Annotated in this window: 64 protein-coding genes and 2 pseudogenes; 53 read left to right on the top strand and 13 right to left on the bottom strand. The window is 66.9% G+C overall.

Features of this window, described 5'->3' with window-relative positions; translation table 11 throughout:
* A pseudogene (gene tuf, locus Q8L83_RS16360) lies at window positions 1–295 on the top strand (elongation factor Tu); the annotation flags it as partial.
* A gap of 114 nt (window positions 296–409) precedes the next feature.
* Here tuf and Q8L83_RS16355 read toward each other — a convergent pair.
* The gene (locus Q8L83_RS16355) at window positions 410–799 is read right to left on the bottom strand and encodes a DUF302 domain-containing protein (protein WP_305288844.1); all 390 of its coding nucleotides are present in this window, start codon (window positions 797–799) and stop codon (window positions 410–412) included.
* A 75-nt stretch (window positions 800–874) separates the two neighbouring features.
* Window positions 875–1,045 carry a hypothetical protein gene (locus Q8L83_RS16350; RefSeq protein ID WP_305288842.1) on the bottom strand — a complete coding sequence of 57 codons (171 nt, stop codon included), beginning with the start codon at window positions 1,043–1,045 and terminating at the stop codon, window positions 875–877.
* A 156-nt stretch (window positions 1,046–1,201) separates the two neighbouring features.
* Between Q8L83_RS16350 and Q8L83_RS16345 the strand changes: the two genes are divergently transcribed.
* The 3 genes from Q8L83_RS16345 (at window position 1,202) to Q8L83_RS16335 (ending at window position 4,269) form a co-directional block, all read left to right on the top strand.
* Window positions 1,202–2,350 (top strand): GNAT family N-acetyltransferase, encoded by a 1,149-nt coding sequence (locus Q8L83_RS16345; RefSeq protein ID WP_305288840.1) that lies wholly within the window; start codon window positions 1,202–1,204, stop codon window positions 2,348–2,350.
* A gap of 5 nt (window positions 2,351–2,355) precedes the next feature.
* A complete protein-coding gene (locus Q8L83_RS16340) occupies window positions 2,356–3,273 on the top strand; it encodes a cupin-like domain-containing protein (protein ID WP_305288837.1) in 918 nt (305 codons plus the stop codon).
* A 105-nt stretch (window positions 3,274–3,378) separates the two neighbouring features.
* Window positions 3,379–4,269 carry a GIN domain-containing protein gene (locus Q8L83_RS16335; RefSeq protein ID WP_305288834.1) on the top strand — a complete coding sequence of 297 codons (891 nt, stop codon included), beginning with the start codon at window positions 3,379–3,381 and terminating at the stop codon, window positions 4,267–4,269.
* A gap of 147 nt (window positions 4,270–4,416) precedes the next feature.
* On the opposite strand, the gene Q8L83_RS16330 is transcribed toward Q8L83_RS16335, so the two are convergent.
* Window positions 4,417–5,184, bottom strand: a complete 768-nt coding sequence (locus tag Q8L83_RS16330; RefSeq protein WP_305288832.1) for a hypothetical protein — start codon at window positions 5,182–5,184, stop codon at window positions 4,417–4,419.
* A gap of 730 nt (window positions 5,185–5,914) precedes the next feature.
* Between Q8L83_RS16330 and rpsJ the strand changes: the two genes are divergently transcribed.
* The 28 genes and pseudogenes from rpsJ (at window position 5,915) to rplQ (ending at window position 21,077) form a co-directional block, all read left to right on the top strand.
* Complete coding sequence (rpsJ, locus tag Q8L83_RS16325; protein ID WP_003164367.1) at window positions 5,915–6,220, top strand: 30S ribosomal protein S10; 306 nt, start codon at window positions 5,915–5,917, stop codon at window positions 6,218–6,220.
* Between the two features lie 20 nt (window positions 6,221–6,240).
* Window positions 6,241–7,002, top strand: a complete 762-nt coding sequence (gene rplC / locus Q8L83_RS16320) for a 50S ribosomal protein L3 (protein ID WP_305288819.1) — start codon at window positions 6,241–6,243, stop codon at window positions 7,000–7,002.
* The gene (rplD, locus tag Q8L83_RS16315) at window positions 7,002–7,703 is read left to right on the top strand and encodes a 50S ribosomal protein L4 (protein WP_305288817.1); all 702 of its coding nucleotides are present in this window, start codon (window positions 7,002–7,004) and stop codon (window positions 7,701–7,703) included. Before rplC ends, rplD begins: the two co-directional genes overlap by 1 nt.
* Window positions 7,703–8,008 carry a 50S ribosomal protein L23 gene (locus tag Q8L83_RS16310; RefSeq protein ID WP_055832134.1) on the top strand — a complete coding sequence of 102 codons (306 nt, stop codon included), beginning with the start codon at window positions 7,703–7,705 and terminating at the stop codon, window positions 8,006–8,008. The genes rplD and Q8L83_RS16310 overlap by 1 nt, the downstream gene beginning before the upstream one ends.
* Before the next feature lie 4 nt (window positions 8,009–8,012).
* The gene (rplB, locus tag Q8L83_RS16305) at window positions 8,013–8,846 is read left to right on the top strand and encodes a 50S ribosomal protein L2 (protein ID WP_305288814.1); all 834 of its coding nucleotides are present in this window, start codon (window positions 8,013–8,015) and stop codon (window positions 8,844–8,846) included.
* 2 nt (window positions 8,847–8,848) lie between these two features.
* Window positions 8,849–9,127 carry a 30S ribosomal protein S19 gene (gene rpsS, locus Q8L83_RS16300; protein ID WP_305288812.1) on the top strand — a complete coding sequence of 93 codons (279 nt, stop codon included), beginning with the start codon at window positions 8,849–8,851 and terminating at the stop codon, window positions 9,125–9,127.
* A gap of 3 nt (window positions 9,128–9,130) precedes the next feature.
* On the top strand, window positions 9,131–9,511 hold the full coding sequence (gene rplV, locus Q8L83_RS16295; RefSeq protein ID WP_305288810.1) for a 50S ribosomal protein L22: 381 nt from the start codon (window positions 9,131–9,133) through the stop codon (window positions 9,509–9,511).
* On the top strand, window positions 9,511–10,260 hold the full coding sequence (gene rpsC, locus Q8L83_RS16290) for a 30S ribosomal protein S3 (RefSeq protein ID WP_305288808.1): 750 nt from the start codon (window positions 9,511–9,513) through the stop codon (window positions 10,258–10,260). The genes rplV and rpsC overlap by 1 nt, the downstream gene beginning before the upstream one ends.
* Before the next feature lie 5 nt (window positions 10,261–10,265).
* Entirely contained in the window at window positions 10,266–10,709 is a 444-nt protein-coding gene (rplP, locus tag Q8L83_RS16285) for a 50S ribosomal protein L16 (RefSeq protein ID WP_284223197.1), read from the top strand.
* Complete coding sequence (gene rpmC, locus Q8L83_RS16280) at window positions 10,706–10,903, top strand: 50S ribosomal protein L29 (protein ID WP_298097848.1); 198 nt, start codon at window positions 10,706–10,708, stop codon at window positions 10,901–10,903. Before rplP ends, rpmC begins: the two co-directional genes overlap by 4 nt.
* 10 nt (window positions 10,904–10,913) lie before the next feature.
* Complete coding sequence (rpsQ, locus tag Q8L83_RS16275; protein ID WP_055832150.1) at window positions 10,914–11,162, top strand: 30S ribosomal protein S17; 249 nt, start codon at window positions 10,914–10,916, stop codon at window positions 11,160–11,162.
* Window positions 11,163–11,180: 18 nt separating this feature from the next.
* Window positions 11,181–11,549: a 50S ribosomal protein L14 gene (rplN, locus tag Q8L83_RS16270; RefSeq protein ID WP_055832151.1), complete on the top strand. Its 369-nt coding sequence runs from the start codon at window positions 11,181–11,183 to the stop codon at window positions 11,547–11,549.
* A 2-nt stretch (window positions 11,550–11,551) separates the two neighbouring features.
* Window positions 11,552–11,860: a 50S ribosomal protein L24 gene (gene rplX / locus Q8L83_RS16265; protein WP_304881624.1), complete on the top strand. Its 309-nt coding sequence runs from the start codon at window positions 11,552–11,554 to the stop codon at window positions 11,858–11,860.
* Window positions 11,860–12,420, top strand: coding sequence for a 50S ribosomal protein L5 (gene rplE / locus Q8L83_RS16260; protein WP_300467194.1), 561 nt, complete (start codon window positions 11,860–11,862; stop codon window positions 12,418–12,420). The genes rplX and rplE overlap by 1 nt, the downstream gene beginning before the upstream one ends.
* A 19-nt stretch (window positions 12,421–12,439) precedes the next feature.
* Window positions 12,440–12,745, top strand: a complete 306-nt coding sequence (gene rpsN, locus Q8L83_RS16255; protein ID WP_056615252.1) for a 30S ribosomal protein S14 — start codon at window positions 12,440–12,442, stop codon at window positions 12,743–12,745.
* A gap of 14 nt (window positions 12,746–12,759) precedes the next feature.
* Window positions 12,760–13,158, top strand: a complete 399-nt coding sequence (gene rpsH, locus Q8L83_RS16250) for a 30S ribosomal protein S8 (RefSeq protein WP_292030131.1) — start codon at window positions 12,760–12,762, stop codon at window positions 13,156–13,158.
* Between the two features lies 1 nt (window position 13,159).
* Window positions 13,160–13,693 (top strand): 50S ribosomal protein L6, encoded by a 534-nt coding sequence (gene rplF, locus Q8L83_RS16245; RefSeq protein ID WP_305288784.1) that lies wholly within the window; start codon window positions 13,160–13,162, stop codon window positions 13,691–13,693.
* A gap of 3 nt (window positions 13,694–13,696) precedes the next feature.
* Entirely contained in the window at window positions 13,697–14,059 is a 363-nt protein-coding gene (rplR, locus tag Q8L83_RS16240; protein ID WP_305288782.1) for a 50S ribosomal protein L18, read from the top strand.
* Window positions 14,060–14,071: 12 nt separating this feature from the next.
* Window positions 14,072–14,692 (top strand): 30S ribosomal protein S5, encoded by a 621-nt coding sequence (gene rpsE / locus Q8L83_RS16235; RefSeq protein WP_305288780.1) that lies wholly within the window; start codon window positions 14,072–14,074, stop codon window positions 14,690–14,692.
* A gap of 4 nt (window positions 14,693–14,696) precedes the next feature.
* Complete coding sequence (gene rpmD / locus Q8L83_RS16230) at window positions 14,697–14,894, top strand: 50S ribosomal protein L30 (protein WP_292100103.1); 198 nt, start codon at window positions 14,697–14,699, stop codon at window positions 14,892–14,894.
* 157 nt (window positions 14,895–15,051) lie between these two features.
* Window positions 15,052–15,498, top strand: a pseudogene (gene rplO, locus Q8L83_RS16225) (50S ribosomal protein L15); the annotation flags it as partial.
* 260 nt (window positions 15,499–15,758) lie between these two features.
* Window positions 15,759–17,150, top strand: a complete 1,392-nt coding sequence (gene secY, locus Q8L83_RS16220; protein WP_305288773.1) for a preprotein translocase subunit SecY — start codon at window positions 15,759–15,761, stop codon at window positions 17,148–17,150.
* Window positions 17,151–17,173: 23 nt separating this feature from the next.
* Window positions 17,174–17,746: an adenylate kinase gene (locus tag Q8L83_RS16215; protein ID WP_305288771.1), complete on the top strand. Its 573-nt coding sequence runs from the start codon at window positions 17,174–17,176 to the stop codon at window positions 17,744–17,746.
* 58 nt (window positions 17,747–17,804) lie between these two features.
* Entirely contained in the window at window positions 17,805–18,533 is a 729-nt protein-coding gene (locus tag Q8L83_RS16210; RefSeq protein ID WP_305288769.1) for an energy transducer TonB, read from the top strand.
* 127 nt (window positions 18,534–18,660) lie between these two features.
* Window positions 18,661–19,029 (top strand): 30S ribosomal protein S13, encoded by a 369-nt coding sequence (rpsM, locus tag Q8L83_RS16205; RefSeq protein ID WP_305288767.1) that lies wholly within the window; start codon window positions 18,661–18,663, stop codon window positions 19,027–19,029.
* A 9-nt stretch (window positions 19,030–19,038) separates the two neighbouring features.
* A complete protein-coding gene (gene rpsK, locus Q8L83_RS16200) occupies window positions 19,039–19,428 on the top strand; it encodes a 30S ribosomal protein S11 (protein WP_013268944.1) in 390 nt (129 codons plus the stop codon).
* A gap of 88 nt (window positions 19,429–19,516) precedes the next feature.
* Entirely contained in the window at window positions 19,517–20,536 is a 1,020-nt protein-coding gene (locus tag Q8L83_RS16195) for a DNA-directed RNA polymerase subunit alpha (protein ID WP_305288752.1), read from the top strand.
* 121 nt (window positions 20,537–20,657) lie between these two features.
* On the top strand, window positions 20,658–21,077 hold the full coding sequence (gene rplQ, locus Q8L83_RS16190; RefSeq protein WP_305288750.1) for a 50S ribosomal protein L17: 420 nt from the start codon (window positions 20,658–20,660) through the stop codon (window positions 21,075–21,077).
* A 196-nt stretch (window positions 21,078–21,273) separates the two neighbouring features.
* Here the strand turns inward: rplQ and Q8L83_RS16185 are convergent, their stop codons facing one another.
* Both Q8L83_RS16185 and Q8L83_RS16180 read right to left on the bottom strand, forming a co-directional pair.
* Window positions 21,274–22,149 (bottom strand): hypothetical protein, encoded by an 876-nt coding sequence (locus Q8L83_RS16185; RefSeq protein WP_305288748.1) that lies wholly within the window; start codon window positions 22,147–22,149, stop codon window positions 21,274–21,276.
* Window positions 22,139–23,065: an ABC transporter ATP-binding protein gene (locus tag Q8L83_RS16180; RefSeq protein ID WP_305288746.1), complete on the bottom strand. Its 927-nt coding sequence runs from the start codon at window positions 23,063–23,065 to the stop codon at window positions 22,139–22,141. Before Q8L83_RS16180 ends, Q8L83_RS16185 begins: the two co-directional genes overlap by 11 nt.
* A gap of 177 nt (window positions 23,066–23,242) precedes the next feature.
* Between Q8L83_RS16180 and Q8L83_RS16175 the strand changes: the two genes are divergently transcribed.
* Window positions 23,243–24,619, top strand: coding sequence for a trypsin-like peptidase domain-containing protein (locus Q8L83_RS16175; RefSeq protein WP_305288744.1), 1,377 nt, complete (start codon window positions 23,243–23,245; stop codon window positions 24,617–24,619).
* Here Q8L83_RS16175 and Q8L83_RS16170 read toward each other — a convergent pair whose 3' ends face one another.
* Window positions 24,620–25,042: a VOC family protein gene (locus Q8L83_RS16170; RefSeq protein ID WP_305288742.1), complete on the bottom strand. Its 423-nt coding sequence runs from the start codon at window positions 25,040–25,042 to the stop codon at window positions 24,620–24,622.
* Window positions 25,043–25,116: 74 nt separating this feature from the next.
* Here Q8L83_RS16170 and Q8L83_RS16165 point away from each other — a divergent pair, with 74 nt between their 5' ends.
* The 6 genes from Q8L83_RS16165 (at window position 25,117) to Q8L83_RS16140 (ending at window position 29,151) form a co-directional block, all read left to right on the top strand.
* Window positions 25,117–26,433, top strand: coding sequence for a replication-associated recombination protein A (locus tag Q8L83_RS16165; RefSeq protein ID WP_305288740.1), 1,317 nt, complete (start codon window positions 25,117–25,119; stop codon window positions 26,431–26,433).
* Complete coding sequence (locus Q8L83_RS16160; RefSeq protein ID WP_305288738.1) at window positions 26,430–26,804, top strand: VOC family protein; 375 nt, start codon at window positions 26,430–26,432, stop codon at window positions 26,802–26,804. The genes Q8L83_RS16165 and Q8L83_RS16160 overlap by 4 nt, the downstream gene beginning before the upstream one ends.
* A 60-nt stretch (window positions 26,805–26,864) precedes the next feature.
* Window positions 26,865–27,302 (top strand): hypothetical protein, encoded by a 438-nt coding sequence (locus tag Q8L83_RS16155; RefSeq protein ID WP_305288736.1) that lies wholly within the window; start codon window positions 26,865–26,867, stop codon window positions 27,300–27,302.
* Between the two features lie 49 nt (window positions 27,303–27,351).
* Window positions 27,352–27,804 carry a hypothetical protein gene (locus Q8L83_RS16150; RefSeq protein ID WP_305288734.1) on the top strand — a complete coding sequence of 151 codons (453 nt, stop codon included), beginning with the start codon at window positions 27,352–27,354 and terminating at the stop codon, window positions 27,802–27,804.
* Window positions 27,805–27,843: 39 nt separating this feature from the next.
* Window positions 27,844–28,569 carry an RluA family pseudouridine synthase gene (locus tag Q8L83_RS16145; RefSeq protein ID WP_305288732.1) on the top strand — a complete coding sequence of 242 codons (726 nt, stop codon included), beginning with the start codon at window positions 27,844–27,846 and terminating at the stop codon, window positions 28,567–28,569.
* Between the two features lie 78 nt (window positions 28,570–28,647).
* Window positions 28,648–29,151, top strand: a complete 504-nt coding sequence (locus tag Q8L83_RS16140) for a hypothetical protein (RefSeq protein WP_305288731.1) — start codon at window positions 28,648–28,650, stop codon at window positions 29,149–29,151.
* Window positions 29,152–29,225: 74 nt separating this feature from the next.
* Here Q8L83_RS16140 and Q8L83_RS16135 read toward each other — a convergent pair whose 3' ends face one another.
* Window positions 29,226–30,440: a hypothetical protein gene (locus Q8L83_RS16135; protein WP_305288729.1), complete on the bottom strand. Its 1,215-nt coding sequence runs from the start codon at window positions 30,438–30,440 to the stop codon at window positions 29,226–29,228.
* A 214-nt stretch (window positions 30,441–30,654) separates the two neighbouring features.
* Between Q8L83_RS16135 and crcB the strand changes: the two genes are divergently transcribed.
* The 7 genes from crcB to Q8L83_RS16100 all read left to right on the top strand — a co-directional run bounded on the left by crcB (window position 30,655) and on the right by Q8L83_RS16100 (window position 36,252).
* On the top strand, window positions 30,655–31,038 hold the full coding sequence (gene crcB / locus Q8L83_RS16130; RefSeq protein WP_305288727.1) for a fluoride efflux transporter CrcB: 384 nt from the start codon (window positions 30,655–30,657) through the stop codon (window positions 31,036–31,038).
* Window positions 31,035–32,069 carry an RluA family pseudouridine synthase gene (locus tag Q8L83_RS16125; RefSeq protein WP_305288725.1) on the top strand — a complete coding sequence of 345 codons (1,035 nt, stop codon included), beginning with the start codon at window positions 31,035–31,037 and terminating at the stop codon, window positions 32,067–32,069. The genes crcB and Q8L83_RS16125 overlap by 4 nt, the downstream gene beginning before the upstream one ends.
* 142 nt (window positions 32,070–32,211) lie before the next feature.
* Window positions 32,212–32,889 carry an HAD-IA family hydrolase gene (locus Q8L83_RS16120; protein WP_305288723.1) on the top strand — a complete coding sequence of 226 codons (678 nt, stop codon included), beginning with the start codon at window positions 32,212–32,214 and terminating at the stop codon, window positions 32,887–32,889.
* 7 nt (window positions 32,890–32,896) lie between these two features.
* Window positions 32,897–33,688 carry an ATP12 family chaperone protein gene (locus Q8L83_RS16115; RefSeq protein ID WP_305288720.1) on the top strand — a complete coding sequence of 264 codons (792 nt, stop codon included), beginning with the start codon at window positions 32,897–32,899 and terminating at the stop codon, window positions 33,686–33,688.
* A gap of 99 nt (window positions 33,689–33,787) precedes the next feature.
* Window positions 33,788–34,231, top strand: coding sequence for a hypothetical protein (locus tag Q8L83_RS16110; protein WP_305288719.1), 444 nt, complete (start codon window positions 33,788–33,790; stop codon window positions 34,229–34,231).
* The gene (locus Q8L83_RS16105) at window positions 34,228–34,554 is read left to right on the top strand and encodes a transcriptional regulator (protein ID WP_305288718.1); all 327 of its coding nucleotides are present in this window, start codon (window positions 34,228–34,230) and stop codon (window positions 34,552–34,554) included. The genes Q8L83_RS16110 and Q8L83_RS16105 overlap by 4 nt, the downstream gene beginning before the upstream one ends.
* Before the next feature lie 165 nt (window positions 34,555–34,719).
* A complete protein-coding gene (locus Q8L83_RS16100; RefSeq protein WP_305288716.1) occupies window positions 34,720–36,252 on the top strand; it encodes an acyl-CoA carboxylase subunit beta in 1,533 nt (510 codons plus the stop codon).
* 7 nt (window positions 36,253–36,259) lie between these two features.
* Here the strand turns inward: Q8L83_RS16100 and Q8L83_RS16095 are convergent, their stop codons facing one another.
* Window positions 36,260–37,315 carry a hypothetical protein gene (locus Q8L83_RS16095; protein WP_305288714.1) on the bottom strand — a complete coding sequence of 352 codons (1,056 nt, stop codon included), beginning with the start codon at window positions 37,313–37,315 and terminating at the stop codon, window positions 36,260–36,262.
* A gap of 454 nt (window positions 37,316–37,769) precedes the next feature.
* Here Q8L83_RS16095 and Q8L83_RS16090 point away from each other — a divergent pair, with 454 nt between their 5' ends.
* From Q8L83_RS16090 to Q8L83_RS16080, 3 genes are all read left to right on the top strand, one after another.
* The gene (locus Q8L83_RS16090; protein WP_305288712.1) at window positions 37,770–38,078 is read left to right on the top strand and encodes a GIY-YIG nuclease family protein; all 309 of its coding nucleotides are present in this window, start codon (window positions 37,770–37,772) and stop codon (window positions 38,076–38,078) included.
* A 56-nt stretch (window positions 38,079–38,134) separates the two neighbouring features.
* Window positions 38,135–38,404 (top strand): low molecular weight protein tyrosine phosphatase family protein, encoded by a 270-nt coding sequence (locus Q8L83_RS16085; RefSeq protein WP_305288710.1) that lies wholly within the window; start codon window positions 38,135–38,137, stop codon window positions 38,402–38,404.
* 384 nt (window positions 38,405–38,788) lie between these two features.
* Window positions 38,789–39,307 carry a hypothetical protein gene (locus Q8L83_RS16080; RefSeq protein WP_305288708.1) on the top strand — a complete coding sequence of 173 codons (519 nt, stop codon included), beginning with the start codon at window positions 38,789–38,791 and terminating at the stop codon, window positions 39,305–39,307.
* Between the two features lie 214 nt (window positions 39,308–39,521).
* Here the strand turns inward: Q8L83_RS16080 and Q8L83_RS16075 are convergent, their stop codons facing one another.
* The 3 genes from Q8L83_RS16075 to Q8L83_RS16065 form a co-directional block, all read right to left on the bottom strand.
* Window positions 39,522–40,277 (bottom strand): pseudouridine synthase, encoded by a 756-nt coding sequence (locus tag Q8L83_RS16075; protein WP_305288706.1) that lies wholly within the window; start codon window positions 40,275–40,277, stop codon window positions 39,522–39,524.
* Between the two features lie 33 nt (window positions 40,278–40,310).
* Entirely contained in the window at window positions 40,311–40,814 is a 504-nt protein-coding gene (locus Q8L83_RS16070) for a heme-binding protein (RefSeq protein WP_305288704.1), read from the bottom strand.
* Between the two features lie 71 nt (window positions 40,815–40,885).
* A complete protein-coding gene (locus Q8L83_RS16065; RefSeq protein ID WP_305288702.1) occupies window positions 40,886–41,518 on the bottom strand; it encodes a DUF938 domain-containing protein in 633 nt (210 codons plus the stop codon).
* Window positions 41,519–41,724: 206 nt separating this feature from the next.
* Here Q8L83_RS16065 and Q8L83_RS16060 point away from each other — a divergent pair, with 206 nt between their 5' ends.
* Window positions 41,725–43,569 (top strand): phosphoenolpyruvate carboxykinase (GTP), encoded by a 1,845-nt coding sequence (locus Q8L83_RS16060; protein WP_305288700.1) that lies wholly within the window; start codon window positions 41,725–41,727, stop codon window positions 43,567–43,569.
* A 63-nt stretch (window positions 43,570–43,632) separates the two neighbouring features.
* Window positions 43,633–44,625, top strand: a complete 993-nt coding sequence (locus tag Q8L83_RS16055) for an FAD-binding oxidoreductase (protein ID WP_305288698.1) — start codon at window positions 43,633–43,635, stop codon at window positions 44,623–44,625.
* On the opposite strand, the gene Q8L83_RS16050 is transcribed toward Q8L83_RS16055, so the two are convergent.
* On the bottom strand, window positions 44,626–45,351 hold the full coding sequence (locus Q8L83_RS16050) for a TonB family protein (protein ID WP_305288696.1): 726 nt from the start codon (window positions 45,349–45,351) through the stop codon (window positions 44,626–44,628).
* A gap of 195 nt (window positions 45,352–45,546) precedes the next feature.
* Here Q8L83_RS16050 and Q8L83_RS16045 point away from each other — a divergent pair, with 195 nt between their 5' ends.
* Together Q8L83_RS16045 and Q8L83_RS16040 are read left to right on the top strand one after the other, a co-directional pair.
* The gene (locus tag Q8L83_RS16045) at window positions 45,547–46,341 is read left to right on the top strand and encodes a transglycosylase SLT domain-containing protein (protein ID WP_305288694.1); all 795 of its coding nucleotides are present in this window, start codon (window positions 45,547–45,549) and stop codon (window positions 46,339–46,341) included.
* A gap of 75 nt (window positions 46,342–46,416) precedes the next feature.
* Window positions 46,417–47,559: a DUF2336 domain-containing protein gene (locus Q8L83_RS16040; protein WP_305288692.1), complete on the top strand. Its 1,143-nt coding sequence runs from the start codon at window positions 46,417–46,419 to the stop codon at window positions 47,557–47,559.
* A gap of 57 nt (window positions 47,560–47,616) precedes the next feature.
* Here Q8L83_RS16040 and Q8L83_RS16035 read toward each other — a convergent pair whose 3' ends face one another.
* Entirely contained in the window at window positions 47,617–48,093 is a 477-nt protein-coding gene (locus tag Q8L83_RS16035; protein WP_305288690.1) for an Hpt domain-containing protein, read from the bottom strand.
* Window positions 48,094–48,140 lie beyond the last annotated feature (47 nt).

The raw sequence follows: 48,140 nt of genomic DNA, 5'->3' as shown, positions 1-48,140 counted from the left end.
CTCGATCACCCCGCACACGAAATTCCTCGCTGAGGCCTATATCCTCAACAAGGAAGAGGGCGGCCGTCACACGCCGTTCTTCACCAACTACCGCCCGCAGTTCTACTTCCGCACCACGGACGTGACCGGCATCGTGCACCTTAAAGAGGGTGTCGAGATGATCATGCCCGGCGACAACGCCGAGCTGAACGTCGAGCTGATCACCCCGATCGCCATGGACCAGGGCCTGCGCTTCGCCATCCGCGAAGGCGGCCGCACGGTTGGTGCCGGCGTCGTGAGCAAGATCACGGAGTAAAAGGCCTCAAGCCGCGAGCCCCGGATCAGGTCCGGGGCGAGCATAGGCCAATCAAAAGAGCGGCCCCCGGAGCGATCCGGGGGCCGTTTTGCTGTCTGATCAACAGGCCAGACGTCAGAGGCTGTCGAGCGCGCGGCGCAGGTTGGCGCCGATCTCTGCGGCCTTGGCCTTGAGGTCCGGGTTGTCGATGGCCGACATCGAGGCGGCGGGGTCGACGGCGGCGACCTCGGTGCCCGAACCGGACGGCAACTGCTGGACGATGACGTTGCAGGGCAGCATCACGCCGACCTTGTCCTCCATCGCCAGCGCCTCATGCGCGGCCTTGGGATTGCAGGCTCCGAGGATGATGTAGGGCCGGAAGTCGATATCCAGCTTCTCCTTGAAGGTACCGGTGACATCGATCTCGGTGATGATGCCGAAGCCCTCGGCCTTGAGCGCCTCGCGCGTGCGGGCCACGGTTTCTTCGAACGGGCGGTCGGTGATCTTGCTGAAATAGTAGCTCATGGAGACTCCCTTCATCGGGATGAACGCCGTCCGGCGGTGACCGTTGCACGGACGGGAGACGCAGCGTCGGGCCGATCAGGGGTTGGGCTTGCCGGTGGCCGGATCGGTGGCGGACTCGCCGGAATTGGACGAGCCCTCCGAACCCTTTGGCTCGGTGGCGGGACGGGGTGGCCTGCCTTCCCGCGCCGGCGGGCGCTGGTCTTCGGTCTCACTTTCGCGACTGGAGGGTCGGTTGGCCTGGGTCATGGGAACTCCCTTGAATGGTTCCCCGAAGCAACGCCGATCAGGTCGCATGGCTCCAACAGATTTTGTTCACCATGAACGCTCACCGACCTGAAACGGGCCCCGGGCTAGAACCCTGCAGGAAAGGCGGTCTGTCACGGAGCGCCGAAGGACGGATCCATGGCCCCTCTGAAGGTAGACATCGTTGGCATCGACACGCTCGGCGAGGCCGAGTGGGCTGAATGGCGGGCGATGCTGGCCGACAATCCCGCCTTGAGCAGTCCCTATTTCCGGCCCGAGTTCGCCCAGGTCGCCGGACGCGTCAGTCCCGGCTCGGCCGTGGCCGTGTTCTCGCGCCGCGGTCAGACCATCGGATTCTTCCCGCACCAGCGCCGCGGTGGCGCGATCCAGCCGCTGGCCGCGCCGATGAACGACTATCACGGCATCATTTCGCTGCCGTGGAAGACGCCGGAGCTGGAGGAGGCGGCCGAGGCGCTGGGGGCTGCCCGCCTCAACCTGACCGCCTGGGTTGGGCCGACCGCCCTCGGCGAGGACCGCCGCACCGTCCAGGTCGAACTGGGCGAGGACGGCTATGACGGCTGGTACGCCGAGCGCCGCGCCAGCCAGGGCAAATTCTTCAAGGACAAGGAGCGGGCCCGGCGCAGCATGGAGGCCGAGCTGGGTCCGCTGCGCATCGAGCGGTCGCTGCGCGATCCGGCCCTGCTGGACTGGCTGATCGACCTCAAGCGCGACCAGTACCAGCGCACGGCCCGCCATGACATTTTCGCCTGCGGCTGGACCGCCGACCTGTTGCACGCCCTGCTCAAGGCGGAAGGCGACGGCTTCGGGGCCTCAATGGCTGCGCTGTGGGCCGGCGACCGGCTGACGGCGGTGGAGTATTCGCTGCACGCCGGTACCCAGTGTCACTTCTGGTTCCCGGGCTATGATCCCGCCCTGTCGCGTTGTTCGCCGGGCATTTTGCTGAGCCTGGAGACGATGCGGCTGGCAGCGGAACGCGGCTACCGCAGCTTCGACTTCGGGTTCGAGGGCGAGCCGTACAAGAAATATTTCTGCAACGGCTACAAGGTCGTGCGCGAGGCGGTGGTGGTGAAGCCGGGTCTGGGCGCGAGCATGAGCCAGGCGGCGGTCGGGGCGTTGAACCTGGCCGGTGGCGGGCGGGGCGATCAGTTGCGCACCAGCGTGCGTCGCCGTTGGGCCGCGATCGAAGCCTGCGAGACGACGCCGGGCGCGCGGATGCGGGGAGCCATGCAGGCGGCGGGCGCGGCCCTCACCAAGGTCCGGGCCGGTGCCGGCCGGGTTCCGGCCTGAAATCGATGAAGACCAGCCCCCAGACCCGCACCCGCTATGCCGGCCCGATCGCCGAGGCGGCGGTGCATCCGCACAGTCTGGTCGAGCAGGGCTTCGCCTCCGACGCGGCCCTGGCGGAGATGCTCGACCGCTATCCGGCCGAGCTGTTCGACATCAACCTGTATGACTATGACGACGAGGGTCAGGTCTCGCTGCGCACCGGCGCGCGGGGGCGGCTCAACGGCGAGGAACTGCTGGCCGCGATCCAGCAGGGGCGGCTGTGGGTCAATCTGCGTTCAGTCGAAACCGGCTGGCCCGAGTTGTGGGCCGCCGCCATGGACGAGTTCACGCGGGTTCAGGGGGCCTATGCCGGGCTGCGCGCGGTCAACAGCTCGGGCCAGTTGATCCTGTCCTCGCCCAAGGCGCGGGTGCCCTATCATTTCGACGCGGCGGGCGTGGTGCTGTTCCACCTGCGCGGTCGCAAGCGGATCTTCGTCTATCCGGGCGACGAGGCCCATCTGGCCGAGGTCGACATGGAACAGGTGGTGTCGCGTCAGACGACCGAGGAACTGCCCTATGTCCGCGCCTTCGAGGCCGACGCCCAGGTCATGGACCTGGAGCCGGGCCAGGCCCTGACCTGGCCCTTCTATGCGCCGCACCGGGTGGAGAACCTCGACCGGTTCTGCGTCTCCCTGTCGATCGAGTTCCAGACCTGGCCGACCCGCTTCCGCAACGGGGCCCTGTTCACCAACGCCGTGCTGCGCAGCCGCGGCGGGCGTCCGCGCATGACCGACCGGATGGCGGCACCGGAGCTGGCGGCGCGCTGGGCCGCCTCGCTGGCGCTGAAGCGGGTCGGAGCCCTGAAGAGCCGGATCGCCGGCTTCGAACGCGACTTTGAACCCGAGCTCGGGGCCGAGGACGGTGCCGGGGCGCTGTCGCGCTGATCGTCGGTCGGGCATTTCTTACAACGAGGTCATGACCTCGATTTAAAGTGACTCGGCGACACGAGGGTCGCACCTTCCGGCCACAATCCGGAGAGGGAACCCATCATGAAACCCGTCATCACGTCCGCCATCGTCATGGCCATGGCCGCCATGGCCGTCCCCGCCCTGGCCAAGCCGGGCCACGGCCCCGAGGTCGAGATCGAGAACGCGGTCGCCCGCGTCGTCGTCATCGTCGAGGACCGGGCCGACATCGCCGTGGAGGTCGACCCCGGCACCTCCGGCCTTCCGGCGCTTCGCGTCACCCGCAACGGCGACGATGTGCGCATCGACGGCGGCCTGGGTCGGCGGGGCCTGTTCGGCCGCAGTTCCATCCGCAACTGCCGGTCGGGGCCCGGGACCGGCCAGCCCGGTGACGGGGCCTCGGTCGAGGTCCGCAACCTTGGCCGGGTCAGTCTGTCCGACGCCCCCCTGGTCGTTATCCGCACGCCGAGGGACGTGGACGTCGACGCCTCGGGCGCGGTGTTCGGCTCGGTGGGACGCGGCGCGTCCTCGGTCGAGCTCGACACCAGCGGCTGCGGCACCTGGAATGTGGCCAATACCGAAGGGCCGCTGTCCCTCAGTATCAAGGGATCGGGTGACATGCGCGCCGGAACCTCGACCGCGCTGGACGCCAGCATCGCGGGGGCCGGATCGATGACGGCGGGTGCGACGCAGCGCCTGGAGGTCTCGGTGGCCGGTGCGGGCGATGTCACCGTCGCCCGTGTCGATGGACCCACCGACATCAGCATCGCCGGTGCCGGCGACGTCAGGGTCCGGGCCGGCACGGCTCCGAGCCTGAGCGTCAGCATCGCCGGTTCAGGTGACGTCCAGTTCAACGGCGTCGCCGGTGATGTCGACATCTCGATCGCCGGCTCGGGCGATGTCGTCGTGGCCCGCGCCACCGGCTCGGTCAGCCGGTCGATCGTCGGGGCCGGGGATATTCGCATCGGCACCTGATCCCCCATCAGTCGCCGCGAGTGAGAAGGCCCGGGAGCGTGGAACCCTCCGGGCCTTTTTCATGTCTGCGGCCCGGCGGCGGGCGCAACAAAAAGCCCCGGCGGATCGCTCCGCCGGGGCTTCTGTCTGTCCGTCGGTTCGAGTGGCCTAGAAGGCGCCGGCGAGGGCACCGATGCCGGCGGCCGTGCGGCCCAGGTCCGCACCGGAGCGCTCGCGGGTCTGCAGGTCACCGCCGAACGAGAAGCGCAGGCCGAGCATGACGGTGTCGGCTGCGATGTCGAAGTCGTTGAACTCGGCGTGGGTGTAGTTGGCGGTCACGCTCATGTTGGTGCCAGCGAGGCGGTACTCGCCGCCGACATTGGCCTGCCAGCCGTCGGAGTCGAGGCCACCGGCGTCGATCGTGGTCCAGCCGGCACCCGCGTTGAGGCGGAAGTCGGGGTTGACGTAATAGGCCGCGTCGCCACCCAGGGTCCAGATGTCGGCATCGGCGCTCTCGATGGTCTCATAGGCCAGCGAGCCGGTCAGGGTGACCTTGTCCATGTAGGACTGGACCGTGCCACCGAAGGACCACAGCTGCTCGTCAAAGGCTTCGGCACCACCGGCGAAGCCGGCGACGCGGACGTTGCCGAACTGGCGGCTGGCGTGGACGCGACCGCTGACCGAGCTGTCGTCAACGTCGGGATCGCCTTCGAACACATAGGCGAAGGTGCCGTCGAGGGTCACGGTCCAGTCGGCGGTGACCGGCAGGGCGAAATTGGCGCTGATGGTACCGATGTCACCGTCGGCGCTGAGGCCGGCGACGTCGACGTCGGTGTTGGCGTAGGAGACGCCGATCGAGCCGACGCTGTCCTGGGCGAAGGCGGGGGCGGCGGCGAAGGTCGCAAGGGCGGCCGTGGCGAGAAGAAGGGATTTCATGTTCGACTTGTCCATTTCGGCAGGCGCGGGGAGTCGCGCTGCGGTGGTGTCGGGCTACCAGCGGCTGAAACAGCTTTGCTATTACAAAACCGACATGAAACAGTCGGTTGAGGCATGTGTGGCCGGCCGGATACGCATTGTGGCGGACCTGCGGCGAAGGCACGGATAGATAACGGCGCACTCTCTACGGGATGTCAGAAAGCGGGGAGGGCGGCCATGGTTCGCACCGTGCCCGGATCAATCACCCCGGGGGTGAGTCGTCCCATGGGGGGGCGGACCTGCGCCCGGTCGGGCTGATCCCGCCTGCTGGTCTGGGGAGGCGGCCGGCGACATCCGCGACAGTCGGACGGCCATGATGTCGTCTGGGAGACGTACTATAAGGCGTGTGCCGTCGATGCCGACGCCACTCATGGCTGAAGGCCCGCCGTGAAAGGCGTTCGCCACGGTTTCGCCGCTTGACCAAATCGGAATCGCCCGTCATAAGCCCCCACTCTTGTTGGACCGGCTGTGCACCCCACTCGTTTTTCGGGGTGCAGACGCGGTTCGCGGGAACGACCTGAGACCCTGTTCTTTGCAGTGACCCAGGACTTCAACGGCCTTCGCGGTTCGCTGCGTGGGCCGATCGTTTTTGCGGACGTGCGTACTCTGAAGGCATTCGTGCCTGAAGACCTTCGGTCTTTGAAATGGTTCACAGGGACGCAGGTTCGCCTGCTTGGGAAATACGACCGATATGGATCAAAGCATCCGCATCAGGCTCAAGGCCTTCGATCACCGCGTCCTCGACTTTTCGACGCGCGAGATCGTCAACACGGCCAAGCGCACGGGCGCGACCGTTCGCGGTCCGATCCCGCTGCCGACCCTGATCGAAAAGTTCACCGTGAACCGCTCGCCGCACGTCGATAAGAAGTCGCGTGAGCAGTTTGAAATTCGCACGCACAAGCGTGTCCTCGATATCGTCGACCCCACCCCGCAGACTGTGGACGCGCTCATGAAGCTCGACCTGTCCGCCGGTGTGGATGTCGAGATCAAGATTTAATAAGAAAGAGGCGGGATCCGATGCGCACGGGCGTGATCGCCAAGAAACTGGGTATGACGCGTGTCTTCGCTGAAGACGGCGCGCATGTTCCAGTCACAATCTTGCAGCTGGATGGCTGTCAGGTTGTGGGTCAGCGGACTCAGGAGCGGGACGGCTACGTCGCCCTGCAGCTGGGTGCTGGCTCCAAAAAGGCCAAGAATACCAACAAGGCTCAGCGCGAATCTTTCGCCAAGCTGGAAGTGGAACCCAAGGCCTATGTCACTGAGTTCCGCATCGATGCGGACGCCATGATGGATGTGGGCTCCGAGTTCTCGGCAGACCATTTCGTCGCGGGCCAGAAGGTTGATGTCCAGGCCGAGACCATCGGCAAGGGCTTCGCCGGCGCCATGAAGCGCTGGAACTTCGGTGGTCTGCGGGCGTCGCACGGTGTTTCGGTCTCGCACCGTTCGCACGGTTCGACCGGTCAACGTCAGGACCCCGGCAAGACGTTCAAGGGCAAGAAGATGGCCGGCCACTATGGCTGTGAAGTCGTCACCACCCAGAACCTCACCGTGTTCCGCGTCGACGTCGAGCGTGGCCTGCTGCTGATCAAGGGCGCTGTCCCCGGTCACGAAGGCACCTGGGTCAAGGTTCGCGACGCCATCAAGAAGGCCCGTCCGGCCGATGCCCCGTTCCCCGGTGGCGTCAAGTCCAAGGGCGGCTCTGCTGCTGCGGCTCAACCGGCTGAAACGCCGGCCGAGGATGCCCCGGCCGTCGAGACCACCGAAGGCGGTGAAGCGTAATGAAACTCTCTGTCATCAAACTCGACGGCAAGGCCGCCGGTGACGTCGATCTGTCGGACGCCGTTTTCGGCATCACCGACATTCGCGGCGACATCCTGGCCCGTTACGTCAACTGGCAGCTGGCCAAGCGCCGTGCCGGTACCCACAAGGTCCAGACCCGGAACGAGAACTCGCGTACCGGCAAGAAGATGTACAAGCAGAAGGGAACCGGCGGCGCTCGTCACGGTTCGCGTCGTGCCCCGCAGTTCGTCGGTGGTTCGCGCGCCTTCGGCCCGGTCGTTCGCGACCACGGCTTCTCGCTGCCCAAGAAGGTTCGTGCCCTGGCCCTGCGTCATGCGCTGTCGGCCAAGGTCGTCGCCGGTGACCTGGTCGTCGTCGACAGCCTGACCCTGAAGGACGCCAAGACCGCCGGTCTTCGCGAAACCCTCGGCAAGCTGGGCTGGACCCGCACCCTGATCATCGCCGGTCCGGAAGTTGACACCAACTTCGGTCTGGCCGCCCGCAACATCCCGATGGTGGATGTGCTGTCGAACGCCGGTCTGAATGTCTATGACATCCTCCGCGCCGACAAGCTGGTGCTGACCAAGGCGGCGGTTGAGGCCATCGAAGCCACCTACAAGGACTACACCCCGTCACGTCGTGAAGCCGAGGCCGCCCTGGCTGCCAAACCGGCTGCCAAGACGAAGAAGGAGGCCGCGTGATGGCTGGCGCCAACCCCACAGCAAAACACTACGACACCATCCTGGCTCCGATCATCACGGAAAAGGCCACGATCCTGTCGGAGCAGAACAAGGTCGTCTTCCGCGTTTCGGGGACTTCGACCAAGGACGAGATCGCCGCTGCGGTCGAGAGCCTGTTCAAGGTCAACGTCCTGAAGGTCAACACCCTCGTCCAGAAGGGCAAGACCAAGCGCTTCCGCGGCATCATGGGCCGTCGGGTCGACATCAAAAAAGCGATCGTGACGCTGGCTGAAGGCCAGTCGATCGACGTCACCACGGGGCTCTGATCAGATGGCCTTGAAAACATACAATCCGACATCGCCGGGCCGTCGCGCCCTGGTGCTGATCGACCGCTCGGAGCTCCACAAGGGGCGTCCGGAAAAGTCACTCACCGAAGGCCTGACCAAGTCGGGCGGACGTGGTGCCGGTGGTCGTATCGCCGTCCGCTTCCGCGGCGGTGGCGCCAAGACGCTGTACCGCAAGATCGACTTCAAGCGCCGGAAGTTCGCCACGGCGACCGTCGAACGCCTGGAATACGATCCGAACCGGACCGCCTTCATCGCCCTCGTCATCTATGAGGACGGCGAGAAGAACTACATCATCGCGCCGCAACGCCTGAAGGCGGGCGACACGGTCGTGGCGGGTGAGAAGGTCGACGTGAAGCCGGGCAATGCGATGCCGCTGCGCTCGGTGCCGATCGGCACGATCATCCACAACATCGAAATGAAGCCGGGCAAGGGCGCCCAGCTGGCCCGTTCGGCCGGTGCCTACGCCCAGCTGGTCGGTCGCGATCAGGGTTACGCCCAGATCCGTCTCGGCTCCGGCGAGCTTCGCATGGTCCTCGACGGCTGCATGGCCACGGTGGGCGCGGTTTCGAACCCCGACCACATGAACCAGAACCTCGGCAAGGCCGGTCGCGTTCGTCACATGGGCTGGCGTCCGCACGTTCGCGGCGTCGCCATGAACCCGATCGACCACCCGCACGGTGGTGGTGAAGGCCGGACCTCTGGTGGTCGTACCCCGGTTACGCCGTGGGGCAAGGACACCAAGGGCACCCGTACCCGCAAGAACAAGGCGACGGACAAATACATCATCCGTACCCGCCACGTTAAGAAGGCTCGCTAAAGATGGCCCGCTCCTCCTGGAAAGGCCCGTTTGTCGACGGGTATCTGCTCAAGAAGGCCGACGCCGTCTCGACGTCGGGCCGCAAGGACGTGATCAAGACCTGGTCGCGCCGCTCCACCATCCTGCCGCAGTTTGTCGGCCTGACCTTCGGTGTCCACAACGGCCTCAAGCATGTGCCGGTGTCCGTCTCCGAAGAAATGGTTGGCATGAAGTTCGGCGAGTTCTCCCCGACCCGGTCATTCCCCGGGCACGCGGCGGACAAGAAGGCCAAAAGGAAGTAACTGATGGCCCAGACAAAAAACCCCCGTCGGGTCGCCCCGACCGAAGCGCGCGCCAAGCTGGTGAACGTCCGGATCAGCCCTCAGAAGCTGAACCTGGTCGCCCAGTCGATCCGCGGCCTGCCGGTGCAAAAGGCGCTGAACGAGCTGGAATTCAGCCGTAAGCGCATCGCCACCGACGTCCGCAAGGTGCTGTATTCGGCCGTGTCGAACGCCGAGAACAACCACAACCTCGACATCGACAACCTCGTCGTCGCCGAGGCCTATGTGGGCAAGAACCTGGTGATGAAGCGTTTCGCGAGCCGTGCTCGTGGCCGTTCGTCGCGCATCCTGAAACCTTTCGCGGAGATCACCATCGTGGTCCGCGAAGCTGGTGAGGCCGCCTGATGGGTCAGAAAGTCAATCCAATCGGTCTGCGCCTCGGCGTCAACCGTACGTGGGACAGCCGCTGGTTCGCCCGCGGTGATGAATACGCCAAGCTGCTGCACCAGGACATCAAGCTGCGCACGTGGCTGAAAGAGCGCCTGAACGCCGCCGGCGTCTCGCGCATCATCATCGAGCGTCCGCACAAGAAGTGCCGCGTGACGATCTATGCCGCCCGTCCGGGTGTCGTGATCGGCAAGAAGGGCGCTGACATCGAGAAGCTCCGCAAGGACATCTCGGCGCGTACCGAGGGTGAAGTTCACCTGAACATCGTCGAAGTGCGCAAGCCCGAGACGGACGCCCAGCTGATCGCCGAGAACATCGCGCAGCAGCTGGAACGCCGGATCGCCTTCCGTCGCGCCATGAAGCGTTCGATGCAGTCGGCCATGCGTCTCGGCGCCAAGGGCGTTCGCATCAACGTGTCGGGCCGCCTCGGCGGTGCCGAAATCGCGCGGATGGAATGGTATCGCGAAGGTCGTGTGCCGCTGCACACCCTGCGCGCTGACATCGACTACGGCTTCATCCAGGCCAAGACGACCTACGGCATCATCGGTGTGAAGGTTTGGGTCTTCAAAGGCGAAGTGCTCGAGCATGACCCGATGGCGCAGGACAAGCGCTGGGCCATCGAGGCCGCTGGTCCGTCGTCCAACGAAGGCCGTGAACGCGGCGGCCCCCGTGGTGACCGTGGTCCCCGTCGTGGCCGTGAGGGCTAGGGAAAATGCTGCAGCCTAAGAAAACCAAATACCGCAAGGCCTTCAAGGGCCGTATCCACGGTGCCGCCAAGGGTGGTTTCTCGCTGAACTTCGGGTCCTACGGCCTGAAGACGGTGGAGCCGGAACGTATCACTGCGCGTCAGATCGAGGCGGCCCGCCGCGCGATTACCCGCCAGATGAAGCGCCAGGGCCGCGTCTGGATCCGCGTGTTCCCCGACCTGCCCGTCACGGGCAAGCCGGCCGAAGTCCGCATGGGTAAAGGCAAGGGTGCCGTGGATCACTGGGCGGCACGCTGCCACCCGGGCCGGATCCTGTTTGAAATCGACGGCGTGCCGGACGACATCGCCCGTGAGGCCCTGCGTCTTGGCGCCGCCAAGCTGCCGGTCCGTACGAAGGTGGTCACCCGCCTCGACGCCGGCGTCTCGCACGTGGAGCACGTAGGCGCATGACCAAGATCGCCGACCTCCGGGCCCAGACGCCCGACCAGCTGTCCGACGAGCTGCTGAAGCTCAAGAAGGAACAGTTCAACCTGCGCTTCCAGGCTGCTACCGGCCAGATGGAAAAGACCCATCGGGTCTCGGAAGTGCGCAAGGACATCGCCCGTATTTCCACGCTCCTGCGTGCAAATCGCGCAGCGGTCTAAGGAAACGAAGATGCCGAAAAGAGTTCTCGAAGGCGTGGTCGTCTCCGACAAGGGCGACAAGACTGTCGTCGTCGTCGTCCAACGCACGCTGCTGCACCCGGTCCTTAAAAAGATCGTGCGCCTGTCCAAGAAGTATCACGCTCACGACGAAGCCAACGCCCTCAAGGTGGGTGACCAGGCCCGCATCATTGAGTGCGCCCCCAAGTCCAAGCTGAAGCGCTGGGAAGTCCTGTCGGACTCCTCGGCCTCGGCCTCGTAATCAGAAAGATCTGATCATATGATCCAGATGCAAACTAACCTGGAGGTAGCCGATAATTCGGGTGCTCGCCGGGTCATGTGCATCAAGGTGTTGGGCGGCTCCAAGCGCCGCTACGCCTCGGTGGGCGACACGATTGTCGCTTCGGTGAAGGAAGCCATTCCTCGCGGCCGCGTGAAGAAGGGCGACGTCGTGCGCGCTATCGTCGTGCGCACCGCCAAGGACATCATGCGCAAGGACGGCTCTGTCATTCGTTTCGACAAGTCGGCCGCCGTCATCGTCAACAAGCAGAACGAGCCGGTCGGCACGCGGATCTTTGGCCCGGTTCCCCGTGAACTGCGCGCCAAGAACCACATGAAGATCATCTCTCTGGCTCCGGAGGTCCTGTAGTCATGGCCGCCAAGATCAAAACCGGCGACAACGTCGTGGTGCTCGCAGGCAAGGACAAGGGTCGCACCGGTAAGGTGACCAAGGTTCTGCCGACCACGAACCGCGTCATGGTGCAGGGGATCAACATGGTCCAGCGCCACACCCGTCCGACCCAGGCCGACCCCCAGGGCGGCATCAAGAACAAGGAAGCGTCGCTTCACCTGTCGAACGTCGCGATTGCCGACGCCAACGGCAAGGCAGCCCGCGTCGGCTTCCGTATGGAAGGCGACAAGAAGGTTCGCTTCGCCAAGACGACGGGAGACGTCATCTGATGGCTGACACCAAATACACCCCGCGCCTCAAGGGCGACTACAACGAGCGCATCAAGGGCGTGCTGACCGAGAAGTTCGGCTACACCAACCCGATGCAGATGCCCAAGCTGGACAAGATCGTCCTCAACATGGGCATCGGTGAAGCCGTGGCTGACTCCAAGAAGGCCACCGCGGCCCTCAAGGACCTGGCGGCCATCGCCGGTCAGAAGCCCGTTGCCACCAAGGCCCGTAACTCCATCGCCGGCTTCAAGCTGCGCGAAGGCATGGTCATCGGCGGCAAGGTCACCCTCCGCGGCGACCAGATGTACGAGTTCCTCGATCGACTGATCACGATCGCGCTGCCGCGCGTGAAGGATTTCCGCGGCCTCAAGCCGACCTCGTTCGACGGTCGCGGCAACTATGCCATGGGCCTCAAGGAACACATCGTGTTCCCGGAGATCAACTACGACCAGATCGATCAGATGTGGGGCATGGACATCATCGTCTGCACCACGGCCAAGACCGATGACGAGGCACGCGCGCTTCTCACCGAGTTCAAGTTCCCGTTCGTGACGAACTGAGCGGGAAGGGAAAGAAACCATGGCTAAGAAAAGCGCCGTAAACCGCAACGAGATGGTCAAGGCCCTCGTCGCGAAATACGCCGACAAGCGTGCCGCCCTGAAGGCGACCGCCAACGACGAATCCCTGCCTCTCGAGGAGCGCTTCGAGGCGCGCCTCAAGCTGGCCAAGCTGCCGCGCAACTCGGCCGCCAACCGGATTCGTAACCGCTGCGAAGTGACGGGCCGTCCGCGGGCCTTCTATCGCAAGCTCAAAATGAGCCGGATCGCCCTGCGCGAACTCGGCAACCTGGGTCAGATCCCGGGTCTCACCAAGTCCAGCTGGTAAGGGGAGCGACAGATATGATGATCAACGATCCCCTGAGCGACATGATCGCTCGCATCCGGAACGCGCACATGCGCAAACGTTCCAAGGTGCTCACCCCGGCTTCCCGTCTGCGCCAGCGCGTCCTCGACGTGCTGCAGGACGAGGGCTACATCCGCGGCTATGCGCTGGTTCAGAACCCCGGCGAATTCCCGCAGTTCGAGATCGAGCTGAAGTACTTCGACGGCCAGCCGGTCATCGCCGAGATCGCTCGCGTGTCCAAGCCGGGCCGCCGCGTCTACTCCGCGATCTCCGACCTGAAGCCGATCAAGAACGGCCTCGGCATCTCGATCCTCTCCACGTCCAAGGGCGTCATGTCGGACACCGCGGCTCGCGAAGCCAAGGTGGGCGGCGAAGTCCTCTGCAGGGTCTACTAAGATGTCCCGTATCGGAAAACGCACCATTGAAGTGCCGAAGGGCGTGACTGTCACGCTCGACGGCCAGACGGTCTCGGTGAAGGGTCCCAAGGGCGAACGCTCCTGGACCGTCGCCGACGAGATCGCAGTCGCCCAGGGCGACGACGGCCTGAACCTCACCATGCGTGAGGACAACCAGCGTTCGCGGGCCATGTGGGGCCTGTCGCGTACCCTGGTCGACAACATGGTCGTCGGCGTCACCACCGGCTTTGAAAAGAGCCTGGACCTGGTCGGCGTGGGCTATCGCGCCGCGATGAAGGGCAATGCCCTGTCGCTGCAGCTCGGCTTCTCGCACGACGTCGACATCCAGCCGCCTGCCGGCGTCACCTTCGCGGTGCCCAAGCAGACTGAAATCAAGATCTCGGGTGCTGACAAGCAGGCCGTGGGTCAGATCGCCGCCGTCATCCGCAAGCTGCGTCCGCCGGAGCCCTACAAGGGCAAGGGTGTCCGCTACACGGGCGAAAAGGTCCGGCGCAAGGAAGGCAAGAAGAAGTAAGTCATGGCTCTTTCTCTTCGACAACAAGCCCAGCGCCGCACCGAGCGCACTCGCCGCCGCCTGAAGGCTGTCTCCAATGGCCGTCTGCGCCTGTCGGTGCACCGTTCGGACAAGAACATCTCGGCCCAGATCATCGACGACCTCAACGGCGTCACGATCGCCGCCGCTTCCTCGCTGGAAGGCGAGAAGGGCAAGAAGGTCAAGGGTTCGGACGTCGCCGCTGCTGCGATGATCGGCAAGCTGGTCGCGGAACGCGCCATCGAGAAGGGCGTCACGGACGTCGTCTTCGATCGCGGCGGCTACATCTATCACGGTCGGGTGAAGGCGCTGGCTGATGCCGCGCGTGAAGCCGGTCTGAATTTCTAAGGGACGCGACAGATGGCGCAAACACCCCAACGCGGCGGCGGCGGCAACGATCGCAACCGTCGTGACAACCGCAACGGTCCCCAGGCTGACGGCCCGGATTCGGACATCGTCGAGAAGCTGGTGCACATCAACCGTGTCGCCGCCACCGTCAAAGGCGGCCGCCGGTTCTCGTTCGCGGCCCTGATGGTCGTCGGCGACGGCAAGGGCCGCGTCGGCTTCGGTCACGGCAAGGCGCGCGAAGTGCCGGAAGCCATCCGCAAGGCGACCGAAGAAGCCAAGAAGACCATGATCCGCGTTCCGCTGCGCGAGAACCGCACCCTGCACCACGACGGCTCGGGCCGTTGGGGCGCCGGCAAGATCATGATGCGCGCCGCTCCTCCCGGAACGGGCGTCATCGCGGGCGGTCCGATGCGCGCCGTGCTCGAAACCCTCGGCGTCCAGGACGTCGTCGGCAAGTCGACCGGTTCCTCGAACCCCTACAACATGATCCGCGCCACCTTCGAAGCTCTGAAGGTCCAGTCGTCGCCGCGTCAGGTCGCCTCCAAGCGCGGCAAGAAGGTCGCCGACCTGATGGGTCGCCGCAACGACGGCGCCTCGGCTCCGGAAGCGGCGCCTGAAGCCCAGGAAGCCTGAGACCATGGCCAAGACTGAATCCAAGACCACCGTCACCGTCCGTCAGACGGGCAGCCCGATCCGCCGCAAGTCGGATCAGCGCGCCACCCTGATGGGTCTGGGTCTCAACCGCATGGGCCGCGAGTCCACGCTGGAAGACACCCCCTCGGTTCGCGGGATGATCGCCAAGGTCGCCCACCTGACCGAGATCGTCGAAAAATAAGCCGTGTTTCGCCCTTCCCCATCCGGGGGAGGGCGTCTCGCGTCTTGCGATGCTGAAGGGGGCCGCCTAGAAGCGGCCCTTCAATTATTTCAACGCCGAGTCCGGGCCCCCTTTAATTGGATTGGCCCGGGCGCTAGCACCCGAAAGGATCAGGCACATGAAACTGAACGAAATTCGCGACAACGAGGGCGCCCACAAGAAGCGCATGCGCGTCGGCCGTGGCCCGGGTTCGGGCAAGGGCAAGACCGCCGGTCGTGGCGTCAAGGGTCAGAAGTCGCGTTCGGGCGTCGCCATCGGCGGCTTCGAAGGCGGCCAGATGCCGCTGTACATGCGGATGCCCAAGCGCGGCTTCAACAACGCCAACGCCCTGAAGCTGGCCGAAGTGAACCTGTGGCGCCTGCAGGACGCCATCGATGCCAAGAAGCTGGACATCAAGGCCGAGATCAACGGCGAGGCCCTGGTGGCCGCCGGCGTGATCCGTCGCGTCAAGGACGGCGTCCGTCTGCTGGGCACCGGCGAGATCAAGGGCAAGCTGAACCTGGTCGTCTGGTCGGCCTCGGCCGGCGCCATCAAGGCCATCGAGGCCGCCGGTGGCACCATCGAGCAGCAGCGTATCGCCGCTGAAGCCAAGGCCGCCGCGCGCATCGAGAAGCGCAACGCCGCCAAGGGCAAGGCTCCGCCGGCCAAGGCTCCGCGTGGCGACGCCAACAAGATCTCGGCTCGCACGACCCGTACCGCAGCGCGTACCGCCGCGAAATAAGACAGGAGGGCGCCCTCGCTAAGCGGGCGCCCTTCGCCTATCTGGACGCAGACGCCGGATTCATCTCCGCCGCGTCAGGTTCTGATCAGTCGGGGTGACACCATATGGCTTCGGCCGCCGAACAACTCGCAGCAAACATGAACATGGGCTCGTTCGCGAAGGCGACCGAGCTGCATAAGCGTCTGCTGTTCACGCTGATGGCCCTGCTGGTCTACCGGATCGGCACCTATGTGCCGATTCCGGGCATCAACTCGGAAGCCTTCCTGCAGTTCTTCCAGAACCCGGCAGGCGGACGCGGCGTGCTGGACATGTTCAACATGTTCTCGGGCGGCGCGGTCGAGCGCATGGCCGTCTTCGCCCTGAACGTCATGCCCTACATCTCGGCCTCGATCATCGTCCAGCTGATGGGCGCGGTCTATCCGCCGTGGGAGAAGCTGAAGAAGGAAGGCGGCGAGAGCGGCCGCAAGCAGCTGAACCAGTACACCCGCTATCTGACGGTCGTGCTGGCCCTGTTCCAGTCGACGGGCATCGCCTTTGGCCTCAACGCCACGCCGGGCCTGATCGACGCGCCGGGCGTGTTCTTCATCGTCTCGACCGTCACCACCCTGACGGGCGGCACCATGTTCCTGATGTGGCTGGGTGAGCAGGTGACGGCGCGCGGCGTCGGCAACGGTATCTCGCTGATCATCTTCGCCGGCATCGTCGCCGTCCTGCCGGGCACGGTCGCCCGCATGTTCGGCCTGGCCTACCAGGGCCAGATGTCGCCCTTCGCCCTGCTGTTCTTCTCCGCCATGGCCATCGGTCTGGTCGTCTTCATCGTCTTCATGGAGCGGGCCCAGCGTCGACTGCTGATCCAGTATCCGAAGCGCCAGGAAGGCAACCGGATGGCCGGGGGCGAGCGTTCGTTCCTGCCGCTGAAGCTCAACACCGCCGGCGTCATCCCGGCGATCTTCGCCTCGTCGCTGCTGATGCTGCCGACGACCGTGGCCCAGTTCGTGGCCACGGCGAACCTGCCGCCGTGGATGGAATGGCTGCCGGTCGTCACCGGCATGCTGCAGAACGGCCAGCCGCTGTTCATCCTGCTGTACGGTTCGCTGATCGTCTTCTTCTGCTTCTTCTACACCTCGATCACCTTCAACCCCGAGGACACGGCCGAGAACCTGCGCAAATACGGCGGCTTCCTGCCGGGCATCCGCCCCGGCAAGCGGACGGCGGAATATCTCGACTATGTGCTGACCCGACTGACCACCATCGGCGCCGCCTATATCGCCGCCGTCTGTGTGCTGCCGGAGATCATGATGGGCATGTCCGGAACCACGGGCGTCATCCTCGGCGGTACCTCGATCCTGATCGTGGTCTCGGTGACCATGGACACCGTGGCCCAGATCCAGTCCCAGCTGCTGGCCCACCAGTACGAAGGCCTGATCAAGAAGGCCAAGCTGCGCGGTCGGGACAAGACTCGCGGCAAGGGCGTCACCGCGCCCGCCCGGCGCTAGGCCGGGCTGGTTAGGGGGCGGCGATGAACCTGGTTCTGTTCGGACCGCCGGCGGCGGGCAAGGGCACGCAGGCCAAGCGGCTGGTCGAGGCCCGCGGCATGGTCCAGCTGTCGACCGGTGACATGCTGCGCGAGGCCATCGCCTCGGGCACGGAACTGGGGCGTGAGTGCCAGGCCCTGATGTCGCGCGGCGACCTGGTCTCCGACGCCATCGTCATCGCCCTGATCGAAGCCCGGCTGAAAGAGGCCGAGGACGCCGGTGGGGCCATCTTCGACGGCTTCCCCCGCACCGTGGCCCAGGCCGAGGCGCTGGACGCCATGCTGGCCAAGCTGGGCAAGAAGATCGACCACGTCATTCGCCTCAAGGTCGATGACGACGCCCTGCTCAAGCGGGTCGCCGTGCGGTTCGCCGACCAGGGCCGTCCGGACGACAATCCGGACAGTTTCAAGGTCCGGCTGGACGCCTACAATCGCAACACCGCACCGCTGCTGCCCTACTATGCCGACAAGGGCCTGTTGTCCGAGATCGACGGCATGGGCGCGATCGCCACCGTCGCCGTGGCCATCGACGCGGTGCTGGACGGCACCGCCGCCTGAACCCCGTCTGATCGATCCGGCGTCCCGCGCGTTCAGTCGTGCGTGATAGGATCGGCCCGTGAACCCTGAACCCTCCCTGCTGAACACCGACCGGCTGCGCAAGCTGGGCATCGTCGTGGGCGTGACCCTGGCCCATCTGGGCGTGTTCAGCATCATGGCCCGCGCCGATGCGCCGGTGCCGCCGCCGGCCGAACAGGCCGTGGTCAGTGTCTTCCTGTATCGGCCGCCGCCCCCGCCGCCACCACCGCCGGTCGAGCCGGCCCGCACCCAGGGCGGTGGCGCGCCGGCCGCGCCGTCCCGCGTCCATGTCCCGCCCAAGCCCGCCGACAAGCCGCGTGAGGTGATCGCGCCGCCCGTTCCGGCACCCGAGCCGGCCCTGGTCGTCGGGGCCGCGCCCGAGGCCGGACCGACGCCGGGCATGGGTCAGGGCGGGGAGGGTACCGGAACCGGCATGGGGCAGGGTTCCGGCTCGGGCCCGGGCAGTGGCGGCACCCGCTGGCGTCTGGTCGCCGGGGCCTCCTCGGCCGAGATCCAGCGCGTCTATCCGCTTGCGGCGCGACGGGCGCGGATCAGCGGCAATGTGCTGCTCAGCTGCCGCATCCGTCTCGACAGCCGGCTGGACAACTGCCGCGTGGTGCGTGAGAGCCCGGCCGGGCAGGGCTTCGGCGCGGCGGCCCTGGCCACGGTCGTCCATTTCAGGGCCGCGCCCCCGACCCAGGGCGGGCGTCCGGTGGAGGACGCCGAGGCCACCTTCGGCGTGGAGTTCGGCCCGCAAGGTCGGCGTTGAGGTCGACCGACCGTTGACGCGCCGGGAATCCCCTGTATAAGGCCGGACTTCCGCGAAGGACGTCGGCGCTCCTGGTCTGTTGACCGGAGCGTTTGTTGCGTCCGTCAATGCGTATCTGGAGAGCTTCGTGGCCCGTATTGCTGGCGTCAACATCCCGACCAACAAGCGCGTAGAGATCGCGCTGCAGTATATCCATGGCATCGGCGCTCACGCCGCCAAGGACATCACCTCCAAGGTCGGCATCGAAGCCGCCCGTCGGGTCAATCAATTGACCGACGCCGAGGTGCTGCAGATCCGCGAGGCTATCGATCGCGATCACACCGTCGAGGGCGACCTGCGCCGTGAGACGTCGATGAACATCAAGCGTCTGATGGACCTGGCCTGCTATCGCGGCCTGCGTCACCGCAAGGGCCTGCCGGTCCGCGGTCAGCGCACCCACACCAACGCCCGCACCCGCAAGGGTCCCGCCAAGCCGATCGCCGGCAAGAAGAAGTAAGACAGACACATGGCCAAGGAACCGGGTCGCGTAAAGAAGCGCGAGCGCAAGAACATCACCTCGGGCGTCGCCCACGTGAACGCGTCCTTCAACAACACCATGATCACGATCACCGATGCCCAGGGCAACGCGATCTCGTGGTCGTCGGCCGGACACATGGGCTTCAAGGGTTCGCGCAAATCGACCCCCTACGCCGCCCAGATGGCCGCCGAAGACGCGGGCAAGAAGGCCCAGGAACACGGCGTCAAGACGCTGGAAGTCAACGTTTCGGGTCCCGGTTCCGGCCGTGAGTCGGCACTGCGCGCCCTGCAGTCGGTCGGCCTGACCATCACCACCATCCGCGACGTCACGCCGATGCCGCACAACGGTTGCCGTCCGCCCAAGCGCCGCCGCGTCTAAGCGAACCTAGACTGACTACCTATCTCCGCCGGTCCTGGCGCGCCTGACGAGGGGCGAGGGACCGGCGCTCCGTTTTCGAGGGACACCCATGATCGAACGTAACTGGCAAGAGCTGATCCGTCCCGAGAAGCCGCAGATCGAGGCGAGCTCCGACCCGCAGCGCAAATCGCGCCTGGTCGCCGAGCCCCTGGAACGCGGCTTCGGCGTGACGCTCGGCAATGCCCTGCGCCGCGTTCTCCTGTCGTCGCTGCAAGGCGCCGCCGTGACCGCGATCCAGATCGACGGCGTTGTGCACGAATTCTCGTCGCTGGAAGGCGTGCGCGAGGACGTGGTCGACATCGTGCTCAACATCAAGCAACTGGCGCTGCGCATGCACGCCGAAGGCCCCAAGCGCATGACCCTGCGCGCCACGGGCCCCGGTGCCGTGACGGCCGGCCAGATCGACGTCCCCTCGGACATCGAGATCCTCAACCCCGACCACATCATCTGCACGCTCGACGAGGGTGCTTCGGTGCGGATGGAACTGACTGTCCAGAACGGCAAGGGCTATGTCGCCTCCGAGCTGAACCGTCCGGAAGACGCCCCGATCGGCCTGATCGCCGTCGACGCCCTGTATTCGCCGGTCAAGCGCGTCGCCTATCGCGTCGAGCCGACCCGTCAGGGCCAGTCGCTGGACTATGACAAGCTGATCCTCGAGGTCGAAACCAATGGTGCTGTGTCGCCTGTGGACGCCGTGGCCTTCGCCTCGCGCATCCTGCAGGACCAGCTGCAGATCTTCATCACCTTCGACGAGCCGAAGAAGCCAGTGGAAGCCGTCGACGGCAAGCCGGACCTGCCCTTCAACCCGGCCCTGCTGAAGAAGGTGGACGAGCTGGAACTGTCGGTGCGTTCGGCCAACTGCCTGAAGAACGACAACATCGTCTACATCGGCGACCTGATCCAGAAGACCGAGGGCGAAATGCTTCGCACCCCGAACTTCGGCCGCAAGTCGCTGAACGAGATCAAGGAAGTGCTGGCGACCATGGGGCTCAGCCTCGGCATGGATGTGCCCAACTGGCCGCCGGAAAACATCGAAGACCTGGCCAAGAAGTTCGACGACCAGATCTAGTTTCAACCCTCCGCCCTTGATCCCACCCGGGATCGCGGAGCGGTTAGAATGAGAGAGCCCCAGGTCCGGCCATCCTTGTCAGGGTGTGTGCGGAAACCAGGGTTGAGTAGGAGAGACCCCGATGCGCCACGGCGCCGCCTATCGCAAGCTCGGTCGTACGAGCGCACACCGGACCGCCATGTTCGCCAACATGGCTGCGTCGCTGATCAAGCACGAGCAGATCACGACCACCCTGCCCAAGGCGAAGGAACTGCGTCCCTTCGTCGAAAAGCTGGTCACGCTCGCCAAGAAGGGCGATCTGCACGCCCGTCGTCAGGCCATCAGTGCCGTGCGCGACGTGCCGCAGGTCGGCAAGCTGTTCGAAACGATCGGCCCGCGCTACGCCGAACGTAACGGCGGCTATATCCGCATCATGAAGGCCGGCTATCGCCACGGCGACAACGCCGCCATGGCCGTGATCGAGTTCGTCGATCGCGACACCGACGCCAAGGGCCTGGACTCGGGTCCGGTCTATGCCATCGAGGGCGACGAAGAAGCGTAAGTCCGCTTCCCGTCAGGGGCTTGAGAAAAGGGCGGTCCGCGCACAGCGGGCCGCCCTTTTTCTTTGTCCGAAGCGTCCCCGGATGAAGGTCAGGGAGGGCCCATGTCGACAGCCGACGTTGACATTCATCGACCTGCCGCCCCGGCCGCCGCCCTACGCCCGCTGCAACGTCTGGATGGAAAAGCGGCTCTGAGACCTATTCCTTGGACAGGTCCTGACGCCGGAACCAGGCCAGGGCCCCGGCCAGCGGGGCGAGGGTCCACAGGGCGACGCTGAACCAGGCTTTCAGCAGGATGCCGTCCGGCAGGCCGGCCGCGCGCTCGCCGCCGCCGATCGCCGCCTGGATGGCATCGGTCGCCGAGCCCGGATTGACCAGGATCGCCAGCCAGGCGTCGGGCATCACACCCATCTGCATCAGCGGATTGGTGGTGAAGAACTGCGCCACCCCGAACACCAGCGGCACGAACAGCGCCGCCAGCAGGGAGCGGGTCATCACCGCCGCCAGCATCCCCATCATGGTGAACTGCACGATGCGCAGCAGCGACAGGGCGAAATAGCCGATGAAGTGCGCCGCGCCTTCGCCGGTCAGGGTGAAGGTCAGGGTCCGTTCGAACACCGCCGCCTTGATCAGATTCTCGATCACGTCGGCCACCAGCATGAAACCCATGGCCGCCAGCGCCAGTCCGGCCACCACCGCCAGCTTGGCGAGCAGCAGGTTGATGCGGCTGTTGCGCGCGCTGATCAGCCGCCAGGTCTCCCAGCGGTAGTCGCCGGCATAGACCGTCGCCGCCCCGATCAGGACGAACAGCAGGACCAGCGGATTGGCCAGGCTGGCGGCGGCCTCGACCAGCGCCCCGCCCATGTCCAGGGTACCGCGGTTCAGCAGGGCCTCGCGCATCTCGGGCGGCATCTTGGTGTCGCCGAGGAGCTTGGTCTCGCTGCCCTTGAGCACGAAATTGGTCAGGCCCCCGATCACGATGGCGATGATCGGCACGAACACCAGACTCCAGAACAGGGCTGTCCTGTTCTTCGTCAGGCGGAAGCCTTCGGCGCGGATGGCATCAACCAGCATGGATCGTCTCCGGTGCCTGCACGGCCCCCGTCTCGGTGAAGAAGATGGCCTCCAGGTCGGTGCCGACCCAGCGCGCCTCATGGATGTCGACGCCGGCCTCGGCCAGGGCGCGGATCAGGGCGGGGCCCTCGGTGCGCGGGATGTCGGCCAGGACGGCGTCGCCGTCGCGCACGCCCTTGGTTCCCAGCGCGGCCAGCACCTGGTCGACCGGGCTGACGGAAAGACGCAGACGTTCGCCCACGGCGGTCAGTTCGCTGACGGCACCTTCGCGGACCAGCTTGCCCTTGTTGAGGATGGCGACGCGGTCGCAGACGCGCTGGACCTCGAGCAGCTGGTGGCTGGCCAGAACCACCGTCAGGCCGTCGTCATGGGCGAGGCTGCGGATCAGGGCCCGCATCTCCTGGATGCCGGGGGGATCCATGCCGCTGGTCGGTTCATCGAGAATGATCAGTTCAGGCTTGCTGATCAGGGCGGCGGCGACGCCGAGGCGCTGCATCATACCGACGGAGAAGCCGCGCACCTTGCGGTCCGCCGCTTCGGACAAGCCGACCCGCTCCAGCCAGTAGGGAATGTCGGCCGTGCCGGCGATGCCGTGTTCCAGCGCCAGCCAGCTCAGCACCTGCCGCGCCGTCATAAAGGGGGGGTAACGCGGGGTCTCGATCATCGAGCCCGTCAGGCGCATGGGGGCGATGTCGCCGACCGGCCCGTTCATGATGGTCGCCGTGCCCGCCGTCGGCCGGATCAGGCCAAGCAGGATACGGAACAGGGTCGACTTGCCGGCCCCGTTGGGTCCGAGCACGCCATAGACGCCGCCCCTGGGAATGGAGAGGTCCAGCCCGTCGAGGGCGCGGACGCTGCCATAGGTCTTGGTGAGCCCCGTCACCTGGATCACGGGCGATTCAATCTCGGCTGTCATGCCGGCAGGTTGACCTTGTGCCGCGGCGTCGCGCAAGGCGTTGCGGCATTAAGCTTTCGCAACCTCGGCTTGCGGGGTGACCCGGAACCGTCCCTCGCAAGGCCCCGTCGCCTTGATACGGTCCAGAAATCGGGGCGGAATGGCCCGGCTCCTGTCTCCCTGCCGTATCGGATGACCATGAACGCCAGAACCCTCGCCATCGCTATCGCCTTGACCCTCGCGGCCTGCGGCCAGTCGAACGACACCAAGGCCCAGGACGGGGTCTTCTCCGACAACCGCATCGTCCCCGGCGACGCCCTGGCGATGAAGGCCAGCTTCGCCCCCGTGGTCCGCACCGCCGCCCCGGCCGTGGTCAATGTCTCGGCGCGCGGCGTGCAGCAGGTCAGGGATCCGTTCTGGGGCATTCCGGGTCAGCGCCAGACCGGCTCGGTCGGCTCCGGCGTCATCGTCCGCGCCGACGGGGTGGTGGTGACCAACTATCACGTCATCAACGGCATGCAGCAGATCCGGGTGGTGCTGAACGACCGGCGCGAGTTCGACGCCCGCGTGGTCCTCGCCGACGAACGCTCCGACCTCGCCGTGCTGCAGCTGGAGGGCGTCAATGAGCGGCTGCCGACCCTCAATATCGATGATCGCGAGGAGCAGGAGATCGGCGACCTTGTGCTGGCCATCGGCAATCCGTTCGGCGTCGGCCAGACGGTGACCAACGGCATCATCTCGGCCCTGAACCGGACCGAGACCGGCATCTCCGACAGCGGCTCCTTCATCCAGACCGACGCGGCCATCAATCCCGGCAATTCAGGCGGGGCCCTGGTCGACATGGACGGCGACCTGATCGGCATCAATACCGCCATCTTCTCGCGCTCGGGATCGTCCTCGGGCGTCGGCTTCGCCGTGCCCGCCACCATGGTCCGCCGCGTGGTCGATTCTGCCGTCGGCGGAGCCACCACCGTGGTCCGGCCGTGGCTGGGCGTGAAGGGCGACCCGGTCAGCGCCGACATCGCCCGCAGCCTCGGCCTTGACCGGCCCCAGGGTCTGGTGATCACCGAAGTCTATGCCGGCGGTCCCGGTGCGCGCGCCGGCCTCGGCATCGGGGACATCGTCACCGCCATCGACGGGGCCGAGATCAACAACCAGGGCGGCCTCAACTATCGCATCGGCACGCGCGAACCGAACGACAGCGTGCGGGTATCGGTGCTGCGAGATGGCCGGGCCGAGACGCTGGACGCGCGGGTGCAGGCGCTGCCCGGCGATCCCGACGTCGGCAAGGCGGTGATGATCGCGTCCGGCGGCCTGTCCGGGGCCCAGGCCCTGCCGCTGAACCCGGCATTGGCGGATACGCTGGGTCTCGATCCGTTCGCCAGCGGCGTGGTCCTCGGGCGTGTCGATCCGCGCAGCTACGCGGCCCGGGGTGTCCGGCTGCAGGGCGGCGACGTCATCCTGGCGGTCAACGGCCAGATCGTCACCTCGCCCCAACAGCTGGAAGGCCTGAACCGCGGGGCCCAGGTCAGCGTCGAACGCCGCGGCCAGCGCGGCGTGCTGACGGTACGCTGACTATTTGGCCTTGATCGGCGAGCCGATCGACCAGGTGTGGCCGAACGGGTCGCGCAGCTGACCGTAGCGGTCGCCCCAGAACTGGTCGGCGATCGGGAACAGCGGCACGCCGCCGGCCAGCAGGGCGCGGTTCCACCATTCGTCGGCGTCATCGACCTGAAGATGGATGGTCACCCCCTTGGGGACGATGTCGTGTTCGTGGCCGTATTCCGGAAACTCGTCGTGCAGCAGGACGTCGCCGCCGTTGATCCTGAGATAGGCGTGCATCAGCCGTTCACCGTCCTCGGCCGGCATGCGCCGAACTTCCTCGGCTCCGAAGGCGCGGGTGTAGAAGTCGATCGCCGCCTGGCCGCCGCGCGACGGAATGGTCAGGTGCGGGGTCACTCCGATCACCGGACCCTGGGCGGTGTGGTCGTCAGCCATCTGGCGCTCTCCTCAGCTTCATGTCGACACTAACGCGTGAAATGCGCGTCGGTAACGCCTATCTGTGACCCCGCATGACTGACCTGTTCGAAGCCTCCGGCATCCATCCTCCTGACGCGCCGCTGGCCGACCGGCTGCGTCCCCGCACGCTCGGGGAGGTGGTCGGCCAGGACCATCTGCTTGGCGAGGGCGGACCGATCCGGCGCATGGTCGAGGCCGGGCGGCTGGGCTCGATGATCCTGTGGGGGCCGCCGGGCACCGGCAAGACCACCATCGCCCGCCTGCTGGCCCAGGCTGCCGGCTATCAGTTCCAGCAGATCAGCGCCGTCTTCTCCGGCGTGGCCGACCTCAAGAAGGCCTTCGAGGCGGCCCGCATGCGCCGCGCCGCCGGCCAGTCGACCCTGCTGTTCGTCGACGAAATCCATCGTTTCAACCGGGCCCAGCAGGACGGTTTCCTGCCCTTCGTGGAGGAGGGGGTCATCACCCTGGTCGGGGCCACGACCGAGAACCCGTCGTTCGAGCTGAACGGGGCCCTGCTGTCGCGGTCTCAGGTCTATGTGCTGAAGCGGCTGGACGATGCGGCCCTCGATCAACTGTTGATTCGTGCTGAGGCACAGGAGGGCAAGAGCCTGCCCCTGACCCCGGAAGCACGCCACGCCCTGACGGCGCTTGCGGATGGCGACGGTCGCTACCTGCTGACCATGTCCGAAGTGCTGTTCGACCTCGCCGATACCAGCCCCGAACCGCTCGACGTCCAGGCCCTGGCGGGCATCCTGCAGAAGCGGGCGCCTGCTTACGACAAGAGTCGAGAAGAACACTATAACCTCATATCCGCATTGCATAAATCGGTTCGCGGTTCGGACCCCGATGCGGCCCTCTACTGGCTGGCGCGGATGCTCAACGGCGGTGAGGATCCGCTGTATCTGGCGCGGCGTATCGTGCGCATGGCGGTCGAGGACATCGGCGAGGCCGATCCGCTGTCGCTGCTGGTCGCCAATGCCGCCAAGGACACCTACGACTTCCTCGGCAGCCCCGAGGGTGAACTGGCCCTGGCCCAGGCCGTGGTCCACCTCGCCACTGCGCCCAAATCGGTCGGCGTGTACGAAGCCTTCAAGGCGGCCAAGCGCGCGGCGGCCGAGACCGGTTCTCTGACGCCCCCGGCCCATATCCGCAACGCCCCGACCCAGCTGATGAAGTCGCTCGGCTACGGCCAGGGCTATCAATATGATCCCGACATGCCGGAGGGCTTCTCCGGCGCAAACTTCTTCCCCGACGGGATGGAGCGCCGCACCTTTTACGCTCCGAAAGGCGAGGGGCATGAGGCCAAGGTCAAGGAACGGCTCGAGCGCTGGGCGGCGCTGCGGGCATCGAGGGCGGTGGGGGGCGAATGAACCTCAACCAGATCACTGTCGAGGTCGCCGACATCCCGCGTGCCCGCGCCTTTTATGAGCGGCTCGGGTTGGAGCTGATCGTGTCCAGCGACCACTACGCCCGCTTCCTCTGCCCCGGCGGCGCGACCTTTTCGATCCATCTCGCCGAGCCGCCGTCGCCGGGCGGCAGCCTGATCTATTTCGAATGCGACGACCTCGACGCCCGGGTGGTGGCGCTCAAGGCCGCGGGGGTGGTCTTCGACAGCGATCCGCAGGACCAGCGCTGGCTGTGGCGCGAGGCGCGGCTGCGCGACCCCGACGGCAACCGGCTGTGCCTGTATTTCGCCGGCGAGAACCGCGTCGATCCGCCGTGGCGGGTGACCCGTCCGTAAGCGTTGCCGTAACGGCGTTTTTGGGACTAGTCTCGCTTACGTCAACCTTGGGAGGGGCCAATGACGACCATGACCGTGAAAACGCCGTGGCATCTGTGGCTGGTCGGGCTGCTGGCGCTCGCCTGGAACGGCTTCGCCGGCTATGATTTCATCATGACCCTGACCCGGGGCGCCGAGTATCTGCAGGCCTATTTCCCGCCGGAACAGGTCGCCTACTACACCTCAATGCCGGAGTGGACGAAGATCCCCTATGCGGCCGCCGTGTGGGGTGGGGTGATTGCCGCGATCCTGCTGCTGCTCCGCTCGCGCTGGGCGGTCCACCTCTTCGCCATATCCCTGCTCGGCGTCCTGGTCAGCGTCTTCTACGCCTACGGCATGGACGACTGGGCCGCCCTCGGCGGGTCCAAGGGTATGATGATGTGGGGCATGATCGCCGCCATCGCCCTGTTCTTCGCATGGTACGCCCGCATGATGTCGAAGCGGGGCGTGCTGCGCTGACCGGCCAGCGAGCCGGCCTTTTGATACCAACGATCCTTGGGAGGGGATGATGACCGATATGACTTCAATGACGCGTTCGACGCCGTGGCACCTGTGGGCGGTGGGCGGGATCAGCCTGCTGTGGAACAGCTACGGGGCCTATGACTACACCCGCACCAATCTGCCGGACGGCGAAGCCTATATGGCCAGCCTCGGCATGACCGCGGCGCAGATCGCGACGTTCCACGACATGCCGACCTGGGCCGTGGCGGCCTGGGCCTTTGGCGTCTGGGGCGCGCTGGCGGGTTCGATCCTGCTGCTCCTGCGCATGAAACTGGCCTTCCAGGCCTTCGTCGTGTCCCTGCTCGGCCTGCTGGTCAGCCTGGTCTATGCCTACGGCATGACGGATGCCGGGGCCGCGGGTGGCACCCAGGGCATGATCATGTACGGCGTCATCCTCGCCGCCTGCCTGTTCTTCGTCTGGTACAGCCGGATGGCATCGAAGAGCGGCATTCTGCGCTGACGGGCTGACGCACGGTCGGTTCCCGCGTAAGCACGCGCGGTGACCGACCGTATCCCCGTTTCCCTGAGCGAAGCCGACATCGCCGCCGTCCGTTCGTGGGTGATCCACGAGGACGAGGCCGTCATCGCCTTCAACAAGCCCGCCGGCCTGTCCAGCCAGGGCGGCCGCATCCAGGCGCACACCCTGGACGACCTGCTGTGGGCCTTCGCCCGCTCCAACGGCAAACGCCCCGATCTGGTGCACCGGCTCGACCGCGACACCTCGGGTGTCATCCTCGCCGCGAAGACCAAGCCCGCCGCCGGCTTCCTCGGCAAGGCGATGCAGGCGCGGCGCTTCAAGAAGACCTATCTGGCCCTGTTGTCGGCGGCCCCCGATCCGAAATCCGGCACCATCGACACGCCGCTGCTGCGTCAGGAGATCGGCCGCGAGAGCTATATGCGCGCCGTCACTGCCGAGACGCCGGGGGCCCAGGCCGCGCTGAGCCGCTATCGCACCCTGGCGGCCTCCGAGGACGGGGCCCTGGTCGAGCTCGATCCGGCCACGGGGCGGATGCACCAGCTGCGCGTCCACATGGCCTCGATCGGCCGCCCGCTGGCCGGGGACGCCCGCTACGGCGGGGCCCTGACCTTCGCCGGCCGCGCCGCGCCCCGCCTGATGCTGCACGCGGCCAAATTGACATTTCCTCACCCTGAAGGCGGCTACCGCACCGTCGAGGCCCCCCCACCCGAGGATTTTGAGGCGTTGAAGGCGGCGGCCGGGCTGTAGGGGACCACCCGCAGGGTGGTGGAGGGGCGGAACCCAAGCCATAATCCGACGCTTCCCAAGGGAAACCGGAGCCCCGCCATGACCCGTCTGACCCTGCCTCTGATCGTTGCCGCCGGCCTGGCCCTGTCGGCCTGTGCCAGCCTCGCCCCCTATGGTCCGCAGATGGGACCGGGCGGGCAGGGGTTCTCCGAACAGCGCATCGAGTCCAACCGGTTCCGCGTCACCTACACCGGGGTGGGCGCGCCCGGCCCGGTCATGGACATGGCCTACCTGCGCGCGGCCGAACTGACCCGGGCCACCGGACATGACTGGTTCGAGGTGACCCAGCGCTGGACTGACGGCCGTCCCGACAGCGCCGGTGGCATGCGGCCCAGCGTGGGGATCGGCTTCGGCTCGGGGCGCGGCTCAAGCCGCTACGGCCGCTATTCGTCGTCCGGAGTCGGCGTCGGGGTCGGGCTGAATTTCACCGGCCCGTCGCGGACCTCGACCACGCTGGAAGTGCTGATGGGCGACGGGCCCCGTCCCGACCGTCCGAACGTCTATGACGCCCTGGAGGTGCAGGACAGCCTGCGGAGGGATTAGGGATTAGGGAGGAATGGCCTGACTCGGCCGAAGCGTAGCTCGAACCCTCACTCCTAATCCCTAATCCCTAATCCCTATCTGCCGCCGCGCGTCAGGGCCCGGTACTCGACCAGACGTTCCTTGTCGCGGCGCACCTGGTCGGCGACGGCGTTATCGACGTCCAGCGAGGCGTAACGGACCCAGTTCTCGATGCCGAGCTTGTCCTGCACCGCCGAGGTCGGGGTCTGCCAGCGGAAATACGACAACAGGCCGACGATCGCCGACAGCACCACGGCCAGCCCCTGCAGGCCGCGCAGGGCGACTTCGTGACCGACGAGGCCGGGCTGGAGGGCGAAGATGGCCACGCCGCCGACGAACACCAGCGGGGTGAGGATCCGGGACAGCCAGCGCATCCAGTAGCGCTCACGGCGTACCCGCCACAGCTCCATCTGGACGTATTTCTCGAGGTATTCCATGCGCGCGCCCAGCCACATGGTCAGGCGCGTCAGATACAGGGCCCGCTGGCCCCACGCCTTGCCGTCCTGCTGGTAGCGGGTCTCCGCCTGGTCGGCCATGGCGCGACCGCTGGTGAACAGGTTCTGCAGTTCGCGGGTGCGCTGCACGATCTCGCGCGACAGCTGGTAGGAATCGTTCTCCAGCCGGAAGCGGTACTGGATGAACAGGATCTGCTGGATGCCCCAGTAGAGGCCCAGCACCGCCACCATGGCCCCGGCCGCGATGGCCGCGCCGGCGGCGTCTGTGCCGGTCCACTGGCTGAACCAGGTCGGGCCCAGCAGGGCGAGGGCGGCAAAGCCGGCCATGGCCAGGATCTGGTTGACCCGTTTGATGAGGACATGGATGCGCAGGGCGTCGAACACCCCCCGGCCATAGCGATAGATGTTGGCCCTCAGATCGGCATCGACCGGGAACCGCTCCTCGATCTGGCGCGCGTACAGCACGTGGAAACGGTCGGGCTTGCCCTCCGATTCCCAGAACGGAAAGATATCCAGCGGCTGGTTGAAATATTCGTCGATGTGGGCCGAGACCCGTTCGGTCGCCGCAGGGTCTTCCGAGAAATACTCACTGTCCTGGATCGGCCGCAGGATGCCGTCTGCGCCGCGCAACGGGCCGCTCTGGTGTGTCGGCGTGGCCGAGGGAATGCCGCGATTCTCGCGCTGGGCGGCGCCGGGCGGCGGGGCGTTGGGCGCGGCATGCAGCCGGGCGTCCTCGCCCTGACCGCCATGGCCGTCGTCTTGCGACGCGCCGTGGCTGGTGTCTTCGTGTCCGTGGTTGTGATCGTCGTGCGACATGGCGCTTCCGGCGGTCCTTTGAAACTATAGCCCGACACTATGGCAGATCGCGCCGCCGGGCCGACAGCGTTCCCCCTGGGCGCGAAGCGGCGCCGCTGATCAGTAACACCGTTAACCGGGGTCCGGGGCAAGTGAAGTTTCAGTCAGACGCCCCGGCCGATCCGTTCCCGGTACGTCTTCGCTTCGCCGCCAACTCCAGTATAAGCCCCGCACCATGACACGTTTTCTGATCGTCGCAGCCGGGGGTGCCCTCGGCGCTGTCGCCCGCTACGGGGTCGGACGGGTGTTGCCCGCCAGCGGCTGGCCTTGGGCGACGCTGACGGTCAATGTCGTCGGCGGCCTGCTCATGGGGCTGCTGGCCGGCTGGCTGGCCTTCCGTGGTGGAGCCAACAGCGAGTCCCTGCGCCTGTTCGCCGCCATCGGCCTGCTGGGCGGTTTCACCACCTTCTCGGCCTTTTCGCTGGAAACGGCCTTGATGATCGAGCGCCGTCAATTGGCCATGGCCGGGGGCTATGTCGCCGCCTCGGTGGCGCTTTCGGTGCTCGCCCTGTTTATCGGCCTGATGGTCGCCCGCCGCGCCTTCGGAGCCGCCCCTTGACTGACGAACCCATCCGGGAAACCCCCGACGCCCCCAAGCGCGAGGTCCTGACCATCTATGTGGCCGAGGCCGAAGACGGCATCCGACTGGATCGCTGGTTCCGCCGGCGCTGGCCGCATTTGTCCAACATCCAGGTGCAGAAGATGGCCCGCAGCGGCCAGATCCGCGTCGACGGAGCCCGCATCAAGCCCGAGGGCCGGCTGACCGCCGGTGCCGCCGTGCGCGTGCCGCCGATCCCCGACGACACCTCGCGTCAGGCCGGCGATGTCCACACGCTGAGTGCCCAGGACATCAAATTCGCCAAGTCGCTGGTCCTCTATGAGGACGACATGGTCATCGCCATCAACAAGCCGCACGGCCTCGCCGTCCAGGGCGGCACCAAGACCAGCCGCCACGTCGACCGGCTGCTGTCGGCCTGGGGGGAGGGGATGGACCGCCCGCGCCTCGTCCACCGTCTCGACCGCGACACCTCCGGCGTGCTGCTGCTCGGCAAGGGACCCGAGGCGGCCAAACGTCTGGCCGGGGCCTTCGCCCGGCGTCAGGCCAAGAAGACCTATTGGGCCATCGTCATCGGCAATCCCAAGCCGGAAGCCGGCCAGATCGACATGCCGCTGAAGAAGACCGGCATCAACGATTTCGAGATGATGCGCCCCGCCGACCGCAAGGACCCGCGCGGCGAGACGGCCGAGACCGCCTTCGCCACCATCAGCCGCGCCGCCCACCGGGCCAGCTGGATGGCCCTTCGCCCCTTCACCGGCCGGACCCACCAGCTGCGCGCCCATATGGCCGCCATCGGTCACCCGATCCTCGGCGACGGCAAATACGGGGATGAGAAGTCGAAAGAGCTGTCCGGCCCGCTGAAGTTGCAGCTGCACGCCCGCCGCATCGAGCTGGAACACCCGTCCGGCGGCATGCTGGTGGTCGAGGCCCCGCTGAGCCCCGAGATTCTCGCCGGCATGGTCCATTTCGGCTTCGACGAAGCCGAGGGCAATGAGCGCGATCCGTTCGAAGGGGTGAAACGCCAGCGATGACCGCATTCCTCCCCCATCGGGGGAGGGGGACCGCGCGAAGCGGGGTGGAGGGGGCGGCCCCGGACACCAGCGCCCGGTTCAGGCCCCCTCCGTCACCGCGCGAAGCCGCGCGATGCCACCTCCCCCGATGGGGGAGGACCGGATGAGCCGACCCCTTGCCGTGTTCGATATCGACGGCACCCTCGTCGACAGCCGCGCCTCGATCCATCGCGCCGCCTGCGAGGCCGCGCGCGACCTCGGCCTGCCGGAACCGGACTATGACCGGGTGCGCCAGATCGTCGGCCTGACGCTGGAGCATGGCATGGCGGTGCTGGAGCCTGATCTCGGCCCCGCCGACCTGGCCCGTTTCATCGCCGGCTTCCGCGCCAGCTTCGGCCGCATGTTCGATGCCGGCCATGAGGAGCCGCTCTATCCGGAGGCCATGACCACCCTGCGCCGGCTGCACCGCGACGGCTGGCGGCTGGCCCTGGCGACCGGCCAGAACCGGCGCGGCGTGGCCCGCAACCTGGCCCGCGAGGGCTGGGCCGACATGTTCATCTCGTCTCACTGCGCCGAGGACGGTCCGGGCAAGCCCGACCCTGCCATGCTCCACGCCGCCATGGCCGCCTGCGACGCCGATCCGGCCACGACCATCATGATCGGCGACACGACCCATGACGTCCGCATGGCCGTCAATGCCGGGGTCCTGCCGCTCGGTGTGGCCTGGGGTTTCCATACGGTCGAGGAACAGCGCGCCGCCGGGGCCCGGCACGTGGCGCAGAGCTTCGCCGAACTGACCGTCGTCCTCGACGGGTTCGACGCCCATACCCGAGCCGCCTGAGACCCTGATGAGCCACATCCCGCCCCTCGATCCCAATGTCGCCGCCCGCAAGGGTTTCCGCGAGTCCGAGGAACGCCTCAAACGCTTCTGGACGGCGGTCGATGTGGTCGAGGGCGAGCGCGGCTGGAGCGTCACTCTCGACGGGCGCACGCCCAAGACCCCGGCCCATGCCCAGCTGCGCCTGCCGACCGGGGCCGCCGCGCGGCTGGTCGCCGAAGAATGGGCCGCCCAGGGCGAGTTCATCGATCCGGGGACCATGCCCGCCACCCGTCTGGCCTCGACCGCCATCGACCGGGTCAGTCAGGTGCGTGAGGCCGTGGCCGAAGAGATCGCCGCCTTCGCCGGCACCGACCTGCTCTGCTACCTCGCCGAACACCCGACCTCGCTGGCCACGGAACAGGCGCGCGACTGGACGCCGTGGCGCGACTGGGCCGCACTGGAGCTGGGCGTGACGCTCGAGCCCTGCGTGGGCATCGTCCACCGCCAGCAGGACCCCGCCGCCATCGCCCGCGTCGCCGACTTGGCCCTGCGGCTCGATGATTTCGCCCTGACCGGCCTGGCCATGGCCACGCCCCTGCTCGGATCGGCCGTGCTGGCCCTGGCGGTGCAGCGCGGGGCGCTGGCGGGGGAGACCGCCTTCGAACTGAGCCGCCTCGACGAGGCCTTCCAGGAACGCCAGTGGGGCACCGATGCCGAGGCCGCCGAGCGCACCGCCGCCCGCCGTGCCGAGGCCGTCCTGCTCGACCGCTGGTTCCGGGCGCTTGTTCCTCCCCCGTCGGGGGAGGGGGACCCCGCGTAGCGGGGTGGAGGGGTTGTTGACTTTCCAATGCGGAAAATAATCACTTGACGATGTGGAAAGTGCCGATCACTTTCCAATCCAGAAAGTGAGAGCGCCGCCATGACTGAAGACCAGACCCCCGCCGAGGCGCTCGCCTCGATCAGCGCCGCCCGTACCGCCGTCGGCGGACGAGTCGACGAAAAGTCCTGGACCTACGACCTGATCTATTCGTCGCTGGCGGCGGTGATGATCGGGGCGCACGCCTTTCCGTCCCCGATCGGCGTGCTCGGCTCCGTTTTCGGCATCGTGGGGCTGGCGCTGCTGGTGCGCACCTGGGCCGACCGCACCGGGGTCCTCATCAGCGGACTCAAGCCGCCCCGGGCGCGCTGGGTTTCCGTCGGGCTCGGCCTCGTCCTGGTGGCGGTCATCTTCAGCGTGATCGCCGGACGTCAGCTTGAGCTCTGGTGGGTGCCGCTGCCGCTGGCCGCCATCACCTTCGTTGCCGCCCTCGTCGCCTCGCGCCTGTGGCGACGGGTCTATCGCGCCGAGATGGGCGTCCGATGAGCCGCGTCCCGCAGTTCGACCCCGTCATCCACGCCCCCGGCCGGTTGCAGATCTGCGCCATCCTCTCGGCCACCGACGAGGCCGAGTTCGCCATGGTCCGCGACGCCATCGCCGTCTCGGACTCGGTGATGTCCAAACATCTGAAACAGCTGGAAGACGCCGGCTATGTCCGGCTGCGCAAGGCCGCGCTCGACGGTCGCCAGCGCACCTGGCTGACCCTCACCGCCGCCGGTGGCACCGCCTTCGCCGCCCATGTCGCCGAACTGCAGCGGCTGGCGACGATGACCGCCCCCGAACCGCTCGGGCAGGGGTTCTCGGGGTAGGCGGCCCCCTCCACCGCCGTTCCGGCGGTCCCCCTCCCCCGTTGGGGGAGGACTTGCCGCCGCCATTCCTCCCCGACGGGGGAGGGGGACCATGCGAAGCATGGTGGAGGGGGCGCTTGCCACCGCCTCCGGCCCTCCTTAAGCCTCCCGCTCAAGGAGACTCCCATGAAAGACATCCTCGAACAGCTCGAAGCGCGTCGCGCCGGGGCCCGCCTCGGTGGCGGCGAGAAACGCATCGCCAATCAGCACGCCAAGGGCAAGCTGACCGCGCGCGAGCGTATCGCCGTGCTGCTCGACGAGGGCTCGTTCGAGGAGACCGACATGTTCGTCGAGCACCGCTCGCACGATTTCGGCATGGAGAAGCAGCGCGTCCCCGGCGACGGCGTGGTCACCGGCCGCGGCACCATCGGCGGCCGTCTGGTCTATGTCTTCTCCAAGGATTTCACCGTCTTCGGCGGTTCGCTCTCGGGGGCGCACGCGGCCAAGATCGTCAAGATCCAGACCATGGCCCTGACCAATGGCGCCCCGATCATCGGCCTGTTCGACGCCGGCGGTGCCCGCATCCAGGAGGGCGTCGAATCCCTCGCCGGCTATGCCGACATCTTCCTGCAGAACACCCTGGCCTCGGGCGTCATCCCCCAGATCAGCGTCATCATGGGCCCCTGCGCCGGCGGCGACGTCTATTCCCCGGCCATCACCGACTTCATCTTCATGGTGAAGGACACGTCCTACATGTACGTCACCGGCCCCGACGTGGTGAAGACGGTCACCAATGAGGTGGTCACCCACGAGGACCTCGGCGGGGCGCGGGTTCACTCCCAGAAGTCCGGCGTCGCCGACGGCGCCTTCGAGAACGATCTGGAGGCCCTCAGCGAGGTGCGCCGCCTGATCGGCTTCCTGCCGCTGTCGAACCGCGAAAAGCCGCCGGTGCGCGACAGCTACGACGATCCCGAGCGCGACGAGGCCAGCCTCGACACCCTGGTCCCGGCCAATCCGAACCAGCCCTATGACATCAAGGAGCTGATCCTCAAGACGGTCGACGAGGCCGAATTCTTCGAGATCGGCCCGGACTTCGCCAAGAACATCGTCACCGGCTTCGGCCGCCTCGACGGCCAGACCGTCGGCGTCGTCGCCAACCAGCCGCAGGTGCTGGCCGGGGTGCTGGACATCGACTCCAGCCGCAAGGCCGCGCGTTTCGTGCGCTTCTGCGACGCCTTCGACATCCCGCTGGTCACCTTCGTCGACGTGCCCGGCTTCATGCCCGGCACCCGCCAGGAATATGGCGGCCTGATCAAGCACGGGGCCAAGCTGTTGTTCGCCTATGCCGAGGCCACCGTGCCCAAGCTGACGGTGATCACCCGCAAGGCCTATGGCGGCGCCTATGATGTGATGAGCTCCAAACACCTGCGCGGCGACGTCAACTACGCCTGGCCCAGCGCCGAGATCGCCGTCATGGGGGCCAAGGGCGCGGTCGAGATCATCTTCCGCAAGGAGGCCGGCGACCCGGAAGCGCTGGCGGCGCGCGAGGCCGAGTACAAGGAACGCTTCGCCAACCCGTTCGTGGCGGCGTCGCTGGGATACATTGACGATGTGATCATGCCGCACGGGACAAGGCGGCGGCTGATCAAGGCGCTACGGACGCTGAAGAACAAGTCGCAGACCAACCCGTGGAAGAAGCACGATAATATTCCGTTGTAGGCTGGCGCTATTCGAGTATGTCGACCATCTCAGCGCTAGGATATGTGCCTGCGAGCATCTTCAGATAGAGCATCGTGGCCCCGCCTTCATCGTAGGGCCCCGCCAAGTTGAAGCGGCGACCGCTTTCTAACCGCCATCGCCAGATCAGTCGCTTGGCATCCTGCTCAAAAAGCTGGTTTCCTTCCCGAGCTTGTCGCGAGAGCTCCTCAAACCACGCCATTACAAGGTCTGGCGAATCGCTTGCTTCACGAGGGGAAAACGGGGGGCGCTTCGCGGGGCGATCCCGTTCCCAAGCTTCGTGCCTGGCTAACAACAAATTAGTTGCTTCAGCCAAGGTGGGCTGCGCTGTCTGGGGTTCGGGACGGTCAGCAACTGGTCCATCGAGCCTCCGGGAAATGAACCGCTCAGGGCGCGGGAGAACTACATCCAGTTGGTCTCGCACCCGGGGATCCAATTGTGGCCAGCAGATGCGATACTCAGCCTGAGCGGCTAGCCGGTCGGGCTTCATGAACGGGCCCCGGATGGGTAGGCGTGATTCTGAGAGATCAACGCGTTTGTCGCCGTAGGTTACCCAGTCGAATTTTGGTTCGCCAAAGAGATCCCTCAACGGCGTGCCTCGCTTGGTGAATCCCTCTCTCCAGAGTGCGTACGCAAACGCTGGAACGTCCAGAATTTCGACCGCTGCATCATATCCTTCCGCCAGCCAGTACTCACTGCAGGTCGAAAAGTCGCCCTCAGCCAAGCAAAGGATGTGGGCAGGGTCATCCGCCAATATTATAGTCGGTGCTTCAATCCGTAGGTTGATGCCCCCTCCGTCGTGAACGACGATGTTCTGTTGGCGAAGCCACGCCGTATTTGGGGGGGCGGTATCCGCCTGCCAAACAAGAGGCTCTGCAGCGACCATCTGCGCGCCAGCTTCGAGCCGATCTCCAATCTGATCATCTCCGCCCGGCCATTCCCGATAGGCAAAGTAGTCGAGGCTGCTGATACGTATCTGGCCAGACAGCCACGATTGGGTGAACCGGCTGTTGTGAAACTTATACCAAGCTGGTGTTCGGTTCATTTGTGTCTCGCTTGCTGACGAACAATGGAACAGTTGCGCCCGGTGACCAACCTCCTCTTCCACTGCGCCCGCAATCGCCTGCGTTCGCCCACGGCCGAGCAGGTGTTCGCGGCATGGCCCTCCTTGTCATCCCCGACGAAGCGAAGCGGAGATCGGGGACGGCTGAAGTCCTCTCTGCCCAACGCCCGGACAGCCCCCTTGGGCTGAGCCGGGCGACGGCCTGCGGACGCTGGAAATATTGGACCCGCGACGCTGCGCCCCGGTGTCGTCGTTTGACGCTGTCGCCGCCTGTCTCCCGGCTCAGCCCAAGGGGGCTGTCCGGGAGGATCATGGTGGGGTGCCGCCACCGTCCCGGATAGCGCCTGGGGCGCTTCCGGGATGACAAGGAGGGCGATCTTGAGGGTGAAGAATGTTCCTGATATGTTCTCATGAGAGCAAGAGGGGGAACGGCCCCATGACCGACCACAGCTTCTGGGTCTATATCGTCGCCAGCGGTCCATGCGGCTGGCTGTATGTCGGCATGACCAACGATCTGATCCGGCGGGTCGGCGAGCACAAACATGGGCAGGTCGACGGCTACAGCCGCGAGCGGCAGACGGATCTGCTGGTCTGGTACGAGCATCACCGGTACGTCGATCAGGCGATCCTGCGTGAGAAGCGCATCAAGCGCTGGTTGCGACCCTGGAAATTCGCTCTGGTAGAGGGCATGAATCCGCACTGGAGCGACCTGTATCCGGACCTGCTGACAGGCGAACGCCCCTGACCAACCTCCTCTTCCTCTGCTCCCGTAATCGCCTGCGCTCCCCCACGGCCGAGCAGGTGTTCGCGGCATGGCCCGGCGTCGAGACCGCCTCCGCCGGCCTGGCGCCCGACGCGGAAGAGCACTGCTCCGCCGAACTGGTCGAATGGGCCGATATCATCTTCGTCATGGAGCGCGCCCACCGCGCCCGGCTGCAGCGCCGCTTCAAACTCTGGCTCAAACGCGCCCGCGTCATCTGCCTCGACATCCCCGATGACTACGCCTTCATGCAGCCCGAGCTGGTGGCGCTGCTGGAGAGGAAGGTGGGGCCGCACCTGCGGTCCATCTGAGCGCTGACGCCCGTGTCTCCTCCCTGTTCGCGGAGCGAATGGGGAGGGGGACCACGCGAAGCGTGGTGGAGGGGTGGGGCAGGAACCCGCTGCCCCCGTGATGAAGCTTGAGCGCCGCTCACCACCCCTCCGTCACGGCGCGAAGGGGCGCCGTGCCACCTCCCCATTCGCTGCGCGAACAGGGAGGAGACACTCCCTCAGGCACCCCTCCAAACCCCACTCCATCTGAAGTTTTTTCGATCAACACTTGATAAATCGAAACTTTCTGTTATGTTGTGGTCATCCGGAAATCCAGACGGCCTCCTGCCCACGCCCTGCGTGGCGGCGGGTGAACCTTATTCGTCGCTGGACTTCGAGACCCTGAAACCCCCCGAGGAGACGCTCTTGTTCGCACAACGCAAAGCACCGTTCACCCCCCGCTCCAATCCCGGTTCGCGCTATGGCTACCGTGCCCCGCCGATCCGAGCCCGTGTCGGCCTGGCCATGCGCCGGTCCATGACCTTCGGCGATCTGCCGGATGCGGAAGCCGTGCTGCGTTCGAACGGCCTGTCCCTGGCCCCGATGTCGGTCGGCGAGGCCGGTATGAATGTCGGTGGCACCAGCGTGCTGGCCACCGCCCAGGTCTCCGACATCGACAACGGTGCCCTCAAGGCCCTGATCGTTCCGGCCGGTGCCGCCAACGACACCACGGACATCGCCGCCCTCGATGACGCCATCCAGCACGCCCAGGCCAAGGGCACGCCGGTCCTGGCCTTCGGTGAAGGCGTCGCCGACGTTCTGCGCGCCCTCGACCGCACCACCGACGTCAGCGCCGATGCGCCCGCCGTCATGGTCTCCGGCGACACGGTCGAGGTGCTCGGCACCTCCGAGGCCCTCGCCGACGCGGCCCGACGTATCCAGTAGCGACGAACCGCGCGAGGGCCGGTGACCCCGGTCGTCAGCCTTTCGAAGGCCGCCTCCTGATACCGGGGGCGGCCTTTGTCGTTTCGGGTCGCCGATGCGACCGTTTCTGACGCATCAACCGGTTAGAATGCTCTCCGGTCCTCGTCCGTATCGCGCGGTCGAGGGTCCGGCGAAGTAGACTCTTCGGACTCATTGGACTCTGTTTTTGGCGCGATCAGCCGACCAGGGCGGCCCGCTCCTCGGCGGTCAGCATGCGCCATTTGCCTTCGGGCAGGTTGTCGAGCCTGAGCGGCCCGATCCGCACCCGGATCAGGTCGATGACCTCGAGGTCGACCATGTCGCACATGCGCCGGATCTGGCGGTTGCGGCCCTCGCGCAGGATGAACTTCAGGCGGAACGATTCCATCCGGCTGACGTGGGCGCGTTTCAGCTGGCGGCCGTCCAGCATCAGGCCATAACGTAGCAATTTCAACTTGTTCTCGGTCACGTCACCGGCGATGCGGACCAGATACTCCTTGTCCAGGTCGGACTGGGGCCCGATCACCGCCTTGGCCACCACCCCGTCCGAGGACAGCAGCAACAGGCCGCGGGAGTCCTCGTCCAGCCGCCCGATCGGGGGCAGGGAGTGGTCGTCCGCCGGGGTCACGCCGGGCCCGACCCGGTTGCCGTCGGTGACCAGCCGCACGGCCGGCAGCTTGTCCGGCTCGGGCTGGCCCGAGACGTAGCCGAGCGGCTTGTGCATGACGATGGTCACGCCCTCGGCCAGGGTGGCCGTGGCCCGCTCGCTGAGGGTCAGGGTCTGGCCGGGCTCGAGCTTGCGCCCGGCGTCGGTGACCACCTCGCCCTCGACCGAGACCAGGCCGTCGGCGATCAGGGCATCGGCCTCGCGCCGCGAGCAGACCCCGGTCTGGCCCAGCCATTTGTTGATCCGGACCGGCTCGTCGCCGTCGTAGGTTCTGGAGAAGGCCATGCGCGGCTCCGTAGCCGCCGGGGCGGGCCGGGTCTAGGTACCGATCACCGCCGCGATGGCCGCCCGCGCCACCGCATCGTCATCCGCCGAGGCGGCCCCCGAGATGCCCATGGCCCCGACCACCCGGCCGTCGACCACGATGGGCACGCCCCCGGCGATCGGCACAATGCCCTCGATGGCCAGCAGGGCCGTGCGCCCGGCCGTCAGCCGCTCCTCATGCGCGGCGGTCGCCGTGCGGAACCGCGCCGCGGCCCGGGCCTTGGCCTGGGCAATGGCGATGGAGCCGTACTGGACGTCGTCCATCCGCCCGAAGGCGACCAGCTCGCCCGACGGCTCGACCACGGCAAAGGCCAGGCGGAACCCGCGTGCCCGCGCCTCTTCCGTGGCCCGCACGATCAGCGCCTGGGCCACCTCCAGCCGGATCGGCGCGCCATAGGACGCAGCGGGAGCCGCCGTCGGCGCGGCTGTCGGCGGCGTCTGGCCGAGAGCCGGACCTGCCGTGGCCAGAACGGCGAGAAGGACGAGGAGACGTTTCATGAGGTCACTTTCGGGTTCAGCCAAGCTTGAGCCCAATGCCGCCACATCCCCGCCGAAAGCACAAGCGCCGCTCAGACCCGCCGGAACAGCAGGATCAGATTGTTGGCTGGCATCCCGATCCGCATGGTCAGGGCCAGCCCTTCGGCCCTCGCCGTCGCCGCCACCCCATCCCGGTCGCGCAGACCCCAGTCCGGATTACGGCCCTTCAGGCTCTCGTCGAAGGCGGCATTCGAGTCCGCCAGCGGCACGTCGGCCTCGCGGTACGGCCCGTACAGGACCAGCAGACCGCCGGTGGCCAGCCGGCTTCCCGCCAGCGCCATCAGCCCCTCGGTCGCCGCCCACGGGCTGATGTGAATCATGTTGATACAGACCACGGCCTGCAACGGCCCCTCGGGCCAGCTCGCCGGGTCCCGCACGTCGAGTGCCAGCGGGTCGCGCAGATTGGGCAGAGCCGCGCCCGCCGCCCAGGCCGTGATACTGGCCCGCGCCTCGGCGCTCGGGTCACTGGGTGTCCAGTCAAGGCCGGGCAGGGCACCCGCAAGGGCCACGGCATGCTCACCCGAGCCTGCGGCGACTTCGAGCACCCGGCCCGTCGCCGGCATATGCGCCTTCAGCACCTCGAGGATCGGCCCCGTGTTTCGCGCCACGGCGGGTGAGGCGAGGGCCCCTTCGGGGTTCGCTCTGGCGGGGTCCATCGTCTGCATGGTCGTTCCGATAACCCGCCCCGCGCCACTCCGCGACCGGAATTGTGCGGGCGCGGCCGGGTGCCTCGCTCGCGAGAGGTTGAAACATGCATCGGTTGACGCCGCGTCCGCTTCGGTGTCATTCGCCCTGAAACATTGCGTGATGAGCCACGCACGGATCAGCCATGGCGGCGTCAGATCGCCGGGCCCCAATCAGGAGAGTGCGCGTGACGGATTCCATCCCCGGCCTGCATCCGGCCCCCACCCGCCATGCCGGCCTCCTGGCCTGGGTCGAAAAGATCGCCGCCAAGACCCGGCCCGACCGCGTCCACTGGTGCGACGGCTCCGAAGCCGAAAAGACCGCCATCGTCGCCGACCTGATCGGCAAGGGCACGCTGCGCGAACTGGACCAGACCAAGCGCCCCGGCTGCTACTACGCCGCCTCGGACCCCAAGGACGTGGCCCGGGTCGAGAGTCGCACCTTCATCTGCTCCGCCGACAAGATCGACGCCGGCCCGACCAACAACTGGTCCGACGCCGCCGAGATGCGCCAGCGCCTCGACGGCCTGTTCGACGGCTGCATGGTCGGCCGCACCATGTATGTCGTGCCGTTCTCGATGGGCCCGCTCGGCTCTGACCTCAGCGCCCTCGGCGTCGAGATCACCGACAGCGGCTATGTCGCCGTCTCGATGGGCATCATGACCCGCATGGGCCAGCCGGTGCTGGACCTGATGGGCACCGACGGCGTCTTCGTGCCCGCCGTGCATACGCTGGGCGCGCCGCTGGCCGAGGGCCAGGCCGATGTGCCGTGGCCCTGCAACGCCGACAAATGGATCGTCCACTTCCCCGAGACGCGCGAGATCTGGTCCTACGGCTCGGGCTATGGCGGCAACGCCCTGCTGGGCAAGAAATGCTACGCCCTGCGCATCGCCTCGGTCATGGCCCGCGACGAGGGCTGGCTGGCCGAGCATATGCTGATCCTCAAGCTGACCGACCCGAAGGGCCGCGCCAAATACGTCGCCGCCGCCTTCCCCTCGGCCTGCGGCAAGACCAATCTGGCCATGCTGCAGCCGACCATTCCGGGCTGGACCGCCGAAACCATCGGCGACGACATCGCCTGGATGCGCTTCGGTGACGACGGTCGCCTGTACGCCGTGAACCCCGAGGCCGGCTTCTTCGGCGTCGCGCCGGGCACCAGCCGCAACACCAATGGCAACGCCCTGGCGACCATGGGGTCCAACACCGTCTTCACCAATACGGCCCTGACCGCCGACAACGACGTCTGGTGGGAAGGCCTGACCAAGACCGCGCCCGAGGGCCTGACCAACTGGAAGGGTGTGCCCCACGACCCCGCCTCGGGTGAGCCCGCCGCCCATCCCAACGCCCGTTTCGCCGCTCCGGCCGCGCAATGCCCGACCATCGCGCCGGAATGGGAAGATCCGAAGGGTGTGCCGATCGACGCCATCCTGTTCGGTGGCCGCCGCGCCTCGGCCGTGCCGCTGGTCACCGAGGCCTTTGACTGGGAGCATGGCGTGTTCATGGGCTCGTCGGTCGCCTCGGAAGGCACCGCCGCCGCCGAGAACGCCATCGGCACCCTGCGCCGCGATCCCTTCGCGATGCTGCCCTTCTGCGGCTACAACATGGGCGACTATTTCGCCCACTGGCTGTCGATGGCCGGCAAGACCGAGGCCGCCAAACTGCCGCGGCTCTATTTCGTCAACTGGTTCCGCAAGAATGACGACGGCCAGTTCGTCTGGCCCGGCTTTGGCGACAACGCCCGCGTGTTGAAGTGGATCGCCGAACGCCTCGACGGCGAGGCCGAAGCCGTCGACACCCCGGTCGGTCGTGTTCCGACCCGCGAGGCGCTGGACCTGTCGGGCCTGAGCCTTTCGGACACCGATCTGTCGACCCTGCTGGACGTCGACGCCGAGGTCTGGGCCGAGGAGGCCTCGCTGATCCCGGAATTCTATGCCCAGTTCGGCGACCGCCTGCCCCGCGCCCTGTGGGACCAGCACGCCGCGCTGACCGCCCGCATCGACGCCCGCCGGGCCTCGGCGATCGCCGCCGAGTAATATCGCGCCTTGCAATCGAAGCGCGGGCGGTCGATCTGATCGCCCGTGGCTTCCTCTCCAGACGTGATCGTCATCGGCGCCGGCGTGCTCGGCCTCTGCACCGCGGCCGAACTGGCGGTGCGCGGCCATGCCGTGACGATTCTCGACCCCGGCGCGCCGAATGCCTCGTCCATTGCCGCCGGGATGATCGCGCCGGCACTGGAATCGCTGCTCGAGGACTTACCGCCGGAGCGCGCGACCCTGCTGAAGCGGGCTCGTGACCTGTGGCCGGCCTTCGCCGAGACCCACGCGCTGCGGCTTCTCCGTGAAGGTGCCGACTGGCGCGGTCCTGAGCCCGAGCGCGCCGTCGCCCGCCTTAAAACGCTCGGCTTTGACGCCCGGACGGATCGGGGCGGTCTGACCACCACGGCCGACTGGCGCATTGAGGTCGGCCCGACCCTGAAGGCCCTGGCGCGAGCGCCCGGCCTGGTCGTGGTGAAGGGGGAGATCGCCCGTTTGACCGGGGACGCACTGCGCTGGAGAGTCGAAGCCAGTGATGGTCGTGTCTGGTTCACCCCCACGGTGGTGCTGGCCACCGGTGCCGGAGACCCGATTGCCGGCCTGCCGGACGCTGTCGCCGCCAGCGTGGCTGCGATCCTGCCGATCCGGGGTCAGTTGACCTTTGTCGCGACACCGCCCCCGCCCCGGGTGATCCGAGGCCCGGGGATCTATGCCGCCCCCTGCGATGGTGGGGTCGTCATCGGCGCGACCATGGAGCCGGGGCGGCGCGATCTGGATCCCGATCCGGTCGAGGCCGCGAGACAGGTCGCGGCGGGACTGGCGCTCCTTGACGCGACCGGCGAGGCCGGAGTGACCCGCGTGGGCATTCGCGGCGCGACCGCCGACGGCCTGCCGTTGGCCGGTCCCACCGGTGAGCCGGGCCTGTACCTGGCCCTCGCCCCCCGCCGCAACGGCTGGCTGATGGGGCCGCTGGTCGCGCGCATCACGGCGGACGGGATCGAGGGCCGCCCGCCCGTGGCGGACGCCGCCGCCCTCGACCCGCTCAGGTTCGCCTGATCAGTCTTCCGGCAGGTTGAAGCGCAGGTTGATGTTGACCCTCGAGCCCTCCGCCGCGCCGTTGACGGTACGCGGGTTGATCCGGAAATAGCGCGAAAGGCCCTCTGCCGCCCGGCCGAAGCCATAGCCGCCCGGCGTCTCGCTGGTGACATTGCAGTCGGTCACGGCCCCCGAGGGCAGCACCAGACAGTTCAGCGACGCCGATCCGACCACGCCGGCGGCAATCGCCCGTTGAGGGTAGGCCCGCATCATCTGATCGCCCGACGGTTGGCGTGACCAGCTGGGATTGCGGATAACCGCGGGCGGTTGCGGGCGGACGGGTTCGACCGGCCTGGCGTCGGGAACTGGATCGGGTGAGACCTTCGTCGTCGTGATCGTAGTGCTGTCGGCAACGGTCTCGCCCTGGGTTACGGCCACAGGCTCCACGTCGGGTGTGGTCGCCGTTGTCTCGTTGACCCGGGTGTTGGGCGGCGCGGGAAGGGGCTTGGGTTGCGGCACCGGCATGGGCAACCGCTCGAAGGTGACCTCGATCGGGTCAGGTTGAGCCAAGGCTTTGATCTGCGGCATTTCGAACCGCTGATAGTACATCGCCGTGCCGAGGCCGACGTGGGCCGCGACGACGATACCGGTCGCGATCCAGGTCGCTTTCGAGAATCTCGGGCTCGTGCGTTCGTGGAAGTCGATCGGGCTCACCATTCCGGGGCCGTCCGCTGTCTTGATCATCATGGCCGTCTCTTCCCTGTCTTTCGCTGCCCCCACAGCGTCCCAAGGCGAAGTTGAGCGCTGACCTGACGGCAAGTTTGGGGCGAGCCCTGCCTTGAAAGCGCCACCGTGGCGACGGCCGCCCGAAGGTTAAGAGGTTGTGGACGCAAAGGTCGCTGTTAGGATTTGATTAACCACGAACCCCCAGCGTCATGACTCATGAATATCGGAGCGATTCCATCCGCCGGCGGAGTTGAGGCAGCCATTCGGCGCGCCTCGAACGCGACCGGCGTGGACGCTGACTTTCTGGTCCGGACGGCGCGGCGGGAAAGCGCGATGAATCCGGCTGCCCGGGCCCGCACATCGTCGGCGGCGGGCCTGTTCCAGTTCATTGAACAGACCTGGCTCGGGACGGTTAAGGCTCACGGTGCCAAACACGGCTACGGCCAATATGCCGACCTGATCTACCGCGGTGGGGATGGGCGCTGGAAGGTCGAGGGCTCGGCGCGCAACGTGGTGCTGGACCTGCGCTTCGATCCCCAGGCGGCCTCGACCATGGCGGCCGAGCTGACGGCGTCAAACGCGGCATATCTGCGGGGTCGTTCGGGGCGGGAGCCCGGCGCGGGCGATCTGTACGCCGCCCACTTCCTGGGACCGGCCGGCGCGGCGCAGTTGATGGACGCCATGGAGCGGCGGCCGACGGCCAGCGCGGTTTCGCTGTTCCCGCAAGCCGCCGCGGCCAACCGGTCGATCTTCTATCGCGACGGCCGCCCGGCCACGGTGGCCGAGGTTCATGCCAATCTGCAGCGCAGCGCGGGCGACGGGGCACCGGCGGCCATGCGGCCGTCACAGGCGATTCCGGACCTGTCCGAGCGCGATCAGATGCTGGCGGCGCGGCTGGATCGCCTCAAGCAGGACCAGAGTCTTCTGGCCCTGCTGCTGGGCCAGGACGGCGAGGGCAAGGGCAGCGGCTTCGGCGGTGCCTTTGGTCCGGAAACCAGCAAGAGTATCTGATCCCGAATCCGACGATGGTGAACCGCCCGTTAAGGATGGCGGGCTGATGCTGACCGGCAAAGCCTGGACCTGATCATGACCGCCTATCGCGCCCGACTGACCGAGATCGACATCCGCCGCCTGATCAAGGCGACCGACGCGGACGAGCGGGCCGCCGCGGCCCATAAATTGTGCCGCAGCATGGACAAGGCCGACCTCCACGACGAGGACCGCGAGGCCGCGCAGAAAATCCTGCGCATGCTTGCCCAGGACGCGGCCGAACTGGTGCGGCGCGCCATGGCCGTGACACTCAAGTCATCGGACCTGATTCCCCGCGACGTCGCCCGCAAGCTGGCAGCCGACGTCGACAGCGTCGCCCTGCCGGTGATCAATTTCTCTCCGGCCTTTTCCGATGAGGACCTGATCGAGATCGTTCAGGCCGGATCGGCCGTACGTCAGGTGGCCGTGGCGGGCCGGCCCGGGGTCGGTCGCGACGTGGCGACCACGCTTGCCGAGGTCGGCTGTGAACAGGCCGTGCGGACCCTGGCCTCCAATGACAATGCTGACTTGGCCGAGGCCGCGCTGGGGCGTTGTATCGACCGCTTCGGGACCTCGCCCGAGATCATCGCCGCCATCGCCTATCGACAGGTGCTGCCGCTGTCCGTGACCGAACGGCTGGTCGAACTGGCCTCCGAAGCCGTGCGCGAGCATCTGGTGACGCGCCACGCCGTGGCTCCCGAGACCGCCATCCGTCTGGCCGCCTTCGCCCGAGAGCGGGCCACGGTCGATCTGGTGGATCAGGCGTCCAGTCAGGCCGACCTGCCGCAGTTTGTGGCCAAGTTGAACGCCCGTCGGGTGCTGACCGCCTCCCTGCTGCTTCGCGCCCTGGCGCGGGGGCAGATGGCGTTGTTCGAACATGGCATGGCCGAGCTGGCCGGGGCTCCACACGCGCGGGCCTGGCTGATGATCCACGATGCCGGGCCGCTGGGCCTGAAAGCCATCTACGACCGCGCGGGCCTGCCGCCCCGCCTGTTCCAGGCCTATCGGGCGGGCGTCGATACCTGGCGCACCCTGCAGGCCGAAGGGGCGGACACATCAGGTGACGGTTTCCGTCAACAGATGCTGGAGCGCTTCCTGACCCAGCGTCCGAACGCGCCGCGTGAAGATCTGGCCTATCTGATGGAGCGGCTGGATCATGATCCGCTGCCCGCCCGGGCCCAGGTCAGCGCTGCGGCCTGACAGCAAAACGCCCGCCGAAGGCGGGCGTCAGCCTGTTCATGGTACCGGAAAGTCGCCTCAGCCGAGGTGGTCGGCGACCCGTGCTTCCAGCGTTTCAGCCAGGATCTTGCCGACCGGATGATCGTCGGTCTTGATTTCATCCCGAACCACGGCCTTGATGGCGTCGATATGGGCGTCGAGCAGCACGACCGGCGCGGCCGTGCGCTTTACGGGATCGTCCATCATCTTGCAGAGCGAACCGGCGAGGCGGGTGACCAGCGGATACTGGTAGGTCGTGCCCAGTCCTTTCAGGTCGTGAGCGCGGAAATACAGGGCTTCCGCCGTCGCGGTGTTGTAGCCAAGGGTGCGGATGTCGGTCTGGGCCTTGTCCAGTTTGGTGATCTCATCCTGAAGCCACTGTCCGAACTGCGCGGACATTGCCTTGAGGGCCTCTTCGGCCTTGGCGATGGCACCGGCGTCGATGCCTCCAAAGCCGCCACCGACCTTCATGCGAAGGGTATTGGGCGGGCGAATAACCTGGGCCGGGTTGCTCACGGATGACTCCTGCGGACGGACTGAGCCAACCCTTGCACCGGTCTCCT

Origin of the sequence: Phenylobacterium sp., assembly GCF_030680185.1 — a bacterium.
In the GTDB taxonomy this organism is placed as follows: domain Bacteria; phylum Pseudomonadota; class Alphaproteobacteria; order Caulobacterales; family Caulobacteraceae; genus Phenylobacterium.
This window is presented reverse-complemented; position numbering and strand designations above follow the sequence as displayed.

Bases quoted from the DNA above. Each gene is read 5' to 3' on its own strand.
- rpsK (WP_013268944.1), top strand. From the start codon at position 19,039: ATGGCCAAGGAACCGGGTCGCGTAAAGAAGCGCGAGCGCAAGAACATC.
- Q8L83_RS16355 (WP_305288844.1), bottom strand. From the start codon at position 799: ATGAGCTACTATTTCAGCAAGATCACCGACCGCCCGTTCGAAGAAACC.
- rplD (WP_305288817.1), top strand. From the start codon at position 7,002: ATGAAACTCTCTGTCATCAAACTCGACGGCAAGGCCGCCGGTGACGTC.
- rplB (WP_305288814.1), top strand. From the start codon at position 8,013: ATGGCCTTGAAAACATACAATCCGACATCGCCGGGCCGTCGCGCCCTG.
- rplP (WP_284223197.1), top strand. From the start codon at position 10,266: ATGCTGCAGCCTAAGAAAACCAAATACCGCAAGGCCTTCAAGGGCCGT.
- rpsE (WP_305288780.1), top strand. From the start codon at position 14,072: ATGGCGCAAACACCCCAACGCGGCGGCGGCGGCAACGATCGCAACCGT.
- Q8L83_RS16150 (WP_305288734.1), top strand. From the start codon at position 27,352: ATGACCGATATGACTTCAATGACGCGTTCGACGCCGTGGCACCTGTGG.
- rplX (WP_304881624.1), top strand. From the start codon at position 11,552: ATGGCCGCCAAGATCAAAACCGGCGACAACGTCGTGGTGCTCGCAGGC.
- Q8L83_RS16120 (WP_305288723.1), top strand. From the start codon at position 32,212: ATGAGCCGACCCCTTGCCGTGTTCGATATCGACGGCACCCTCGTCGAC.
- Q8L83_RS16195 (WP_305288752.1), top strand. From the start codon at position 19,517: ATGATCGAACGTAACTGGCAAGAGCTGATCCGTCCCGAGAAGCCGCAG.
- Q8L83_RS16050 (WP_305288696.1), bottom strand. From the start codon at position 45,351: ATGATGATCAAGACAGCGGACGGCCCCGGAATGGTGAGCCCGATCGAC.
- rpsC (WP_305288808.1), top strand. From the start codon at position 9,511: ATGGGTCAGAAAGTCAATCCAATCGGTCTGCGCCTCGGCGTCAACCGT.
- Q8L83_RS16175 (WP_305288744.1), top strand. From the start codon at position 23,243: ATGAACGCCAGAACCCTCGCCATCGCTATCGCCTTGACCCTCGCGGCC.
- rpsH (WP_292030131.1), top strand. From the start codon at position 12,760: ATGATGATCAACGATCCCCTGAGCGACATGATCGCTCGCATCCGGAAC.
- rplF (WP_305288784.1), top strand. From the start codon at position 13,160: ATGTCCCGTATCGGAAAACGCACCATTGAAGTGCCGAAGGGCGTGACT.
- secY (WP_305288773.1), top strand. From the start codon at position 15,759: ATGGCTTCGGCCGCCGAACAACTCGCAGCAAACATGAACATGGGCTCG.
- rpsS (WP_305288812.1), top strand. From the start codon at position 8,849: ATGGCCCGCTCCTCCTGGAAAGGCCCGTTTGTCGACGGGTATCTGCTC.
- Q8L83_RS16185 (WP_305288748.1), bottom strand. From the start codon at position 22,149: ATGCTGGTTGATGCCATCCGCGCCGAAGGCTTCCGCCTGACGAAGAAC.
- Q8L83_RS16115 (WP_305288720.1), top strand. From the start codon at position 32,897: ATGAGCCACATCCCGCCCCTCGATCCCAATGTCGCCGCCCGCAAGGGT.
- Q8L83_RS16335 (WP_305288834.1), top strand. From the start codon at position 3,379: ATGAAACCCGTCATCACGTCCGCCATCGTCATGGCCATGGCCGCCATG.
- Q8L83_RS16165 (WP_305288740.1), top strand. From the start codon at position 25,117: ATGACTGACCTGTTCGAAGCCTCCGGCATCCATCCTCCTGACGCGCCG.
- Q8L83_RS16100 (WP_305288716.1), top strand. From the start codon at position 34,720: ATGAAAGACATCCTCGAACAGCTCGAAGCGCGTCGCGCCGGGGCCCGC.
- rplV (WP_305288810.1), top strand. From the start codon at position 9,131: ATGGCCCAGACAAAAAACCCCCGTCGGGTCGCCCCGACCGAAGCGCGC.
- Q8L83_RS16135 (WP_305288729.1), bottom strand. From the start codon at position 30,440: ATGTCGCACGACGATCACAACCACGGACACGAAGACACCAGCCACGGC.
- Q8L83_RS16345 (WP_305288840.1), top strand. From the start codon at position 1,202: ATGGCCCCTCTGAAGGTAGACATCGTTGGCATCGACACGCTCGGCGAG.
- rpmC (WP_298097848.1), top strand. From the start codon at position 10,706: ATGACCAAGATCGCCGACCTCCGGGCCCAGACGCCCGACCAGCTGTCC.
- Q8L83_RS16160 (WP_305288738.1), top strand. From the start codon at position 26,430: ATGAACCTCAACCAGATCACTGTCGAGGTCGCCGACATCCCGCGTGCC.
- rpmD (WP_292100103.1), top strand. From the start codon at position 14,697: ATGGCCAAGACTGAATCCAAGACCACCGTCACCGTCCGTCAGACGGGC.
- Q8L83_RS16065 (WP_305288702.1), bottom strand. From the start codon at position 41,518: ATGCAGACGATGGACCCCGCCAGAGCGAACCCCGAAGGGGCCCTCGCC.
- crcB (WP_305288727.1), top strand. From the start codon at position 30,655: ATGACACGTTTTCTGATCGTCGCAGCCGGGGGTGCCCTCGGCGCTGTC.
- Q8L83_RS16350 (WP_305288842.1), bottom strand. From the start codon at position 1,045: ATGACCCAGGCCAACCGACCCTCCAGTCGCGAAAGTGAGACCGAAGAC.
- Q8L83_RS16310 (WP_055832134.1), top strand. From the start codon at position 7,703: ATGGCTGGCGCCAACCCCACAGCAAAACACTACGACACCATCCTGGCT.
- Q8L83_RS16070 (WP_305288704.1), bottom strand. From the start codon at position 40,814: ATGAAACGTCTCCTCGTCCTTCTCGCCGTTCTGGCCACGGCAGGTCCG.
- Q8L83_RS16105 (WP_305288718.1), top strand. From the start codon at position 34,228: ATGAGCCGCGTCCCGCAGTTCGACCCCGTCATCCACGCCCCCGGCCGG.
- Q8L83_RS16045 (WP_305288694.1), top strand. From the start codon at position 45,547: ATGAATATCGGAGCGATTCCATCCGCCGGCGGAGTTGAGGCAGCCATT.
- Q8L83_RS16140 (WP_305288731.1), top strand. From the start codon at position 28,648: ATGACCCGTCTGACCCTGCCTCTGATCGTTGCCGCCGGCCTGGCCCTG.
- rplR (WP_305288782.1), top strand. From the start codon at position 13,697: ATGGCTCTTTCTCTTCGACAACAAGCCCAGCGCCGCACCGAGCGCACT.
- rplE (WP_300467194.1), top strand. From the start codon at position 11,860: ATGGCTGACACCAAATACACCCCGCGCCTCAAGGGCGACTACAACGAG.
- Q8L83_RS16215 (WP_305288771.1), top strand. From the start codon at position 17,174: ATGAACCTGGTTCTGTTCGGACCGCCGGCGGCGGGCAAGGGCACGCAG.
- rpsN (WP_056615252.1), top strand. From the start codon at position 12,440: ATGGCTAAGAAAAGCGCCGTAAACCGCAACGAGATGGTCAAGGCCCTC.
- Q8L83_RS16095 (WP_305288714.1), bottom strand. From the start codon at position 37,315: ATGAACCGAACACCAGCTTGGTATAAGTTTCACAACAGCCGGTTCACC.
- rplC (WP_305288819.1), top strand. From the start codon at position 6,241: ATGCGCACGGGCGTGATCGCCAAGAAACTGGGTATGACGCGTGTCTTC.
- Q8L83_RS16330 (WP_305288832.1), bottom strand. From the start codon at position 5,184: ATGAAATCCCTTCTTCTCGCCACGGCCGCCCTTGCGACCTTCGCCGCC.
- Q8L83_RS16075 (WP_305288706.1), bottom strand. From the start codon at position 40,277: ATGGCCTTCTCCAGAACCTACGACGGCGACGAGCCGGTCCGGATCAAC.
- Q8L83_RS16155 (WP_305288736.1), top strand. From the start codon at position 26,865: ATGACGACCATGACCGTGAAAACGCCGTGGCATCTGTGGCTGGTCGGG.
- Q8L83_RS16340 (WP_305288837.1), top strand. From the start codon at position 2,356: ATGAAGACCAGCCCCCAGACCCGCACCCGCTATGCCGGCCCGATCGCC.
- rpsJ (WP_003164367.1), top strand. From the start codon at position 5,915: ATGGATCAAAGCATCCGCATCAGGCTCAAGGCCTTCGATCACCGCGTC.
- Q8L83_RS16090 (WP_305288712.1), top strand. From the start codon at position 37,770: ATGACCGACCACAGCTTCTGGGTCTATATCGTCGCCAGCGGTCCATGC.
- Q8L83_RS16110 (WP_305288719.1), top strand. From the start codon at position 33,788: ATGACTGAAGACCAGACCCCCGCCGAGGCGCTCGCCTCGATCAGCGCC.
- rpsQ (WP_055832150.1), top strand. From the start codon at position 10,914: ATGCCGAAAAGAGTTCTCGAAGGCGTGGTCGTCTCCGACAAGGGCGAC.
- rplQ (WP_305288750.1), top strand. From the start codon at position 20,658: ATGCGCCACGGCGCCGCCTATCGCAAGCTCGGTCGTACGAGCGCACAC.
- Q8L83_RS16180 (WP_305288746.1), bottom strand. From the start codon at position 23,065: ATGACAGCCGAGATTGAATCGCCCGTGATCCAGGTGACGGGGCTCACC.
- Q8L83_RS16170 (WP_305288742.1), bottom strand. From the start codon at position 25,042: ATGGCTGACGACCACACCGCCCAGGGTCCGGTGATCGGAGTGACCCCG.
- Q8L83_RS16040 (WP_305288692.1), top strand. From the start codon at position 46,417: ATGACCGCCTATCGCGCCCGACTGACCGAGATCGACATCCGCCGCCTG.
- rplN (WP_055832151.1), top strand. From the start codon at position 11,181: ATGATCCAGATGCAAACTAACCTGGAGGTAGCCGATAATTCGGGTGCT.